A 57,671-nucleotide genomic window follows, 5' to 3' on the forward strand; every position below is an offset into this window, starting at 1 on the left:
ACCGGAAAACCCTACGCAAACGTTTTCTTTTTCTGTTAGAATGCGCCCCGAACTGGATGCAGGGGTGCATAAGCACTGGGCTGGAAGAGTTCATGATCTGGATTGATTACGTCATTATTGCGGTAGTTGGTTTTTCGGCTCTGGTCAGCCTGATTCGTGGGTTTGTCCGTGAAGCCTTATCTCTCGTTACCTGGGGATGCGCGTTTTTTGTCGCCAGTCATTACTACACCTACCTTGCAGTCTGGTTTACAGGTTTTGACGACGAACTGGTTCGCAACGGCATCGCTATCGCGGTGTTATTCGTTGCCACCCTGATTGTGGGTGCCATCGTGAACTATGTGATCGGCTCGCTGGTGGAAAAAACTGGCTTGTCGGGAACCGACAGGGTGTTGGGGGTCTGTTTCGGGGCGTTGCGTGGCGTGCTGATTGTTTCCGCTATGCTCTTCTTCCTCGATACATTCACCGGCTTTTCTAAAAGCCCGGACTGGCAACAGTCGCAACTCATTCCCCAGTTCAGTTACATCATCAGGTGGTTTTTCGATTACCTGAAAAGCACGTCCAGTTTTATACCCCGGTAACGCCACCGGGAGTGCGGCCAATGAGGAAATGACAACATGTGCGGTATTGTTGGTATCACCGGTTTTATGCCAGTAAACCAGTCGATCTATGACGCGTTAACGGTGCTGCAGCACCGCGGGCAAGATGCCGCCGGCATTTGTACCATCGATGCGCTTAACTGTTTTCGTCTGCGTAAAGCAAACGGCTTGGTGAGCGATGTTTTCGAAGCACGCCACATGCAGCGTTTGCAGGGTAACATCGGGATTGGTCACGTTCGCTACCCAACGGCGGGCAGCTCCAGTGCTTCTGAAGCACAGCCATTCTATGTCAACTCCCCTTATGGTATTACGCTGGCGCACAACGGTAACCTCACCAATGCGCACGAGCTGCGTAAACACCTGTTTGAAGTGGGTCGCCGTCACGTTAACACCACCTCTGATTCTGAAATCCTGCTGAATATCTTTGCGCAGGAGCTGGACCGTTTTCAGCATTACCCGCTGGAAGCTGACAACATTTTTGCTGCGGTGGCGGCGGTGCATCAGCATGTGCGCGGCGCTTACGCAGTGGTTTCGATGATCATCGGGCACGGTATGGTCGCGTTCCGCGATCCAAACGGTATTCGTCCACTGGTACTGGGCAAACGTGTGATTGAAGATGGCCGCACCGAATATATGGTGGCCTCTGAAAGTGTCGCGCTGGATACCCTGGGCTTTGAGTTCATTCGCGATGTGGCACCGGGAGAAGCGGTGTACATCACCGAACAAGGTCAGCTCTCTACACGTCAGTGTGCTGAGAATCCGAAAACCAATCCGTGCCTGTTCGAGTACGTTTATTTTGCTCGTCCAGACTCGTTCCTGGATAAGGTATCTGTCTATAGCGCGCGCGTGCGCATGGGCACCAAGCTGGGCGAGAAAATTGCTCGCGAGTGGGAAGACCTGGATATCGATGTGGTGATCCCGATTCCGGAAACCTCGACCGATGCTGCGCTGGAAATCGCTCGCATCCTCGACAAACCTTATCGTCAGGGCTTTGTGAAAAACCGTTACGTTGGCCGCACCTTCATTATGCCTGGTCAGCATCAGCGCCGCAGCGCGATTCGCCGCAAGTTGAACGCCAACCGTGCAGAATTCCGTGATAAGAACGTGCTGTTGATCGATGACTCAATTGTCCGTGGCACCACCTCAGAGCAGATCATTGAGATGGCACGTGAAGCGGGTGCAAAACGCGTTTACCTTGCGTCAGCGGCACCGGAAATTCGTTTCCCGAACGTCTACGGCATCGATATGCCGAGCGCCACGGAACTGATCGCTCACGGTCGTGAAGTGGAAGAGATTCGCCAGCTGATCAAAGCTGATGCATTGATTTTCCAGGACCTGGATGATCTTATCGAAGCCGTGCGCGAAGAGAACCCGGATATTGCTCAGTTTGAGTGCTCGGTGTTCAACGGCGTCTATGTGACCAAAGACGTTGACCAGCAGTACCTTGAGTACCTGCAGTCACTGCGTAATGATGATGCGAAAGCGATTCAGCGCCAGAATGAAGTGGAAGGGCTGGAGCTGCATAACGAAGGTTAATATCTTCGGAGTGCACACATAAAACAGGGCGGGCGCAATCCCGCCCTGTTTGTTTTTGTATTTTTGCTCAGGTAGCGGCTATCATTGCCGCAATCTGAATAGCAAGGCTGAATTATGAAACGACTCATCATTGGAATTTCCGGCGCCAGCGGCGCGATCTACGGCGTACGACTGTTGCAGGTGCTGCAACCGGTGGCTGATGTGGAAACCCATTTGGTGCTGAGCCCTGCTGCACGACAAACGCTGACGCTGGAAACCGACTACAGCTTGCGTGATGTTCAGTCACTGGCAGACGTAGTGCATGATGTGCGTGATATTGCCTCCAGCATCTCTTCTGGATCGTTCAAGACGCTGGGCATGGCGATTCTGCCTTGTTCAATGAAAACGCTGTCAGGCATTGTGCACAGCTACAGCGACAGTCTGCTGACGCGAGCAGCGGATGTGGTGCTCAAAGAGCAACGAAAACTAGTCCTGTGCGTGCGTGAAACCCCGCTTCACCTTGGCCATTTGCGCATGATGACCACCGCCGCCGAGATGGGGGCGATGATCATGCCTCCGGTTCCTGCCTTCTATCATCGCCCGCAGCGCATTGAAGATCTGATTGATCAAACGGTCAACCGCGTTATCGATCAGTTCGATATTGAGCTTCCTGAAGACCTGTTTACCCGCTGGCATGGCGCATAATGGTGCAATATTGCACTAAGCGTGTGCAAATTCGCGTGCCCGATCACTCTTCGTGCATCTTGTGCACCAAAAGTTAACAATGTCGCTTTTTCTTCCTCACGCCGCTGTTATATTTCCCTCACAAACTAGGTGCTTGCGCTGCTAAAAGGCGCGGTATTTAGTGCGCCTGAGCAGGCTTTCGCCGTTTTGCATAACTGGCATGAAACCTGCAAATCATTCAGCGCAAACACACATCACGCACCATATAACAATAAGCACTTACTTGAGGGTTACCTATGAAAAAGCGAGTTCTGGCTCTTTCCCTGCTGCTGGCAATGACCAGCGCTGCGAGCGTGTTCGCTGCAGTACCGAAGACGCTGCGTATCGGGACTGACCCGACTTACCCGCCATTTGAATCCAAAAATGCGCAAGGCCAGTTAGTGGGTTTTGACATCGATCTGGCGAACGAAATTTGTAAGCGTATCCATACCAAATGCAATTACGTTGAAAGTGATTTCGATGCGCTGATCCCTTCGCTGAAAGCGAAGAAAATTGACGCCATCATCTCCTCTCTCTCTATCACGGAGAAACGTCAGGAAGAGATCGCCTTCTCAGAAAAACTGTATGCAGCTAACGCGCGTTTAGTCGCGAAAAAAGGGTCAGATTTACAACCGACCATTGAATCCTTGAAGGGCAAAAACATTGGCCTGCTGCAGGGCACCACTCAGGAAACTTACGCCAATGAAAACTGGCGTCCAAAAGGCGTCACCGTCACTCCTTACGCGAACCAGGATCTGGTGTATCAGGATCTGAATGCGGGTCGTATTGATGCGGCCTTCCAGGACGAAGTGCAGGCGAGCGAAGGCTTCCTGAAACAGCCTGTCGGTAAGGATTATGCGTTTGCTGGTCCAGCGGTGAAAGATGACAAAATCTTCGGTGTCGGTACCGGTATGGGCCTGCGCAAAGATGATGCCGATTTGAAAGCCGCTATCGATAAAGCGTTTGATGCCATGCGTAAAGATGGTACCTACGACAAAATTGCTAAGAAGTACTTTGATTTCAACGTATACGGCGATTAATTGTCCTGTTTTCTGACCTTGATGATTGATTTGCAGCAGGGTTGGTCATAACTATTCACTCCGGGCGCTTACTTATGTAAACTCCCGGGGTTCATACGCTTGCCGCCATCTACCCTGTGATTCACATCCTGGTCAGGACTGTCCGTTAGTTGGGCAGCGTTTGTTATTTTCCTTCACGACAGGATCGAACCCATGCTGTATGGCTATTCTGAAGTAATCCTCAAAGGCACCCTGGTGACCCTTGAGCTGGCACTCAGCTCGGTGGTGCTGGCTGTGGTGCTCGGCTTGATTGGCGCTGGCGCCAAACTCTCCCGTAATCGCCTGCTGGCGATGATTTTCGAAGGCTACACCACGTTAATTCGTGGGGTTCCCGACCTGGTGTTGATGCTGCTGATTTTCTACGGACTGCAGATCGCATTGAACACCCTGACCGATGCGTTAGGCATGGATCAGCTTGATATTGACCCGATGGTGGCCGGTATCATCACGCTGGGCTTTATTTACGGCGCTTACTTCACCGAAACCTTCCGTGGTGCATTTCTCGCCGTGCCTAAAGGGCAGATCGAAGCGGCAACCGCCTTCGGTTTCACCGGTTCGCAAACCTTCCGCCGCATTCTGTTCCCGGCGATGATGCGTTTCGCGCTGCCGGGTATTGGCAATAACTGGCAAGTTATCCTTAAAGCCACGGCGCTGGTTTCGCTGCTGGGGCTGGAAGACGTGGTGAAAGCCACGCAGCTGGCAGGGAAAAGTACCTGGCAGCCGTTCTACTTCGCGATTGTCGCGGGGGTGATTTATCTGGTGTTTACCACGCTGTCGAACGGCGTGCTGTGGTGGCTTGAACGTCGCTACACGGTGGGTGTGAAAAGGGCAGAGCTATGATCGATATTATTCAAGAGTATTGGAAACAGCTGCTCTGGACCGATGGTTACCGTTTTACTGGCGTCGCCATTACCCTGTGGTTGCTGATTCTCTCCGTGGTGATCGGGGGTTCCATGGCGGTGCTGCTGGCGATTGCCCGAGTGTCACCGAACCGCTTTATTTCGACACCTGTCTGGCTGTTCACCTATGTATTCCGCGGTACACCGCTCTACGTACAGTTACTGGTGTTCTACTCCGGCATGTACACGCTGGAAGTGGTCAAAGGTTCGGAGTTACTCAACGCCTTTTTCCGTAGCGGTCTAAACTGTACGCTGCTGGCCTTTACCTTAAACACCTGTGCCTACACCACTGAAATTTTTGCCGGTGCGATTCGCGCTGTGCCGCACGGTGAAATCGAAGCAGCCCGTGCTTATGGCTTTTCACCGTTCAAAATGTACCGTTGCATTATCCTGCCGTCGTCACTGCGTACCGCACTGCCGGCTTACAGTAATGAAGTGATCCTGATGCTGCACTCCACCGCACTGGCATTTACCGCCACGGTGCCGGATCTGCTGAAAATCGCGCGTGATATTAACTCGGCAACGTACCAGCCGTTTACCGCGTTTGGCATCGCTGCGGTGCTGTATCTGATTATCTCTTACGTGCTGATTAGCCTGTTCCGCAAAGCAGAACGCCGCTTCCTGGCGCACGTGAAACCTTCTTCATCGCATTGAGTATCACTATGGCTGACAACAAATTAAGCGTGACCGAACTGCACAAACGTTACGGTGAACACGAAGTTCTGAAAGGTGTATCACTGCAGGCCAATGCTGGCGATGTGATCAGCATCATTGGTTCGTCCGGTTCCGGGAAAAGTACCTTCTTACGCTGCATTAACTTCCTTGAGAAACCGAGCGAAGGCACCATTGCGGTGAACAATGAGCAGATCAACCTGGTGCGCGACACCGATGGCCAGCTGAAGGTCTCTAACAAAGAGCAACTGCGCTCACTGCGTACCCGTCTGACCATGGTGTTCCAGCACTTCAATTTGTGGAGCCACATGACGGTGCTGGATAACGTCACCGAAGCGCCTATTCAGGTACTGGGACTGAGCAAAGCGGAAGCGCGTGAGCGGGCGATTAAATATCTGGATAAAGTGGGCATCGACGAACGTGCGCGCGCCAAATATCCGGTGCATCTTTCCGGTGGTCAGCAGCAGCGTGTCTCCATTGCTCGTGCGCTGGCGATGGAACCTGAGGTGCTGCTGTTTGATGAACCGACCTCTGCGCTTGATCCTGAGTTAGTGGGCGAGGTTCTGCGTATCATGCAGAAGTTGGCCGAAGAGGGGAAAACCATGGTGGTGGTGACGCACGAAATGGAGTTTGCGCGCCATGTCTCCAATCATGTGATTTTCCTGCATCAAGGCAAGATTGAAGAGCAGGGCTCGCCAGATGAACTGTTCGGCAACCCGAAAAGTCCACGTTTACAGCAATTCCTGAAAGGCTCGTTGAAATAATGCTAGCAGGTCGCCATAAATGGCGACCCTACAGCCCCGTAGGGTGCGCATTTATGCGCACCTGGCAGATGTGCCGGCATGAAAACCGGCGTGATAAATCGCGCCGATCCGTCTCGCCGCAATGAGTCACTCCCGCAATAGCTTCAGCGCTGTATCCTCGTCCGTCACCAATCCCGACACCCAGCCACCCTGTAACGCAGCACGAATCGCCGGGTACTTACGCTCGCTGCCAGAGAAGCCGATAATTTTGCGCTCGGTCTGACTCTCAAGCAGGACGCTGGTGAGCAACTCATCGGTTTCTCCCCATACTCGCTCACCCTGTTGGTTGAAAAAATGCCCCAGCATCTCGCCTACCACTCCACGCGCATTAAGCGCTTCCACTTGGGTATCGGTGATAAATCCTTCGGCATTTAACGGACAGCCGGGCATCACTTCACCGATGCCAACAAACGCCACATCTGCTTGCAAGGCACGATCGGTGACGCGCTGATACACCTGATGCTGAACCCACATCGCCTTGTCTTGCGGCGTGTCTGCGTACAGCGGTGCAGGAATGAAAAAGTATTTGCCCTGCATTTTCTCGGCCATCTTCAACGGCACGTCGTAACGTGTGCCGGAATCATCGCGCGCGATCGCACCAATCATGGAAACGCACTGATGTTGTGGGCGATCCACCCATGGCAGCGCATCAATCATTGAGCGCAGGGTTTTACCAGAACCAATACCGAACACCTGTGGCGCTTCCTCATTGATAAACTGCGACATCACCGCCGCACCTTCAACGGCCAGCATCTGCTGAATGGCGTCATCATTTAAGTTCGCCGATGGCACCACCCGGCATAAATCCAGCGCAAACTTCTCCTGCACCTCACGCGCCAGTTGCAGACAGTGCGTAACAGGATGATCAATTTTCACGCTCACCATTCCCATCTCACGCGCACTAGACACCAGGCGCTGCGCCACCTGGCGTGAGATGCCTAATGCCTGAGCGATCTCCTGTTGCGTCACGCCCGCCACGTAATACATCCACGCGGCACGTGCGGCCAGCTCCTGTTTTTTCTCTTCTCTGCTCATTACGTGGTTCCGTTAAAACTGATGCGTCATCTTAGCGCGTGTTTGACGAAAAGCACTAACTGAGCAAAAGCCCTAAAAAAGAGCAAAAGTATTAATTGTGATGCGCTTCGCAGATCGATCGTCGGATGGCAGCCTATGCTACGCGATATCGGGCAAATGCCCTTTCTTGTGGCAAATGTTTAATTGAGGCGATTATGACCAATCAATCAGTGTGGATGCACATCGGCGCGGGATCATTTCATCGGGCACATCAGGCGTGGTATCTGCACAAACTGCGTGAGCAGGGGGATGACAGTTGGAGCATTGCACTAGGTAACATTCGCAATGATGCAGTGCCGCTGTTGAACCAGCTTGCAGCACAGCAAGGAGAGTACGTACTCGAAACCGTAACGCCGGAAGGGGAACGGGCTTATGAAACCATCACCTCTTTGCGCAAAATCCTGCCGTGGGATAGCGAAATCAGTGCGCTGGTGCAGCAGGGCGCTCAGCCTGAAACGCGCGTGATTGGTTTCACCGTGACCGAAGCGGGCTATTACCTGACGCCAGAGCACCAGCTGGATCTCAGTCAGCCGGATGTGCAGGCCGATCTCGGCGGCGATATTCGGACGATTTATGGCGCACTTAGCCGCATCCTGACGCAGCGGGTGGCGCAGGGCGGTGCCGCAGTGACGCTGCTCAACTGCGACAATTTACGTCACAACGGTGAACGCTTCCGTGAGGGGTTCCTTGCCTTTCTGACCGCCAAGGGCGACAGCGCACTGGCAGAATGGGTGCGTACACACACCACTTCGCCGAACACTATGGTGGACCGTATCACACCCCGCCCAACACCCGATGTGGCGGAGCGAGTAAAAGCCGCCACCGGTAAGCAGGATGGTGCGGCAGTGATGGCAGAATCCTTTATTCAGTGGGTGATCGAGGATGACTTTATTGCGGGTCGCCCGGCGCTCGAAAACGTCGGTGTGGAGCTGGTGAAGTCGGTACTGCCTTGGGAAGAGGCAAAAATCCGCATCCTCAATGCCACCCATGCGGCGATTGCCTGGGCAGGCACGCTGATCGGTCTCAACTATATCGATGACAGCACGCGCCATCCGGCGATTTACCAACTGGCACACGACTATGTGACCCAGGATGTGATCCCTTCACTGTCACCCAGCCCTCTGGATCTGGCCGATTACCGCGATGTGGTGCTGGCTCGCTTTAGCAATCCCTATATCAAAGACACCAATCAGCGTGTCGGCGCTGATGGCTTATCGAAGATTCCTGGCATGGTGACGCCGACGCTGCGCGAGTGCTACCAGCGTGGTGTGCAACCCACGGCAACGGCAGCCATTCCAGCACTGTTCTTCCTGTTTATGCAGCGCTGGGCCAATGAGGATTTGCCGTACACCTATCAAGACGGTGCGCTTCAGGCGGATGCGCTGCGTCAACAGTTCGCCAGCAGCGAACCGTTACAGGCTTTCCTCAGTGATAGCGCGCTGTTTGCGGAGCTGGCCAACGATAAGGCGTTTCACGCGCTGGTTGCTCGCCGTGTCGAAGGGTTGCAGCAGTGGCTGAAACAGCCCGAACTGGCAGCGGTGTAAGGGGCGCATTATGTATCTCGGTATCGATATTGGCACCTCTGAACTCAAGGCTCTGATCATCAACACGCAGGGTGAGATCGTGGCATCACAGCATGCAACCTTGAGTGTGCAACGCCCGCATCCTCATTGGGCAGAACAAGATCCCGAACGCTGGTGGCAAGCTTGCACCGACGTGCTGGCCGGTTTACGGCAGCAGTCACCGGCGGCATGGTCAGCGGTGCGCGCCATCGGCTTATCGGGCCAGATGCATGGTGCGGTGCTGCTGGACGCTGACGGCAAGGTGCTGCGTCCGTGCATCTTGTGGAACGACACGCGCAGTGCCGCGCAGTGTGAAGTGCTAAGCAAGTGCTATCCGCAGATGATGGCGATCAGCGGCAATATGATCATGCCGGGTTTCACCGCGCCAAAATTGCGCTGGGTGGCAGAGCAGGAGCCAGAGATCTTTAGCCGTATCGATAAGGTGTTGTTGCCGAAGGATTACCTGCGCTGGCGTCTCACCGGACATTTTGTCAGTGAACCTTCCGATGCCGCCGGCACGCTGTGGCTCGATGTGGCGCAGCGTGACTGGTCTGATGAACTGCTGGCGATCACCGGCCTGACGCGTGCACAGATGCCAGAACTGGTGGAAGGCTGCGCCGTCAGCGGCAGTCTGAAACCGGCGTTGGCGAGTGAGTGGGGCTTATCCACGTCGGTGACGGTGGCGGGCGGTGGTGGCGACAATGCCGCATCCGCGGTGGGTGTCGGGGCGGTTAATCCCGGCGATGCTTTTATTTCGTTGGGCACCTCCGGTGTGATTTTCGTGGTGAATGACCGTTTACAGGCCGATCCCCAATCCGGCGTGCATGCTTTCTGCCATGCGCTGCCGGGACGCTGGCATCAGATGAGCGTGATGCTCAGTGCAGCCAGTTGCCTGCGCTGGCTATGTAATCTGCTGGCGGTCAGCGAAAGTCAGTTAATGGAGGAGATGGCACAGCTCTCGGCTGAACAGCGACGCCAGGCCCCCCTTTTTCTGCCTTACCTTTCCGGTGAGCGGACTCCGCACAACGATCCCGATGCATCCGGTTCCTTCTTTAATCTGCGCCACGAAACCCCTCGTGCCTTATTGGGTTATGCCGTGATTGAAGGCGTGGCGTTTGGACTGGCGGATGGTCTCGCTGTGTTGGGTGATGCTCAGCATCACATTCAACAATGCAGCCTGACCGGCGGTGGCGCGCGCAGCACGCTTTGGGCGCAACTGATTGCTGATGTGCTGCAACTGCCGATAGTGACCCATCCAGCCAGTGCTTCGGGCGCGTTGGGTGCCGCGCGTCTGGCGTGGCTGGCGGATGGCGGATATGAACAAGAGGTGTGCCTGAAACCGGCTGTGCAAGCGCGTTATCAGCCCGATACGGCGCAAGCTGGGGTATTGCAACAGCGCTTGCGCGCGTTCCGCGAACTTTACATTCAACAGCAATGGGTACGCCAGTTGCTGCCTGCATAACGAACAGAGGATGATGGTGATGCAATCGAACGAATACTGGTTTGGCTTACCGAAGAAGATGTTTTGGGGCTTCCTCGCTATCGCGATTTTCATGGCGGGTGATGGCTTCGAAATGGCATTCCTGTCGCGCCATATTACCGATATGGGCTTCTCGCCTGCGCAGTCTGCCGTGGTCTTTACTTTCTATGGCCTGGCGGCCGCGCTGGCGGCCTGGGCCTCTGGTGTGGTGGCCGAATTGATCACCCCACAGCGCGCGATGATGATCGGTTTTGTGCTGTGGATCGTGATGCATGCGCTGTTTATGACGCTGGGTCTCGGCCTGCGCAACTATCCCTTGATGGTGCTGTTCTACGGCATTCGTGGGCTGGCTTATCCGCTGTTTATCTACTCGTTTATGATGATGCTGGTGCAGGTCTTACCGCGTGAGAAACTGGCTGCCGCCACGGGCTGGTTCTGGGCGATGTATTCCGTGGGTATTGGCGTGGTGGGCAGTTATCTGCCAAGTCTGACTATTCCGATGCTGGGTGAAACGGGAACGTTATGGTTGGCGATCATCTGGGTGGCCTGCGGCGGTGTGCTGGCCTACTTTAGTCTGCGCAATGTGCCGGTGGATCGCTCCCGTGTCAACCTGCCGATGCGTGATAAAATGACGGAGATGTCGCGTGCGGTGACCATTCTGTTCACCAATCAGCATGTGTTCTACGCTTGCCTGATCCGCATCATCAACACGCTTTCACTGTTTGGTTTTGCCATCATCATGCCGTTGCTGTTTGTCGATCGTCTCGGCTTCACCATCTCTGAGTGGCTGCAGATCTGGGCGGTGTTCTTCTTTGTCACCATCTTCACCAACATCTTCTGGGGCATTACCGGCGAGAAATTGGGCTGGATCCGTCAGGTGCGCTGGTTTGGCTGCCTCGGTATGGCCATCTCCAGTTTGATGTTCTACTACCTGCCGCTGTATGTCGGGCATAACTTCTGGGTGGCGCTGATCCCTGCGGTGATGTTGGGCATTTTTGTGGCGGCGTTTGTGCCCATGACGGCGGTGTTCCCCACGCTGGAACCCCATCATAAAGGTGCGGCGGTGTCGATTTACAACCTGTCTGCGGGCCTGAGTAATTTTGTCGCACCCGCCATCGCGTCAGTGATGCTGCCGTTCTTCGATATTGTGGGGGTAGTGTGGGCCTACACCGCGCTGTATGTGTTTGCCGGCGTGTTGACCTTCATCATTCGCGTGCCGCAACCGGGGCATACCCGTGAAGAGAAAGTCGTGAAGTCACGCGTTGCGGAGCAACGCAGTTGAAGCAAACCCGGTGCGTAGAGCTACGCACCGGGACATTTCATCCCGCCACATCCTGTAAAGCTTCCTGTAAATCGTACCAGCGGAAGCCAAAGCCCGACTCCTCCAGCCGTTTTGGTAACACATGTTGCCCACCCAGCACCAACACGGCCGATTCACCCATCATCAGTTTGATGGCGCTGGCGGGTGTGCGCATAAACGCCGGGCGATGCATCACGTGGCCCAGGATCGCGGCGAACTGCTCATTACGCACCGCATAGGGTGCCACCATATTAAACGGCCCATTCAGGTTATTATTGTCAATCAACCAGATGATGGCGTTCACCAGATCATCAATGTGGATCCACGGCAAATACTGCTTGCCACTGCCTAACGGGCCGCCTACGCCCAGCTTAAAAGGCAGCTTCATTTTTGCCAGCGCACCGCCTTCTGCTGCCAGTACCACCCCAGTGCGCAACAAACAGACGCGAGTCTGTTCACTCTGCGCGTTCAAGGCCAGGCGCTCCCAGCGGGCGCACAGGGCATGAGTGAACTCATCGTGCCCAGGATCGTCTTCAGTCAGCACCAGATCGCCGGTATCGCCGTAAAAGCCAGTGGCAGATCCGGAAATCAAAAAATGCGGTGGATGGCTGCTGGCATGGATCAGCGAAACAATCTGTTCGGTGATCTGCCAGCGGCTTTCACACAGTCGTTGTTTTTGTTGTTCGGTCCAGCGTTTATCGGCGATAGGTTCGCCCGCCAGGTTAATAACGCCATCAATGCCTTTGAGGTCGGATTGCTGGTTGATGCCAGACCAGAGTGATACGCGCGGATCAAGTTTCTCGCGCGCTGTGGCGACATCACGAGTCACAACATTAACCTGATGTCCGAGCATTAGCAGGCGAGGAATCAGGTGGCGACCAATCAGTCCGGTGCCGCCGGTAATAAGCAGGTGCATTGTGAGCCTCCTTGTAATTTATTTTCTGCTCAGAATTGATCATAGAAGAGAAGCGCAGGTGTAGCGTGACCCGGCTTACGCTAATGAAGAAAAAGGGAAAGTTTGTGATGGCTTTAAGGATAAAGATCCGACCAGCGCACCATTGCCTTAGCAGATAAAAATCGGTAAACAGGAAGCACACCTGACGCTTATTTGAGGCATCCGATGAATTATCCCACCATCACCTTGTGGACCGATGCGTCCTTTTTCAGCCCTTATGCGATGTCGGTTTATGTCGCACTCACTGAGAAAGGCATCCCCTTCACCTTAAAGCGAGTGGATTTGTCGCAGAATGCGCAGCTTGATGATGACTATCGTGCTCTGTCGCTGACCTGCCGTGTGCCTGCGCTACAAATTGATGACCTGGTCCTCAATGAATCTTCGGCGATCGCGGAATATCTTGAAGAGCGTTTTCCTGCGCCGGAATTTGAGCGTCTTTACCCGCGTGACCGCGAAAAGCGTGCCCATGCGCGTGAAGTGCAGGCGTGGTTGCGTAGTGATCTTATGGCTCTGCGCGCCGAGCGTCCCACAGAGGTACTGTTTGCGGGCGAACGGTTTGCGCCGTTGTCGGCGGCAGGAGAGCAGGCTGCGAGCAAGCTGATTGCCGCGGTACAGCGTCTGTTGCCGGAAGGGCAGCAAAACCTGTTTGGCGAGTGGTCTATTGCGGATACCGACCTGGCGGTGATGATTAACCGTCTGGCGTTACATGGCGATATGCTGCCAGTGAAATTGCAGCATTATGCCGAGTTCCAGTGGCAGCGTGCATCCGTCCAGCTATGGTTGTCCGAATCAGGTAAATCGCGCTAAGCACGAAGAGCCTTGCGGAGGCCAAAAGAACGCTTTACCTTACCGCACATTCTAATAAGGCATCGCAAACAGGCGCGTGCTGGGCACGCCGAAAACAGAAAGGGTTACGGATGGTGGATCAAACGGCAGATAACGGTATTGAGTGGGTTGATATCGTTAGTGAAGAGAACGAGGTCATTGCGCAGGCCAGCCGTGCGCAGATGCGTGCGCAGAATCTGCGCCATCGTGCGACCTATATCGTGGTGCATGATGGTATGGGTAAAATTCTGGTGCAGCGTCGCACGGAAATCAAAGACTTCATGCCGGGTATGCTGGATGCCACCGCAGGTGGTGTCGTGCAGAGTGGTGAAGACCTGCTGGAATCCGCGCGCCGTGAAGCGGAAGAAGAGCTCGGTATCGCCGCTGTACCCTTTGCCGAACACGGTAAATTCTACTTCGAAGACCAACACTGCCGCGTTTGGGGTGGCTTGTTCAGCTGCGTTTCCCATGGCCCGTTTGCCATGCAGGAAGAAGAGGTGGACGAGGTGTTTTGGATGACGCCGGAAGAGATTACCGCGCGCTGTGATGAATTCACCGATGATTCGCTGAAGGCTGTATCGCTATGGCTGAGCCGCAACAGCGATGCCACGCGAAGCCAGTCCTGAGCTTAGCTGGGATGAAATAAAGGCGCCGAAAGGCGCCTTTATACCCTTCATACTTCAAGGCCCCATGAGGAGACTCGAATTATTTTGGGTATATATTTTTCTCAGGGGAGAAAGCCTTAGCCTTCTGCCTGCTGAGACTGAATCGCGGTCAAAGCGATGGTGTAGACAATGTCATCCACAAGGGCACCACGAGACAGGTCGTTGACTGGCTTACGCATGCCTTGCAGCATCGGCCCGATGGAGATCAGGTCTGCAGAACGCTGTACCGCTTTGTAAGTGGTGTTACCGGTGTTCAGATCCGGGAAGATGAACACGGTCGCACGACCCGCAACTGCGGAGTTTGGTGCTTTAGATTTGGCCACGTCTTCCATGATAGCGGCGTCATACTGCAGTGGACCATCAATCACCAGGTCAGGACGTTTTTCCTGAGCGATACGCGTGGCTTCACGCACTTTCTCAACGTCGCTACCTGCACCTGAGTTACCGGTGGAGTAAGAGATCATCGCCACACGTGGATCGATGCCAAAGGCTTTGGCGGAGTCGGCGGACTGAATGGCGATCTCTGCCAGCTGCTCTGGATTCGGGTCGGGGTTGATGGCGCAGTCGCCGTAAACCAGCACCTGCTCCGGCAGCAGCATGAAGAAGACGGAAGAGACCAGCGAGCTGTTCGGTGCGGTTTTGATCAACTGCAACGGCGGACGAATGGTGTTGGCCGTGGTATGAACCGCACCAGACACCAATCCATCCACTTCACCACGTTCCAGCATCATGGTGCCGAGCATCACGTTATCTTCCAGCTGCTCCTGCGCTACCACTTCAGTCATGCCTTTGCTCTTACGCAGTTCAACCAAGCGCGGCACATAGTTTTCACGTACTACTTCTGGATCAACAATCTCAATGCCTTGGCCCAGTACGACGCCCTGAGCAGCGGCAACGCGCTGGATCTCATCCGGATTGCCCAACAGTACACAAGAAGCAATGCCGCGCTCGGCACAAATCGCGGCCGCTTTCACGGTGCGCGGCTCGTCGCCTTCTGGCAGCACGATACGTTTGCCCGCTTTGCGCGCCAGTTCGGTGAGCTGATAACGGAATGCCGGTGGTGACAGGCGACGGCTGCGTTCAGAGGTGGCCGTCAGTGATTCAACCCAGTCTGCATCAATGTAGCTGGCGACGTACTCCTGCACTTTCTCAATGCGTTGGGTATCATCCGCCGGAACTTCCAGATTGAAGCTCTGCAGGCTGAGGGAGGTCTGCCAGGTGTTGGTTTTCACCATAAACACGGGCAGGCCAGTCTGGAAGGCACGTTCGCACAGGCGAGCGATCGGCGCTTCAATCTGGTAACCGCCGGTCAGCAGCACCGCACCAATCTCAATGCCGTTCATCGCGGCCAGGCAAGCCGCAACCAACACATCAGGACGGTCAGCCGATGTCACCAGCAGCGAGCCTGGGCGGAAATGCTCCAGCATGTGCGGGATACTACGGGCACAGAAGGTCACGGATTTCACGCGACGCGTTTGGATCTCACCTTCGTTAATGATGTCTGCATTCAGATGGCGGCACATGTCGATGGCGCGCGTCGCAATCAGATCAAAGCTCCATGGCACGCAGCCCAGAATCGGCAGCGGGCTGTTGGCAAACAGCTGCTTAGGATCGATATTGGCGATGTTGGCTTTGGTTGAGTCATCAAAGATTTCAGACAGGTCAGGACGGGTACGGCCTTGCTCATCCACGGGCGCATTCAGTTTATTGATGATCACGCCGGTGATATTTTTGTTCTTGCTGCCGCCGAAGCTACTTTGCGTCAGTTCGATACGCTCTTTCAGCTGAGCAGGGGAATCGTTACCCAGTGCGGTGACAAAGACAATTTCAGCATTCAGGGTTTTGGCGATTTCATAGTTCAGCGCGGAAGCGAATTGGTGCTTGCGCGTCGGCACTAAACCTTCCACCAGCACCACTTCAGCATCCTGAGCATTGGCATGGTAATTGGCGATGATCTCTTCCATCAACACGTCTTGCTGGTTTGAACCCAGCAGCGACTCAACGCGCGACATCTGCAGCGGTTCAGCGGCAGGAATGGCGGAGTTTTTACGGATGATGGTGGTGGTCTGATCGGGCGCATCGCCGCCCGCACGTGGCTGGGCAATTGGCTTGAACACGCTCAGGCGGACGCCTTTGCGCTCCATGGCACGGATCACGCCGAGGCTGACGCTGGTCAGGCCGACGCTGGTGCCGGTGGGGATGAGCATGATTGTACGTGACACTATAGAAACCTCTCAGGTGTTGCAGACGAGCTAAAACAACTCCGTCAGCCTGGGCTGACGGAGAGAAGTGTGGTTAGGCAGTGAGACGCGCGGCGTCTTGGGCGATGACCAACTCTTCGTTGGTTGGGATCACCACAGCCGGGCGAGTGCCTTCTTTGTTGATAAAGCCAGATTTGCCGAAGCGTGCCGCGAGATTGCGCTCGTGATCCACTTCGAAGCCCAACAGGCCCAGTTTCGCCAGTGACAGCTCACGCACCATCGCCGCATTTTCACCAATACCGCCGGTGAAGACCACGGCATCCAGACGGCCTTCCATCAGTGAAGTGTAGCTACCGATGTATTTCGCCAGGCGGTGGCAGAACACATCCATCGCACGCTTGGCATCTTCTTTGGTCGCGTAGTTGTCTTCAACATAGCGGCAATCGCTGGTGACTTCGGTGAGACCTAACAGGCCAGACTCTTTGGTCAGCAACTTGTTGATTGCATCAACGGTCATGCCTAGTGCGTCATGCAAGAAGAACACGATAGCGGGATCGATATCGCCGCTGCGGGTTCCCATCACCAGGCCTTCCAGCGGGGTCAACCCCATTGAGGTATCCACGCACTGGCCATTGCGGATTGCCGCAACAGAACCACCGTTGCCCAAGTGGCAGGTAATGATGTTCAGCTCATTGACCGGCTTGTTGAGCATTTTTGCGGCTTCCTGTGTCACATAGTAGTGACTGGTGCCGTGTGCGCCATAGCGACGGACGCCGTGCTCTTTGTACAATTTGTACGGCAGTGCATAAAGATAGGACTCTTCAGGCATTGTCTGATGGAATGCTGTATCAAAAACCGCCACATTCTTATCCGACAGATGTGGGAAGTTCTTCATGGCTTCGTCGATGCCGATCAAATGCGCCGGGTTATGCAGCGGGGCAAAAGAAGAGGCGTCTTTAATGCCCTGAATCACGGATTCGTCGATGATGACAGATTGAGTCAACTGCTCGCCGCCGTGAACAATACGATGGCCGATTGCAGCGATTTGTGCCGAAAGCTCTGGTTTTTGTGCCAGAATGGATTTAACGATGAAGTTCAGCGCTTCACTATGTGCCGCGCCTGCGCCCAGAGGAGCTTCCTGTTTGCTACCTTCCAGTTTCCACTTGATACGTGCTTCAGGTAAATGGAAACACTCTGCCAGACCTGACAAATATTCGTCACCGGTAGCAGGGTTAAGGATGGCAAACTTTAAAGAGGAGCTGCCGCAGTTCAGAACCAGTACTAACTTCGTCGACATGGAAGTACCTATTGATTAAATAGTGGCTAAAAATAACGCAATCAGACTAACAGCGTAGCCCATGAATGCTGGTAGATTAATGATTAACATCATGCGGTAGTCAAAAAGAGACCGACATGCAAAAAATTTTTGGTAATTTTACGCAGATTTTTTAAATCCGCTTAGCGAAACATGGCTCTAAACCGCTCTTTAATTGAGCTGAAGCTTCCGGTAATGTTGCTAAATCGGCGTCAGAATATCTGGTGTCACCCGCAAAGACAAAAATTTTTGAAGCGTGTCACGTAAAGTTGTGTAGTTATCAGTTTATTTTAAACATTACAGAATTAGTTGAGGTCTATCATGGCGAATGATGCAAGTAATCCAGGCTGGTTCGGCTTATTTCAGCGCGGCCAGCACTACATGAAGACCTGGCCAGCCGACAAACGTCTGGCACCAATGTTCCCTGAAAATCGTGTGGTGACGGCAACGCGTTTTGCCATTCGCTTTATGCCACCTTTAGCGATATTTACCCTGACATGGCAAATCGCCATGGGCGGCCAGCTCGGCCCGGCGATCGCGACTGCGCTCTTTGCCTGCAGTTTACCGATGCAAGGGTTGTGGTGGTTGGGTAAACGCTCAGTCACACCATTACCCCCCACGCTGCTGCACTGGTTCCACGAAGTGCGGAGCAAACTGGAAGAAGCGGGACAGGCTATCGCACCGGTTGATGGTAAGCCCACCTATCAGGCATTGGCAGATGTGCTCAAACGCGCATTTAAGCAACTCGATCGTACTTTCCTGGACGATCTTTAAACGACGCACGCGACGCTTCCGCAGAGAATGTGTGCTTGACCCCGGTCTAAATCAAAGAAAAGTGGTGTGAACGCACACGCATCACTTTCCTTGTGTAATCATTTCTACATTGTTTAAATCTTAAGCGGCCGTAATAGCCCGGGAGAGAACCATGGAAATGACCCACGCACAGCGACTCATCCTTTCCAATCAGTACAAAATGATGGCCATGCTGGAGCCGGATAATGCCGAGCGCTATCGTCGTTATCAAACCATTATCGAACGCGGCTACGGCTTGCAGCTGCGCGAGCTGGATAAAGAGTTTGGCGAATTAACCGAAGCCACCTGCCGCCAGCTTATCGACATCATGGAAATGCATCACGCACTGCATGTCTCCTGGTCGAACCTGAAAGAACCTCACACCCTCGAAGAGCGCCGCCTGGCGTTTCTCGGTTTTGATGCCGCTACCGAAGCGCGCTATCTCGGTTACGTGCGCTTTATGGTGAATGTGGAAGGGCGCTATACCCATTTCGATTCCGGCACGCACGGCTTCAATGCGCAAACCCCGATGTGGGAAAAATACCAACGTATGCTGGCGGTGTGGCACACTTGTCCGCGTCAGTATCATCTTAGCGCGAATGAAATTGCGCAGATTCTCAATGCCTGAATAAGGAGCAGCGTGTGAAGTACAGAGGTTTTCTGTTTGATTTAGACGGTACATTGGTGGATTCATTACCTGTGGTGATTCGCTCATGGTCATTGTGGGGCGAACGCCACGGTATCGCAGCGGAAGAGGTTCTGGACTTCATACACGGCAAACCCGCCATCAATTCACTGCGCCACTTTATGGCTGGCCAGTCTGAAGAGGCGATTCAAGCCGAGTTCCTCTGGCTTGAGCGTCTGGAAGCGGAGGATACCGAAGGGGTTCAAGCTATCCCCGGGGCGAAAGCTCTGCTGGCAACTTTAAATGAGCTGCATATTCCTTGGGCGATCGTGACATCGGGCTCGATTCCGGTGGCGCATGCGCGACATAAAGCAGCCGGGCTGCCGATGCCTGAAGTGTTTATTACCGCGGAGAATATCAAACACGGCAAGCCCAATCCGGAGCCCTATTTGCTGGGTGCTGAGCGCCTGGGTCTGGCCGCCAGCGAATGCGTGGTGGTTGAAGATGCGCCAGCAGGGATTATCGCCGGTCTGGAAGCGGGTAGCGCTGTAGTTGCGGTAAATGCCCCAGCAGATGCACCGCGCTTGCATGAAGTCACTTATCAGGTAAAAACCCTGGAACCGCTGGTGGTGACGCAGGCGGAAAACGGCACCTTTACACTTTCTCTCAACGCTTAATTTTTTACTACACGCACATAAGTCGAGAAGCCGACTGGGGCTGTATAAGGGCGGGCAATCCGCAGCGCTGAATGGAATGAGTATGCCAGGAGAGCCCGCAGGACGCGGGCGAAAGGTGGCGCTGGAACATGGATGTTCCATCGGCACCGGTCCGTAAGGCCGTCGAATGAAGTGAAGGCACCGCGTAAGCGGCGCGAGGACCGCCAGCACTTATGCAGCTTCAATCGGCGTCATCGCCAATCCTGAAGTCCCGTCTTTACAACGGCGTGTCCTGGGAAATCTCATCCAGCGACAGGCTGAAACTAGGGATAAAGACTTCCACAAAGTAATCCATCTCAGGTGAGCGGCGTTGCGACAGGGTTTTCTCCAGACGCGCCTTTGCCAGCAAGAATTCGTTATTACCTGCCGATAACTCTTCCAGGCATTTCACATAGGCGCAAAGCGCATCCGCCTGTTTCACCACTGCCTGCTCACTTTCGCTGTGCAAATGCTCATCAATCAAGGGTCGATAGGCATCCTGCAATTCAGGCGGCAGCATATCAATCAACTTTTGCTGCGCAATCTTCTCTATCTTCTTATATTCATGGGCAATTTGTGCATTGTAGTACTTCACTGGCGTCGGTAAATCACCGGTTAAGACTTCGCTGGCATCGTGATAGAGCGCCAGCATCGCAATACGTTCCGCGTTGAGATTACCGCTGAACTTCATGTTTTTGATGATCGCCAGGGCATGCGCCACCATCGCGACCTGAAGGCTGTGTTCAGAGACGTTCTCAGTGCGCACATTGCGCATCAGCGGCCAACGGTTAATCAGTTTAAGGCGGGAAAGGTGGGCGAAAAAGTGGCTACGGGTCATGACGGGTTCCTGTTGCACGGTGGGGAGTTTTACACTCCCCGAAATGAGAACAGTATATACCCGTCATACTTCGAACCGCAGCTGCGTTTGCTACGCGTGCTCACCCCAGTCACTTACTCATGTAAGCTCCTGGGGATTCACCCACTTGCCGCGTGATTCGGCCTTCGGCCTCACCCTGCGGGCCAGCGCAAGCGCTGTTCAAAAGCGCCGTAAGGCACTTTTGTACTGCAATTCGAATTATTTTGGGTATACGCATCACCTGTTACTGGCGATAGCCTTGCAGGAAGCGACCAAACTTGCTGATGGCCATTTCGAGGTCATCAACGCGCGGCAAGGTTACGATGCGTACGTGGTCCGGCCATGGCCAGTTGAAGGCAGTACCCTGAACCAGCAGCACCTTCTCTTGCAGCAGGAAATCCAGCACCATCTTCTGGTCATCAAAGATATTGAATTTCTTAGGATCGATGCGTGGGAACATATACAACGCACCTTGTGGCTTAACGCAGCTCACACCCGGAATGTCGTTAATCAACTCCCAGGCACGCTGGCGCTGTTCATACAAACGACCGCCCGGTGCAATAAACTCGCTGATACTCTGATAACCTCCCAGCGCAGTCTGAATGGCATGCTGAGCCGGGACGTTGGCACACAGACGCATCGATGCCAGCATCTCCAGGCCTTCGATGTAGCCTTTGGCATGCTTTTTCGGACCGTTCAACACCATCCAGCCCTGACGGAAGCCGGCAACGCGGTAGGTTTTGGACAAGCCATTAAACGTCACCGTCAGCAGATCCGGTGCCAGCGCAGCAATCGAATGGTGCTGTGCTTCGTCATACAAAATCTTGTCGTAGATTTCGTCGGCAAAAATAATCAGATTGTGTTGACGCGCAATCTCAACCACTTCCATTAGCAGTTCTTTGCTATACACCGCACCGGTCGGGTTGTTGGGATTGATGATCACGATGCCACGCGTACGCGGCGTGATTTTGCTACGAATATCATCCAGGTCTGGGAACCAACCCGCAGACTCATCGCACAGATAGTGCACCGCTTTACCGCTCGACAGGGAAACGGCCGCGGTCCACAGGGGATAATCCGGGGCCGGAACCAGCATTTCATCGCCGCTGTTCAGCAATGCCTGCATCGCCTGCACGATCAACTCGGACACACCGTTACCAATGTAGATATCTTCAACGGTAACATCGCGCATATCTCGCGCCTGGTAGTGCTGCATAATGGCTTTACGCGCCGAGTACAGTCCCTTTGAATCACAATAACCCTGCGAACTTGGCAGGTTACGAATCACATCGACCAGGATTTCATCAGGGGCTTCAAAACCAAACGGGGCAGGGTTACCGATGTTCAGTTTGAGGACTTTGTTACCTTCTTCTTCAAGACGCTTTGCTTCTTTCAGTACCGGACCACGGATGTCATAACAGACATTTTCCAGCTTGCCAGATTTATCAATTTGAAAATTCATTATTACCGCCTTAATGGGCAGAGTCCTTTAACCTGCCACCAAAAACAAACCTGCCCAATTTACTCCTCTCATCGTCACAAAAGAAGGGTAGCGCTGGGTTTTGGCGAGTTTGCCAGTTATTCCCGGCGTACGTAGAGTAAAACGCATCCGTTGTGAGCTGGCCTGGTTTATAAGCCTGCAAACTTGAGTAAGTGTGATATTAAATTCTGGGTAAACTGATGACCGCTGTAAAGCGCGTTATCCATAGGTAAAGCAGGTGATTAAGAAATTTTTTATTCACATCCTGTGCGAAAATTCATTAGCCACATGATGAAATAGTTAAAGGAATCTTGTTGGATGCCGAAGAAGTGTGCACCGGTGATGAAGCAATAGCTGGTGTCAGGGTATACAGTGCATTCTTATTCACTTTTTCACAGCAGAATGAGGCGCTAACAAGTGAATGATTAAGGCGATAATTGCGTCTTAAATAGCATTTGTACTGTAACTTTAACGCCTGGTATGGGGTTTCAGAATCGGGGTGGTTAAAAAACGCGCAGGGTTGTGGCAGGATAGGCTGGAAAAGCGTTTTGGTCAAAAATTGCGATGTTTTGAACAAAAACATTTCCCTTTAAAGCGTAAAAATGATTAAGTATAATTTATTATTTGATGCACTTTACCGCTTCGCATCAGCATAACATGATGTTATCCCTTTTTGACCCGCAGGGCCTTTTTGCGGGAAAATAGACAACTACGCAGCTTCCAGCACTTGTACGACATACGTCTTCGGACCAGAAGTTGTTCTGTCTTAAATAGACGGCGCTGCTCTGATTGCAGAGTGACATATCCGTCGGTATCCGCCTGACACGTTTTTTTCATGGCATCCTCCACACAGGGCTGCCATTAAGCACCATTACCTCTTATCTCTTTGATAAGTAGGGTAATACACCAGGGTAGTAGTTTTAAAAAATCTTATAAGTGAAGAAAAAACATGACTAATGCAAATCGTCCGATACTGAATCTCGACCTCGATCTGCTTCGTACTTTTGTCGCTGTTGCTGACCTGAATACCTTTGCGGCAGCAGCTGCAGCAGTATGCAGAACGCAATCGGCAGTAAGTCAGCAGATGCAACGTCTGGAACAATTGGTAGGTAAAGAGCTGTTTGCCAGACATGGACGTAATAAACTGCTGACGGAGCATGGCATCCAGTTGCTGGGCTATGCCAGAAAGATCCTTCGTTTTAACGACGAAGCCTGCACCTCTTTGATGTACAGCAATATCCAGGGCGTACTGACTATCGGTGCCTCTGATGATACTTCCGATACCATTCTGCCGTTTCTGCTTAACCGCGTAACGTCGGTGTATCCTAAGCTGGCCATTGATGTGCGCGTTAAGCGCAACCCGTTCATGATGGAAATGCTGAACCAGGGTGAAGTCGACCTGGTCGTCACCACGTCCAGCCCCGGCAATTTCACCTATCAAGTCCTGCGTACATCACCGACTCTGTGGTACTGCGCGGCGGATTATATCTTCCAGCGCGGCGAAGCCATTCCTTTGGTTCTGCTGGATGAGCCAAGCCCTTATCGTGACATGGCGATCGACCATCTCAACGAAGCGGGTATCCCTTGGCGCATCTCTTATGTTGCCTCAACGCTGGCTGCGGTGCGTGCTGCTGTTAAAGCCGGTTTAGGTGTTACAGCGCGTCCTGTAGAGATGATGAGCCCAGAATTGCGTGTTATGGGTGCGGCGGAAGGTCTGCCGGTTCTGCCGGACACACAGTATCTGTTATGCCGCAATCCAGACAGCGATAATGAACTGGCATTGGCCATCTTCAATGCGATGCAGTCGACCAATGATCCTTACAATCTGAGTGCAAATCCAGACGGTTCTCTGCTGCTGGATGACGAAGAGTAAGGATGGCAATAACGGGTCATTCCTCGCAAATGGAATGCCGTTCAATTGTTAAAACATAGAAAAAAAAGCCTTAGACTGATGAATATCAGCTAAGGCTTTTTTTATGCCTGTTAACTTGCGTTTTTTGACGCTATTTAAGTTACATAATTTCCCTTGTTTCCGAAAAAATGAAATGCGTTCCATTTTTAACCAGAGTGGAATCTTTTTATCATTTCGTGCCATCTTTTCCAGGGCATTTACCTGTGCCGATCGGCGTTTTTTCCGGCAAAAAACACCATTCTGTGTCTTAGATCAAAAAAATACCCCCTCTAAGGGGGGGGAAATCCCCGCAAGACCTGTCAAAATATGATTGTTAAATGCACGATCCATGCATGTGAATACCCGCTACACTAAAATTAACCTCACAAACTGAAGCGATTTAGCTGGCATGAAGGGGTTCATTTGTTAATAATATGATTCTGGTGTTAATTAATGTTTGAATGCTTTTGTCAAAGTTGACAAAAGGTTATAGAAAGGAGTAAAAAACCCCATAAAAGTGCTGCTTATTTGATAATGACAGCATAGTTTATAAGGTTTTTATCCTTCCCTTGAATCGATGTGGTGTGTTTGCTGCAACAGTGCAGGATGCCAACGCCACTTTTGATGAGTAAGCAAAGAGTATGTCGACAACTACAGAAGTGATCGCTCATCACTGGGCATTTATTGTTTTTATTGTTATCGCGTTTGGCCTGTGCGCCTTTATGTTGACCGGTGGTTGGCTGTTAGGTGGCCGTGCACGAGCGCGTCACAAAGACACCCCGTTTGAATCGGGTATCGAATCCGTTGGTGATACCCATATACGCCTCTCCGCTAAATTCTATCTGGTTGCGATGTTCTTCGTTATTTTCGACGTCGAAGCCCTCTATTTATACGCATGGTCGACCTCAATCCGCGAAAGCGGATGGGTGGGCTTTGTCGAAGCCGCAATTTTCATTTTGGTGCTCTTGGCTGGCTTGGTTTATCTGGTGCGCATTGGTGCGCTGGATTGGGCCCCTGCGCGTCGTCGCGTCGTGGTCAAATCAATCCCGGTTAGTCACAACCACACCAACCCTCATAAGCAGTAAAAGCGAGGCAATAACATGGACTACACGCTGACACGCGTAGACCCGAACGGCGGCGGTGATAACGATCGTTATCCTTTGCAGAAACAGGAGATTGTGACCGATCCCCTGGAGCAGCACGTTCATCGCAGCGTCTATATGGGCAAGCTCGAACACGCCCTGCATGACATGGTGAACTGGGGTCGTAAAAACTCTCTCTGGCCTTATAACTTCGGCCTTTCCTGTTGCTACGTGGAAATGACCACGTCATTCACTGCGGTGCATGACGTGGCGCGTTTTGGTGCGGAAGTTATGCGTGCCTCTCCTCGTCAGGCTGACTTTATGGTGATCGCCGGTACGCCATTTACCAAAATGGCGCCGGTTATTCAGCGTTTGTATGACCAGATGCTGGAACCAAAGTGGGTGATCTCAATGGGTGCCTGTGCCAACTCGGGCGGCATGTACGACATCTATTCCGTGGTACAGGGCGTGGATAAATTCCTGCCTGTCGACGTGTACATCCCTGGCTGTCCGCCGCGTCCAGAAGCCTACATGCAAGCGCTGCTGCTGCTGCGTGAATCCATTGGTAAAGAGCGCCGTCCATTGTCGTGGGTGGTGGGTGATCAGGGTGTTTATCGCGCCAATATGCAGCCAGAGCGTGAAAGAAAACGCGGCGAGCGCATTGCCGTGACTAACCTGAGAACGCCAGACGAAGTCTAAGCTTCCCGTACACGGATGGCACAGCGGCCGCAGCAGAACATCACAATTTAATGTGCGCCGCCATCCTGACGCCTTCTTTTGAGTGCCTGATAACAGGCCGGAATGGTGAGTAACGTATGACAGATTTAACCACGCAAGATCTCGCACAGCCGTCATGGCAAACCCGCGATCACCTGGACGATCCAGTGGTCGGCGAGCTGCGTAACCGTTTTGGGCCGGATGCCTTTACCGTTCAGGCCACCCGCACCGGCATTCCGGTGGTTTGGGTGAAGCGTGAACAGTTACTGGAAATTGTCGAATTCCTGCGTAAGCTGCCGAAGCCGTATGTCATGCTGTATGACTTACATGGTTTCGATGAGCGTTTACGTACCCACCGCGCAGGCTTACCTGCCGCGGATTTTTCCGTTTTCTATCACCTGCTTTCGATTGAACGCAACCGTGACATCATGCTCAAGGTGGCGTTGTCTGAAAACGATCTGAATGTGCCGACCATCACCAAAATCTTTGCCAATGCCAACTGGTATGAGCGCGAAACCTGGGAGATGTTTGGTATCACCTTCAATGGCCACCCGCACCTGACGCGCATCATGATGCCACAGACTTGGGAAGGCCATCCGCTGCGCAAAGATTACCCGGCGCGCGCGACCGAATTCGATCCGTTTGAACTGACTAAACAGAAAGAAGATCTGGAGATGGAGGCGCTGACCTTCAAGCCTGAAGACTGGGGCATGAAGCGCAGTACCACCAATGAGGACTTTATGTTCCTCAACCTGGGTCCTAACCACCCCTCTGCGCACGGTGCATTCCGTATCATCCTGCAGTTGGATGGTGAAGAGATCGTCGACTGCGTACCGGATGTCGGTTACCACCACCGTGGTGCTGAGAAGATGGGCGAGCGTCAGTCATGGCACAGTTACATTCCGTACACCGACCGCATCGAGTATCTCGGCGGCTGTGTGAACGAAATGCCTTACGTACTGGCGGTGGAAAAACTGGCCGGTATCACCGTGCCGGATCGCGTTAACGTGATCCGCGTGATGCTGTCTGAGCTGTTCCGCATCAACAGCCACTTGCTGTACATCTCCACCTTCATTCAGGACGTCGGCGCAATGACGCCGGTGTTCTTCGCCTTTACCGACCGTCAGAAAATTTATGACGTGGTCGAAGCGATTACCGGTTTCCGCATGCACCCCGCCTGGTTCCGTATTGGCGGCGTGGCACATGACCTGCCGAAAGGCTGGGAGCGTCTGCTGCGCGAATTCCTCGACTGGATGCCAAAGCGTCTGAAAGAGTATGACAAAGCGGCACTGCGCAATACCGTATTGATGGGCCGTTCACAAGGTGTGGCAGCTTACAACATGGACGAAGCACTGGCGTGGGGCACCACCGGTGCTGGCCTGCGTGCCACCGGGCTGGACTTCGACGTGCGTAAATGGCGTCCATACTCAGGCTATGAAAACTTCGATTTCGAGATCCCGGTTGGTGCTGGCATCAGTGATGCCTACACCCGCGTTCAGCTGAAAATGGAAGAGATGTGGCAGTCACTGCGTATTCTGGAACAGTGTCTGAAAAACATGCCGGAAGGCCCGTTCAAAGCGGATCATCCGCTGACCACGCCGCCGCCAAAAGAGCGCACGCTGCAACACATCGAAACCCTGATCACTCACTTCCTGCAGGTGTCGTGGGGCCCCGTCATGCCGGCCAACGAATCCTTCCAGATGATCGAGGCGACCAAAGGGATCAACAGCTACTACCTGACCAGCGATGGCAGCACCATGAGCTACCGCACCCGCGTGCGCACGCCAAGCTTCCCGCACCTGCAGCAGATCCCATCCGTGATCCGCGGCAGCCTGGTATCCGACTTGATCGTTTACCTCGGTAGTATCGATTTTGTTATGTCAGACGTGGACCGCTAATCATGCACGATCAAAAAATTGCTATTCACACTATCGACCCTGATGAGGTCTTTGTGCTGAGCGAGACCGAGCACCACGCTATCGAGCACGAAAAACACCATTACGAAGATGCGCGCGCCGCCTCGATTGAAGCGTTGAAGATCGTGCAGAAACAGCGTGGTTGGGTGCCAGATGGTGCCATTAATGCCATTGCTGATGTGCTGGGCATTCCAGCCAGTGACGTGGAAGGTGTCGCCACCTTCTATAGCCAAATCTACCGCACGCCGGTTGGCCGTCATGTGATCCGTTACTGCGACAGTGTGGTATGTCACATCACCGGTTTCCAGGGCATTCAGGCTGCACTTGAGCAGAACCTGAACATCAAGCCAGGCCAGACCACAGCCGATGGCCGCTTCACGCTGCTGCCAACCTGCTGCCTGGGCAACTGTGATAAAGGCCCAACCATGATGGTGGATGAAGATACCCACGTTCATCTGACGCCGGAAGGCATCGCCAACCTGCTGGAGCAGTATCAATGACCATTAAACAGATCATTCGTACTGCGGAAACGCACCCTCTGACATGGCGTCTGCGCGACGACAAGCAGCCGGTGTGGATCGATGAATATCGCAGTAAAAACGGCTATGTCGGTGCGGAAAAAGCCTTAAAAGAATTCAGCCAGGACGAAATCGTGGCGGCGGTGAAAGACTCCGGTCTGAAAGGCCGTGGTGGTGCAGGCTTTAACACCGGCCTGAAATGGAGCCTGATGCCGAAAGACGAATCCATGAACATCCGTTACCTGCTGTGTAACGCCGATGAAATGGAGCCGGGCACCTATAAAGACCGCTTGCTGATGGAGCAGATGCCGCACCAACTGGTGGAAGGCATGCTGATCAGTGCGTTCGCTTTGAAGGCTTACCGTGGCTACATCTTCCTGCGTGGCGAGTACATCGAAGCGGCTGTTCATCTGCGCCGCGCGATTGCCGAAGCCACCGAAGCCGGCTACCTCGGTAAAAACATTCTCGGCACCGGATTCGATTTTGAGCTGATCGTGCACACCGGCGCAGGGCGTTATATCTGCGGTGAAGAAACGGCACTGATCAACTCGCTGGAAGGCCGCCGCGCGAATCCGCGCTCTAAGCCGCCATTCCCGGCGAGTGCGGGCGTTTGGGGCAAGCCAACCTGCGTTAACAACGTGGAAACCTTGTCCAACGTGCCTGCGATCTTCCTCAACGGCGTTGACTGGTACAAAAATATCTCTACCAGCGAAGACACCGGCACCAAAATGATGGGCTTCTCTGGCCGCGTGAAAAACCCAGGTGTGTGGGAACTGCCATTTGGCACCACCGCGCGTGAAATTCTGGAAGATTATGCGGGTGGCATGCGCGATGGCCTGAAATTCAAAGCCTGGCAGCCGGGCGGTGCGGGCACCGACTTCCTGACCGATCAGCATCTCGATCTGCCAATGGAATTTGCCAGCATCGGCAAAGCCGGAAGCCGTTTGGGTACCGCGCTGGCGATGGCGGTCGATCACGAGATCAACATGGTTTCACTGGTGCGTAACCTCGAAGAGTTCTTTGCGCGTGAATCCTGTGGCTGGTGTACGCCATGCCGTGATGGATTGCCGTGGAGCGTGAAGATCCTGCGTGCGCTGGAGCAGAAAAAAGGCCAGCCGGGTGATATCGAAACCCTGCAGCAGCTTTGCCGCCAGCTCGGTCCAGGTAAAACCTTCTGTGCCCACGCACCAGGTGCCGTTGAGCCATTGCAGAGCGCGATTAAATATTTCCGTGAAGAGTTTGAAGCCGGCATTGCGCCGCAGGTGTTTGGCAATACCCGATCGATCGGTGGTATTCAGCCCAACCTGCTGAAAGCGCGCTGGTAATCAGCCGCCGTACACGGAATTCACCCTGAGCCGACCCGGCTTAGGGGACAGAATTAGATGTTTAACGCTCGTCTTAGGGCGAGCCTTACGGAAGCATGTTCACTATGGCTACAATCCATGTAGACGGTAAAGAATATCATGTGAACGGAGCGGACAACCTGTTGCAGGCGTGTCTCTCTCTGGGCCTTGATATTCCTTATTTTTGCTGGCATCCGGCGCTGGGAAGCGTGGGAGCCTGCCGCCAGTGCGCGGTGAAGCAATTCCAGAATGCCGAAGATACCCGCGGTCGCCTTGTCATGTCCTGTATGACACCGGCGTCGGACGGCACCTTTATCTCCATCGACGATGGCGAAGCCAAAGAGTTTCGTGAAAGCGTGGTGGAATGGCTGATGACCAACCACCCGCACGACTGTCCGGTGTGCGAAGAGGGCGGTAACTGCCACCTGCAAGATATGACGGTAATGACCGGCCATAGCTTCCGTCGTTATCGCTTCACCAAACGTACTCACCAGAATCAGGATCTCGGCCCGTTCATCTCGCATGAAATGAACCGCTGTATCGCCTGTTATCGCTGTGTGCGTTACTACAAAGATTACGCAGACGGCAAAGATCTGGGCGTCTATGGTGCCCACGACAACGTCTACTTTGGCCGCCCGGAAGATGGCACGCTGGAGAGCGAATTCTCCGGTAACCTGGTCGAAATCTGCCCAACCGGCGTGTTCACGGATAAAACCCACTCAGAACGCTATAACCGTAAATGGGATATGCAGTTCGCGCCAAGCATCTGCCAGCAGTGCAGCGTGGGTTGTAACACCAGCCCTGGCGAACGTTACGGCGAACTGCGTCGTATCGAGAACCGTTACAACGGTACCGTTAACCACTACTTCCTGTGCGATCGCGGGCGTTTCGGTTACGGCTATGTGAACCGCAAGGATCGTCCACGTCATCCAGTACAGAAACGCGGCAACGATTGGGTCAGCCTCAATGCTGAACAAGCGGTCAATGCGGCAGCTGACGTACTGCGTCAGGCGAAAAAAGTGATCGGTATTGGTTCACCGCGCGCCAGCATTGAAAGCAACTTTGCGCTGCGTGAACTGGTCGGTGCAGAGAACTTCTCAACCGGTATGCCAGCAGGCGAACAGGCTCGCGTCGAGTTAATGCTGAAAGTGCTGCAGGAGGGCGGAATCTACACGCCTTCTCTGCGCGAAATTGAAAGCTACGATGCGGTACTGGTGTTGGGTGAAGACCTGACTCAAGTGGGTGCGCGCGTGGCGTTGTCTGTGCGTCAGGCAGTGAAAGGCAAAGCACGTGAAATGGCAGCCGCACAGAAAGTGGCCGACTGGCAGATCGCGGCGATCCTCAACATTGGCCAGCACGCCAAACATCCGCTGTTTGTCACCAACGTCGATGAAACCCGGCTGGATGACATCGCCGCGTGGAGCTATCGTGCACCGGTAGAAGACCAAGCGCGCCTTGGTTTTGCTATCGCTAATGCGCTGGATGAAACTGCACCTGCGGTAAATGGCTTCGACACTAAGCTGAACGGCAAGCTGGATGTGGTGGTACAGGCATTAGCGGGGGCGAAAAAACCGCTGATCATTTCCGGTACTCACTCCGGTAGCATTGCAATGATTGAAGCGGCCGCCAACGTAGCGAAAGCATTGAAAGGTCGCGGTGCCGATGTAGGTATCACCTTCCTCGCTGGCGCAGCGAACAGCTTTGGTCTCGGCCTGATGGGCGGACAATCGCTGGATAGCGCACTGGAACAGCTGGATAAAGGCGAAGCGGAAGCGCTGATCGTCTTAGAGAACGATCTCTACCGTCACGCGCCAAAAGCCACCGTTGATGCAGCACTGCACAACACCGCACACGTCATTGTGGTGGATCATCAACGTACCGCCACGCTGGAGAAAGCCGGCCTCGTGCTGTCAACTGCCAGCTTTGCGGAGAGCGACGGCACCTCGATCAACCAGGAAGGCCGTGCTCAGCGCTTCTTCCAGGTTTACGATCCCGCTTACTACGACAACAGCGTTGTCATGCTGGAGAGCTGGCGTTGGTTGCACTCGCTGCACAGCACGGTAGAAAGCCGTCAAATCGACTGGACGCTGCTTGATCACGTCATTGACGCCACCGTTGCGGCGCTGCCGCAGCTGAAAGGTATTAAAGACGCGGCACCGGATGCCAGCTTCCGTATCCGTGGTCAGAAACTGGCGCGTTCACCGCACCGTAACAGTGGCCGTACCGCCATGCGTGCCAATATCAGCGTGCACGAACCGCGCCAGCCGCAGGATAAAGACACCATGTTTGCCTTCTCGATGGAAGGTAACAACCAGCCAAGCGCACCGCGCTCGCAGATTCCATTTGCCTGGGCGCCAGGCTGGAACTCCCCGCAGGCATGGAACAAGTTCCAGGCTGAAGTGGGTGGCAAACTGCGTCATGGCGATCCGGGTGTGCGTCTGTTCGAAGCCGGTGAAGGCTCATTGCCTTGGTTCACTGCGGTACCAGAAAGCTTTGTTGAAGGCAGTCAATACCGCGTTGCGCCTTACTACCAATTGTTTGGTAGTGAAGAGATGACCCAGCGTTCACCGACCTTCCAGAAGCGTATGTCACCTGCCACATTGGTGATTAACCCTGCTGATGCGGAAAAACTGGGTGTGAACAACGGTTCTGCAGTTGAGCTGGTGTGTGCCGGTGAAACCTTGCGCCTGCCGGTCCGTTTCTCTGCTTCCTTGCAAGCAGGGCAGGTGGGGCTGCCGCTGGGAATGCCGGGTGTGCCGCCATTCCTCTCGGGCGCGCAAATTGACAAATTGCAGGAGGCCGCGCAATGAGCTGGCTGACACCGGACGTTATCGACATCCTTATCCAGATCCTGAAAACCATTGTGATCTTGCTGGTGGTGGTGGGTTGTGGTGCCTTCATGAGTTTCGCCGAGCGTCGTCTGCTCGGCTTATGGCAGAACCGTTACGGTCCGAACCGTGTGGGTTGGGGCGGCTCGCTGCAGCTGGCCGCCGACATGATCAAAATGTTCTTTAAAGAGGACTGGGTTCCGCCGTTCACCGATCGCTTCATCTTTACCCTGGCACCCGTGATTGCCTTTGTGTCACTGCTGCTGGCGTTTGCCATTGTGCCGGTTTCACCGACCTGGATGGTGACAGACCTGAACATCGGTTTGTTGTTCTTCCTGATGATGGCAGGTCTGGCCGTTTACGCCGTGCTGTTCGCCGGTTGGTCGAGTAACAACAAATACTCGCTGCTGGGTGCGATGCGTGCGTCGGCGCAAACGCTGAGCTACGAAGTGTTCCTTGGCCTGTCGCTGATGGGTGTGGTGGCGCAAGCCGGTTCGTTCAATATGAACGCCATCGTCGAAAGCCAGACGCATTTGTGGAACATCATTCCGCAGTTCTTTGGCTTTGTGACCTTCTGCATCGCGGGTGTTGCGGTTTGTCACCGTCACCCGTTTGACCAGCCAGAAGCGGAACAGGAACTGGCTGATGGTTACCACATTGAATATGCCGGTATGAAGTTCGGCCTGTTCTTTGTCGGTGAATACGTGGCCATAACCACGGTTTCAGCGCTGATTGTCACGCTGTTCTTCGGTGGCTGGCACGGTCCATTCCTGCCGCCATTCATCTGGTTCGCCCTGAAAACGGCGTTCTTTATGGTGATGTTTATCCTGATTCGTGCTGCGCTGCCGCGTCCACGTTATGACCAGGTGCTGTCGTTCGGCTGGAAAGTATGTCTGCCGTTGACGTTATTGAACCTGCTGGCGACCGCCGCAGTGATTCTGTACAGCGCGCAGTAAGGGGTTTTGAGATGACTTTAAAAGATATTGTCGTTGGCTTCGGCACGACAGTGCGCAGTATCTGGATGATAGGCATGCATGCCTTCGCCAAACGCGAAACCCAGATGTATCCAGAAGAGCCGGTATATCTGCCGCCGCGCTATCGTGGCCGTATTGTGTTGACGCGCGATCCGGACGGCGAAGAGCGCTGCGTTGCCTGTAACCTGTGTGCGGTAGCCTGCCCAGTGGGATGTATCTCACTGCAAAAAGCAGAAACTGTCGATGGTCGTTGGTATCCAGAATTTTTCCGCATCAACTTCTCACGCTGCATTTTCTGCGGTTTGTGTGAAGAGGCTTGCCCAACCACCGCAATCCAGCTGACCCCGGATTTTGAACTGGGTGAATTTAAGCGTCAGGACTTGGTGTATGAGAAGCAAGACTTGCTGATTTCCGGTCCGGGTAAATATCCGGAGTACAACTTCTATCGCATGGCGGGTATGGCGATCGACGGGAAAGAGAAAGGCGAAGCGGAAAACGAAGCCAAGCCAATCGACGTCAAAAGCTTGTTACCTTAAGGAGCCAGGTATGGAATTTGCGTTTTATCTTTGCGGACTGGTGGCGGTGTTGACGACATTGCGCGTCATCACGCACACCAATCCAGTACATGCGCTGCTGTACCTGATTGTTTCACTGCTGTCGATTGCGGGCGTGTTCTTCTCGATGGGAGCTTACTTTGCCGGTGCGCTGGAAATCATCGTCTACGCCGGTGCCATTATGGTGCTGTTCGTGTTCGTGGTGATGATGCTGAACCTGGGCAAAAGCCAGCAGGATCAGGAGCGTGAATGGCTGAAGCCTTCGCTGTGGATTGGACCTGGCATCGTTTCTCTGCTGTTGCTGGCGGTCATGATTTACGCCATCAGCACCGCGCAGGATCAAGGTATTGATGGCACCGTCATTGATGCGAAAGCGGTCGGTATCAGCCTGTTTGGCCCATACGTTCTGGCGGTTGAGCTGGCCTCAATGTTGCTGCTGGCCGGTCTGGTGGTAGCCTTCCATATCGGACGTGAAGAGCGTCAGGGCGAAGTGTTAAGCAATCGCCATGCTGATGCACATGCGAATAAGGAGGATCACGCATGATCCCGTTACAACACGGCCTGATGTTGGCCGCTGTGCTGTTTGTCCTTGGCCTGACCTCACTGGTGCTGCGTCGCAACCTGCTGTTTATGCTGATTGGTCTGGAGATCATGATCAACGCTGCTGCGCTGGCACTGGTGGTCGCGGGCAGTTACTGGGGACAAGCTGACGGCCAGGTCATGTACATTCTTGCCATCAGCCTTGCGGCGGCGGAAGCCAGTATTGGCCTGGCATTGTTGCTGCAGCTCTATCGTCGTCGTCAGACGTTGAACATTGACACAGTGAGCGAGATGCGCGGATGAATCTTCTCTATTTAACCGTATTATTTCCGCTGATTGGCTTTCTGCTATTAGCGTTTTCCCGTGGCCGTTGGTCGGAGAACCTGTCGGCAACGGTAGGAATGGGATCGGTGGGTCTTGCTGCACTGACTACCATTTATGTCGGCTTCGACTTCTTCAGTCACGGCCAGCAGCCGTTCACACAAGCATTGTGGACATGGATGCACGTTGGCACCTTTGATATCAAAGTCAATCTGGTGCTGGATGGCTTGTCATTGACCATGCTTTCCGTGGTCACCGGCGTCGGTTTCTTCATCCACATGTTTGCTTCCTGGTACATGCGTGGCGAAGAGGGCTATTCGCGCTTCTTCGCATACACCAACTTGTTCATCGCGAGCATGGTGGTGCTGGTATTAGCTGACAACCTGATGCTGATGTATCTCGGTTGGGAAGGCGTGGGCTTGTGCTCATACCTGCTAATTGGCTTCTACTACAGCAATCCCGAGAACGGCAAAGCGGCGATGAAAGCGTTCATTATTACTCGTGTCGGTGATGTGTTCCTTGCTTTCGCACTGTTCATTCTCTACAACGAGCTGGGCACGCTGAACTTCCGCGAGCTGGTGGAACTGGCACCGGCGCACTTTGCCGCTGACAACCACATGCTGCAATGGGCAACGCTGATGTTGCTGGGTGGTGCGGTTGGTAAATCTGCACAGCTGCCGCTGCAAACCTGGCTGGCCGATGCGATGGCGGGTCCAACCCCGGTTTCTGCATTGATCCACGCCGCCACCATGGTGACCGCGGGTGTCTACCTGATTGCCCGTTCACACGGCCTGTTCCTGTTAACGCCGGAAGTGCTGCATCTGGTCGGGATTGTCGGTGCGATTACCCTGGTACTGGCGGGTTTTGCGGCACTGGTACAGACCGACATCAAACGCGTGCTGGCTTACTCAACCATGAGTCAGATCGGCTACATGTTCCTCGCGCTTGGCGTGCAGGCATGGGACGCGGCGATTTTCCACTTGATGACGCACGCATTCTTTAAAGCACTGCTGTTCCTTTCTTCGGGTTCGGTCATTCTGGCCTGCCACCACGAGCAGAACATCTTCAAAATGGGCGGCCTGCGTAAGAGCATCCCATTGGTGTATACCTGCTTCCTGGTCGGCGGCGCAGCGCTGGCGGCACTGCCGCTGATCACCGCAGGTTTCTACAGTAAGGATGAAATCCTGTTTGGTGCGCTGGCGAATGGCCACATCAATCTGATGGTGGCGGGTCTGGTCGGTGCATTCCTGACCTCGATCTACACCTTCCGCATGATCTTTATCGTGTTCCACGGTGAAGAGAAAATTCATGCGCACGCGGGCAAAGGCATTACTCACCATCTGCCGCTGATTGTGCTGTTGGTTCTGTCCACCTTTATCGGTGCGATGATCACACCGCCACTGGCGGGCGTGTTGCCTCAGAACGAATTTGGCGAAAGCGGCAAAGTGGCGCTGGAAATCACCTCCGGTGTGGTCGCGATCGTCGGCATCCTGATTGCTGCGGCACTGTGGTTGGGTAAACGTCAGCTGGTGACCAGCATTGCCAACAGCGCGCCGGGCCGTTTCTTTGGCACATGGTGGTTTGCCGCCTGGGGCTTCGACTGGCTGTACGACAAGGTGTTCGTAAAACCTTATCTCGGCATTGCCTGGCTGCTGAAGCGCGATCCGCTGAACTCACTGATGAACTTGCCAGCGCTGATCTCGCGTATGGGTAATAAAGGTCTGGTGGTGAGCGAGAACGGTTACCTGCGCTGGTATGTGGCTTCCATGAGCGTTGGCGCCGTGGTGGTGCTGGCGCTGATGCTGGTGATCTAAAGATTGATGAGCGGGGGCGAAGCGTTTTGTAACGCCCCTGATGAAGAATGTTCAAAATTGTCTGATGCACGAGCCTTATCGGCGCAGCCAGTTTTGTCACCGCCAGCGTGCAGCAACCGGAGCGTACTTGAGTACGTGAGAATTGCGAGCACTGCCGGGGACAAAAACGGCAAGCAAGATAGCTCGAACAGAGACGAATAATAGGGAAGTATGCCGTGTTATTACCTTGGCTAATAATCATACCCTTTGTTGGGGGCTTACTCTGCTGGCTAGCAGAACGCCTCGGTGCGAAAGTACCACGCTGGATCGCCATGATCACCATGGGCCTGACGCTGGCGCTTGGCCTGCAGCTTTGGTTGCAGGGAGGCTATTCATTAACGCAGGCTGCCGGGATCCCGCAGTGGCAGTCAACCTTCTCGGTGCCATGGATTCCTCGCTTCGGCATTAACTTCCATCTGGCTATCGACGGTCTTTCACTGCTGATGGTGGTACTGACCGGTCTGCTCGGCTTGATGGCGGTACTCTGTTCCTGGAACGAAATTGAGAAGTATCAGGGCTTCTTCCACCTCAACCTGATGTGGATCCTCGGTGGCGTGATTGGCGTGTTCCTCTCCATCGACATGTTCCTGTTCTTCTTCTTCTGGGAAATGATGCTGGTGCCGATGTACTTCCTCATCGCGCTCTGGGGTCACAAAGCCTCTGACGGTAAAACCCGTATCTCGGCGGCGACCAAATTCTTCATCTATACCCAGGCGTCTGGTCTGGTGATGTTGATTGCGATTCTGGCGCTGGTGTTTGTGCACTACAACGCCACTGGCGTCTGGACGTTCAGCTACGAAGAGCTACTGAAAACGCCAATGTCGCATACGGTTGAATATCTGCTGATGCTGGGCTTCTTCATCGCCTTCGCCGTAAAAATGCCGGTGGTGCCACTGCACGGTTGGTTACCGGATGCACACAGCCAAGCACCGACGGCGGGTTCCGTTGACCTCGCCGGTATTTTGCTGAAAACAGCCGCCTACGGTTTGCTGCGATTCAGCCTGCCACTGTTCCCGAACGCTTCGGCAGAGTTTGCACCGATTGCCATGTGGCTCGGTATCATCGGTATCTTCTACGGTGCCTGGATGGCGTTCTCTCAGACCGATATCAAGCGCCTGATTGCTTACACGTCCGTTTCGCACATGGGCTTCGTCCTGATTGCTATCTACACTGGCAGCCAGTTGGCGTTCCAGGGCGCGGTTATCCAGATGATTGCTCACGGCCTGTCCGCCGCAGCACTGTTCATCTTGTGTGGCCAGTTGTATGAGCGTCTGCACACGCGTGACTTGCGTCAGATGGGCGGTTTGTGGGGACGTATCAAATGGATTCCAGGCCTGTCACTGTTCTTCGCGGTCGCCAACCTGGGTATGCCGGGCACCGGTAACTTTGTCGGTGAATTCATGATTCTGACCGGTAGCTTCCAGGTGGTCCCGGTCATTATCGTGATTGCGACCTTTGGTCTGGTGTTCGCTTCGGTGTATTCACTGATCATGATGCAGCGCGCTTACTACGGTGAGGCGAAGTCAAAAGATCCGCTGCCGGGCATGTCACCGCGTGAATTCATGACTATCGGGGTTCTGGTGGTGCTGCTGGTTCTGCTGGGTATCTATCCACAGCCGATCCTCGACACGTCCCATGCTGCGATGAGCAATATTCAGCAGTGGTTTACCGCTTCAATTTCAACTACAAGGCCGTAATTCGCCATGACAATAACTCCTCAACATCTGATTGCGTTACTGCCGCTGTTGATCGTCGGATTGACGGTGGTGGTGGTGATGCTGTCCATTGCGTGGCGACGCAATCACTTTGTTAATGCCACGCTGACTGTAATTGGTCTTAACCTGGCGCTGTTTTCACTGTGGTTTGTAGGTCACGTAGGTGCTATGGATGTCACGCCGCTGCTGCGCGTTGACGGCTATTCGATGTTCTACACCGCGCTGGTGCTGCTCGCCAGTCTGGCTACCTGCACCTTTGCTTATCCGTGGTTGGCCGGTTTCCCGGACAACAAAGATGAGTTCTATCTGCTGGTGCTGATCGCCGCTCTGGGCGGCATCGTGCTGGCAAGTGCAAATCATCTGGCGGCGCTGTTCATTGGTATCGAACTGCTCTCCTTGCCGCTGTTTGGTTTGATTGGTTATGCCTTCCGCCAGAAACGCTCACTGGAAGCCGCGCTGAAATACATGATTCTTTCAGCGGCTGCGTCCTCGTTCCTGATCTTCGGTATTGCCTTGATTTATGCCGACTCTGGTAGCCTGAGCTTTGTGCAGTTAGGCAAGAGTCTGAATGACAGCATGATTCAACAGCCGCTGCTGCTGGTTGGCTTGGGCATGATGATTATTGGCCTCGGCTTTAAATTGTCACTGGTGCCGTTCCACCTGTGGACGCCGGATGTGTATCAGGGTGCGCCTGCACCTGTCTCCACCTTCCTGGCGACCGCCAGTAAAATCGCTATCTTCGGTGTGGTGATGCGTCTGTTCCTGTACGCGCCAGTGACTGACAGCGAAGCGGTGCGCACAGTGCTCGGGGTTATCGCCTTTGTATCGATTCTGTTCGGTAACCTGATGGCGATTTCGCAGAGCAACATCAAGCGTCTGCTCGGCTACTCCTCGATCGCCCACTTGGGCTATCTGCTGGTGGCATTGATTGCGGTGAAAACTCATCAGCTGTCACTGGAAACTGCCGGTGTTTACCTGGCGGGTTACCTGTTCAGCAGCCTCGGCGCGTTCGGTGTCGTGAGCCTGATGTCCAGCCCGTACCGTGGTCCGGATGCTGACACGCTATACTCCTACCGTGGTCTGTTCTGGCACCGTCCGATTCTGTCAGCGGTGATGACCGTGATGATGCTGTCGCTGGCGGGTATCCCGATGACACTAGGCTTCATTGGTAAGTTCTATGTGATTGCTTCCGGTGTGAATGGGCATCTGTGGTGGCTGACTGCGGCAGTCGTCGCGGGTAGTGCGATTGGTCTTTACTACTACCTGCGCGTCACGGTGAGCCTGTACCTCAGCCCTCCTGAGATGCACACCCGTGACCGCGATACACCAGCCAACTGGGCCTTTACCGCCGGTGGTGTGGTGGTGCTGATTTCCGCGATTCTGGTGTTGCTGCTGGGTGTCTATCCGCAGCCGCTTATTTCGCTGGTGCAGATGGCACAGCCACTTATGTGATTTGACGTCACGAAGAGAGAATCAGGCCCCCGGGCCTGATTTTTTTTGCCTGTCGAATAAGCAAAGAGCCGTGCAGCGTCGTTGTAGGGGCGCCATTTATGGCGACAAAAGGGCGAGTCAGTGAGCAGTATCAGCTTAACGACGATATCCTGGACTCCGCCGAATTAACTGCCATATTTGTCGGCCCGCTTACAGCCCGCATGCTGCGCACTGTGTTAATCTCGTGAGATCATTTTTTTCGCTCAGACAAGGAAGCACCATGGAAATGCAATGGCTTGATTGCCACCACAGTGAACTCAGCGCACAGCAGTTATATACTTTGCTATCGCTGCGCAATCATGTGTTTATCGTCGAACAAAATTGCCCGTATCAAGACATTGATGGGCAGGATCTTACTGCAGACAATCGCCATATCCTGGGTTTTCTTGACGGTAAACTGATGGCCTATGCGCGCGTGCTAACCCCGGTAGAGGAAACGGCTCCGGTGATCATTGGCCGCGTGATTGTGTCGGAAGAAGCGCGTGGATTGAAGCTCGGCTATCGCCTGATGGAGAAGGCACTGGAGAGTTGTGAACAGCACTGGTCGCAGCGTGGCATCTATCTGTCCGCGCAGGCACATCTGGAAGGTTTCTACGGCCGACTCGGTTTCAAAGCGGTGGGGGACGTCTATATGGAAGACAACATCCCACACATCGGTATGCAAAAACAATAACGGCGAGGATTGCTCCTCGCCGTGGTTATCAGCCCGGCGTCATCTGCCGATCGTCGGTGTATTTACGCTGATCGGGCGGCGGCGGGAAGTACTGATACAGCCAGGTTTCACTGAGCGTCTCGTCTTTGGTGCGCAAGAACAGACGCATATCAACCGGCTTGGTTGAGTCACTGTTTGGATACCAGTCAAACAGGATGCGGTACCCGTCGATTGGCTCAACGTAGAGAATCTCTACCTGTTTGATGGTGCCAGAATTGACCGTGATCACTGGCTCAATGCCCTTCGGCGCAGCGGCTTTCAGATCGCCACCCACGAAGTCGATGGCAAAGCGACGGCTCCACTGGTCAGGGAAGTGTTCTCCCGGCGCCCAACCTTCTGGGAATCCACCAATACCGGTACGCGTTGCATCCACGCGCGCCAGACCACTGCGAACGGGCGGTAACTGGCTCCAGTAGAGCTTGTACTGGAAGTTGAATTCACTACCCGCTTTCACCGGCTCGGTGGGCTGCCAGAAGCACACCACGTTATCCAGCGTTTCACCGGTGGTAGGGATCTCCATCAGGTTGATGGCACCTTTGCCCCATTTGCCAATCGGCTCAACCCACAGGCTTGGACGTTTGTCATACCAGCCGATCACGTCCTGATAATCTTTGAAATCATGATTCAGCTGTAACAGGCCGAAACCACGCGGGTTTTCATCCTGATAGGCGTTGAACTGCAAACGCTGCGGATTATTCAATGGGCGGGCAATCCATTCACCTTTGCCAGTCCACATCGCCAGACGATCGGAATCGTGGATTTGTGGGTGGTAAGTGTTGCACATGCGACGCTCATTGGTGCCACAACTGAACATACTGGTCATTGGCGCGATGCCAAGCTGACGAATCTCGTTACGCGCGAACAGGTGGTTTTCCACCTCCATCACCACACGTTTCTCTTCGCAGTGGATGGTGAACTTGTACGCACCGGTCACGCTGGCACCATCCAGCAGGGCGTAGACCACAAAAGTGGTGTCCTCGGCTTTTGGCGTTTCAAACCAGAAGGCGGTGAAGTCTGGGAACTCTTCATGGCCATTACTGAAGGTGTTCACCGCCACGCCGCGCGCAGACAATCCATACTGATAGGTTTCATCCACGGCACGGAAGTAGCTGGCACCGAGGAATGACACGATATCGCGGCGTGCCAGTTCAGGTTTTTTGAACGCACGGAAACCCGCAAAGCCCAAATCGGTTTTACCGACTAACTGCTGCGTATCCACATTGGCATTGTGATAGTTAAACAGTTCCGGACGGAAGTGAATTTCGCGTGCTTCGCGGCTGTCCGCATCTACAGAGAACATGCGAATACGGCGTTTAAAGCCCATTCCCACGTGGAAGAACTGCACGTCCAACTCACGATCGGCAATGTTGTTCCACAGCGAGTGGTTCGCATCGTACTGAATTTCGTTGTAGGCCTGGGGTGTCAAATTGGCCAGCGTGTCGGGTAGGGGGCCGGGTGCGCCGCCCCAGGGCTGTTTCGCCAGTGCGGAGGCTTTCTTTTTCAGTGAGTCGAAATCGAAGCGCACTGCGGTACCGTCGGCGATACCATCATCGGCCCAGGCGGACTGCGCAAACAGCGAGGAGAGCCCGGTCATGCCGCTGACGGCAGAGAGGGCCATGGACGCTTTCATAAATTTTCTACGATTCATGCCGGAAATCTAATCCTTAGCTGCTCTGGTGTGTTAAGACTTTCGTAAGACGCTAGGCGTCAGGCTACAGGGGGTTACGACAGTCGCGAAATTAAAAAATTCAGTCTGACGAAAATTTATCAGATTAATCAAATAAGCGAAGCAGATTTCTCGTCGCCACGCCTGGCTTAACATAACTTTGCACTGAGTCAGTTAAAACCAGGTGCATTCCTGGTCTACGTTGCCCAGCAAGGTGCGAATTAATGACTATAGTTAAACAACGATAAGTTATGAACATGGAGGAAGTACAACGTGTCATCTTCAGACCAATTTGAAACTCGCCTTGATGACGATCTGGCTTTGCTGACGGAAACGCTGGAAGAAGTGCTGAAGTCGTCGGGTGATCCCGCCGATCAAAAGTACATCGAGCTAAAACTGAAGGCGGAACAGGCGCTGGAAGACGTGAAAAACCGTGTCAGTCAGGCATCTGACAGCTACTACTACCGTGCCAAAAAAGCCGCCTACCGCGCTGATGAATATGTGCATGACAAACCATGGCAGGGTATCGGCATCGGTGCCGCTGCAGGTCTGTTTGTCGGTTTACTGCTGGCGCGACGTTAATCCGCAAGGGCGCGAGTTTTAGCGCGCCCGATTCCTCTTTTTTCTGCCGCTTTAACGCCCATTTGTTTCAAATCTTTGTTTCGCAACCTTTGCGATTGTGTTTCGCCTGCGTGCTTTCTACAGTAATGCGACAGGGATAAGGAGAATACAACGTGATACGTGTCGAAATGCTCTCAACGGGCGATGAAGTGTTACACGGGCAGATAGTCGATACCAATGCGGCCTGGCTGGCGGATGTGCTGTTCCAGAACGGTTTGCCGATGACCAGCCGTAGCACGGTGGGTGATGCCATGTCTTCATTGGTGGATGCGCTACAGAGCCGCAGCCAAATCGCCGATGTGCTGATCGTCAATGGCGGCCTCGGGCCAACCAGTGACGATCTCAGCGCGTTGGCAGCCGCCACCGCTTGTGGGACTGAACTGGTGATTCAGCAGGCGTGGCTGGAAAAAATGGAAGCCTGGTTCGCCAGCCGTGGCCGTGTGATGGCGCCCAGCAATCGCAAGCAGGCCGAAATTCCTGCCAATGCCGAGCTGATTGATAACCCGGTCGGCACCGCATGCGGCTTTGCATTGCAACTCAATCGCTGCTGGATTTTCTTCACACCGGGCGTACCCTCTGAATTCAAAGTGATGGTTGAGCAGGAGATCATTCCACGCCTGAAAGCACGTTTTGATTTGCCCGAGCCGCCGCTATGCTTGCGTCTGACGACCTTTGGCCGTGGCGAAAGTGATATCGCTGCAGAGCTTGAACCCTTGCCGCTGCCAGAAGGCGTGGTGATGGGCTATCGCTCCTCGATGCCGATCATCGAAATCAAACTCACCGGTCCAGCCAGCCAGCGCGTGGCGATGGAGCAGGCGTGGCAGCAAGTGAAACTGTTGCTGGCAGAATGCACGATTTTTCATGGCACTGAAGGGTTACCTGCGTTGTTAGCCCGAGAACTGCAAGAACGGGGTTTCCGCCTGGCACTAAGCGAACAATATACCGCTGGATTGCTGAACTGGCAGCTGGCGTCAGCTCAGGTGCCGCTCAGTGCCGCTGAGATTTTGCCGCCGCAGGCGGAGACGCTGGAAGCGCAAGTTGAACGCACAAAAGAGTTAGCCGCGCATCATGGCACCGTATTGGCGCTTTCAGTGGGAAATCTGGAAGAGGGCGAAGTGTCTGTCGCGCTGCATACGCCAGAAGCCAGCTGGGGCCAACGCGTCAAGTTCACTCACGGACGTCATAACGTGGAAACGCGACAGAAGGTAGTGGCAATGATGGCAATGAACATGCTGCGACGCTGGTTGCACGGTAGCGAAGTCAGTACCGGGCATGGCTGGATTGATGTGTTAGAGACGGTGAAGTTGTAAACCTGTCCGGTGTGCACAACTGTGGCCAGGTATCTTGATGCAACCCGGTGCGCATAAATGCGCATTCTACGATGTAGGGTCGCCATTAATGGCGACCTGGGTCATCACAATTCTATTTCAATCTCCCCTTTAGCGCGGCAACAGCAGGGCAAAATTTCGCCCTGTTGAATAAACGCCAACGGGGTTTCCGCGTAAGCCACTTCGCCTTTCAGCAAGCGCATGCGGCAGGAGCCACAGTAGCCTTCACGACACTGAAACTCCACGCACACATTATGCGCTTCAAGCGTGGTCAGCAGATTGGGATGATCTTCTGCGCACTCCAGCCGGGAGCCGGAACTGCGCAGAATAACAACAGAACGGCTCATGCTTACAGCTGGAAGTCGTTGAAGTCGTCTTCGCCCACTTCAGCATCAATCTGGCCAACCAGGTAAGAACTCACTTCAACTTCCTGCGGCGCAACCTGCACGTTGTCGGAAACCAGCCAGGAGTTGATCCATGGAATCGGGTTTGAGCGAGTCTGGAACGGCAGGTCAAGGCCGACCGCCTGCATACGGATATTGGTGATGTACTCGATATACTGGCACAGAATGTCTTTGTTCAGACCAATCATCGAGCCGCCGCTGAACAGATAATCTGCCCACTCTTTTTCTTGCTCGGCGGCCTTCTTGAACAGGTCAAAACACTCGTCACGACATTCGGCGGCGATCTCTTTCATTTCTGGATCGTCTTCACCGGTGCGCAGCAGGTTCAACATGTGCTGAGTGCCGGTCAGGTGCAGTGCCTCGTCGCGTGCGATCAGCTTGATGATCTTCGCGTTACCTTCCATCAGCTCGCGCTCGGCGAAAGCAAATGAACAGGCGAAGCTGACGTAGAAGCGAATCGCTTCCAGTGCGTTCACGCTCATCAGGCAGATATACAGCTGCTTTTTCAAGGCACGCAGATTAACAGTGACGGTTTTGCCGGCCACTTGATGCGTGCCTTCGCCCAGCAGATGCCAGTAGCTGGTCATCTCGATCAGGTCGTCGTAGTACTTCGAGATATCCTGCGCACGCGCCAGAATCTGCTCGTTGGTGACGATATCGTCAAATACCAGTGAAGGATCGTTGACGATGTTACGAATGATATGGGTGTAAGAACGCGAGTGGATGGTTTCAGAAAACGCCCAAGTCTCTATCCAGGTTTCCAGTTCTGGAATCGAAATCAGCGGCAGCAGCGCCACGTTAGGGCTACGGCCCTGAATCGAATCCAGCAGCGTCTGATATTTCAGGTTGCTGATAAAGATATGTTTCTCGTGATCCGGCAGCGCCTGATAATCGATACGATCGCGTGAAACGTCAACTTCTTCTGGACGCCAGAAGAAGGAGAGCTGCTTTTCGATCAGCTTTTCAAAGATGTCATATTTCTGCTGGTCGAAACGCGCAACGTTTACTGACTGGCCGAAGAACATCGGTTCTAACAACTGGTCATTTTTGTTCTGCGAAAATGTGGTGTAAGCCATGACTAAGTCCAAAAGTAAGAGGGGCCGACGTGTGTCGGCCCTGACATGATAGGGCGTTTGCCGGATTAGATCTTACAGGCGCCGCTTTCGCAGCCATCATCCTGAATGGATGGGGCCAGATCGTCCTGCGCATCTTCCGCACCGTCACGGGTGTTTTGGTAATACAGGGTTTTCACGCCAAACTTATACGCGGTCAACAGATCTTTCAGCAGCTGTTTCATTGGCACTTTGCCATTGGCGAAACGGCTTGGATCGTAGTTGGTGTTTGACGAAATAGCCTGATCGATAAACTTCTGCATGACGCCAACCAGTTGCAGGTAACCGTCGTTAGAAGGCATTTCCCACAGCAGTTCGTACTCATCTTTCAGACGCTCATACTCTGGCACCACCTGACGCAGAATGCCGTCTTTCGAGGCTTTAATGCTGATGTGGCCGCGCGGCGGTTCAATACCGTTGGTGGCGTTTGAAATCTGCGAAGAGGTTTCAGACGGCATCAGGGCAGAGAGCGTGGAGTTACGCAGGCCGTGAGTGGTGATCGACTCACGCAGTGCTTCCCAGTCGAGATGCAGCGGCTCGTTGCATACCGCATCGAGATCCTTTTTATAGGTATCGATCGGCAGAATGCCCTGTGAGTAGGTGGTCTCTTTGAACCACGTGCAGGCACCTTGCTCTTTCGCTAACTCGTTCGAGGCTTTCAGCAGGTAATACTGAATCGCTTCGAAGGTTTTGTGCGTCAGGTTGTTGGCGCTGCCATCAGAGTAACGCACGCCATTCTTCGCCAGATAGTAAGCGTAGTTAATGACGCCAATACCCAGCGTACGACGGCCCATTGCGCCGCGTTTTGCCGCCGGGATGGGGTAGTCCTGGTAATCCAGCAGGGCATCCAGCGCACGTACCGCAAGGGTAGCCAGCTCTTCCAGATCGTCGAGGCTATCAATTGCACCAAGGTTAAACGCAGACAGCGTACACAGGGCAATCTCACCGCTTTCGTCATTCACGTCATTCAGCGGTTTAGTCGGCAACGCGATTTCCAGGCACAGGTTGGACTGGCGAACAGGCGCGATAGCCGGATCAAACGGGCTGTGAGTGTTGCAGTGATCGACGTTCTGGATATAGATACGGCCAGTTGAAGCACGTTCCTGCATCATCAGTGAGAACAGCTCAACCGCTTTGACGCGCTGTTTACGGATGCTGTCGTCTTTCTCATATTTGGTGTACAGACGTTCAAACTCGTCCTGGTCGGCGAAGAACGCATCGTACAGACCCGGCACGTCAGACGGGCTGAACAGCGTGATGTCTTCACCTTTCAGCAGACGTGTGTACATCAGCTTGTTGATCTGTACGCCGTAATCCATGTGACGCACGCGGTTGCCTTCAACACCACGGTTGTTTTTCAGTACCAGCAGGCTTTCGACTTCCAGATGCCACATGGGGTAGAACAGAGTCGCCGCACCGCCACGCACGCCGCCTTGTGAGCACGACTTCACCGCCGTCTGGAAATGCTTATAGAACGGGATACAGCCGGTGTGGAAAGCTTCACCGCCACGAATCGGGCTGCCCAGCGCACGAATGCGACCGGCATTGATGCCGATACCGGCGCGCTGAGAAACGTATTTCACGATAGCGCTGGAGGTGGCGTTGATAGAATCCAGGCTGTCACCACACTCGATCAGGACGCAAGAGCTGAACTGACGGGTTGGTGTACGCACGCCGGACATGATTGGCGTTGGCAATGAGATCTTGAAGGTAGAAACGGCATCATAGAAACGACGCACGTAATCCATACGCGTTTCACGCGGGTAACCAGAGAACAGGCAAGCCGCGACCAAAATATACAGGAACTGCGCGCTCTCGTAGATTTCGCCGCTGACACGGTTCTGTGCCAGGTATTTCCCTTCCAGCTGTTTTACCGCCGCGTATGAGAAGTTCATATCGCGCCAGTGGTCGAGGAACTCGTCCATCTGCGCGAACTCTTCAACGCTGTAATCTTCCAGCAGATGGCGATCGTATTTGCCCATCTCAACCATTTTCACCACCTGGTCATACAGCTTTGGCGGCTCAAACTGGCCGTAGGCTTTTTTACGCAGGTGGAAGATGGCAAGACGTGCAGCCAGATACTGGTAATCCGGAGCATCACGGGAGATCAGGTCTGCAGCCGCTTTGATGATGGTCTCGTGGATATCCGAAGTACGGATACCATCGTAAAACTGAATGTGGGAGCGCAGCTCAACCTGAGACACGGAGACATTGTTCAGCCCTTCAGCTGCCCAATCCAGTACTCGGTGAATCTTATCGAGATCAATGCGTTCCTGACGGCCATCGCGTTTAGTAACGAGCAGACTTTGGTTCATGTCGCGTGTTTACCTGTCCATGAAATACATAGTTATCCCCCATCTATTCACAAGGTCTATGCACAAGCCGCTCGTTGTGAGTAAGCCTGTGGATAAACACTATATATAGGGGGTGCGGGAAGTTTGAACAACAATATGGTGAGTATTCTAGTCAGCATTCTGATCATCACAAGAGTTGATTTTCGCGAAAAAATCCGTCCTGGGGGGTAGCGAAAATCCTGGATCCCCATCCCACAAGGGCTGCAACTGGTGTCAACGGCAAAGCAGTTTTTTTTCATAATTTGATCGAGCGCGTGTTTATTGCTCAACCTTGTCCGTTCCGGATTTTTCTGAGGTCAAAAAAGCCCTGACAAGGCCGCCAGTAGCGAACTTATCTAAAATGACTTATGAATTTTTTGTGACCTAAGCAGCCTACAAAAAAGGCTGGTACGCGTCTAAAAGGAAATTGATCTGGATAGCCGTAAGATTACAAACCCGGTGCTTTCCACATTGAGGTGGTTAACCCACTGTCCACCAAGGTCAGTTGGTCCGCGTAGACCTGTTGCCAACGCGTCTTTTGCTGCTGGTAGAGTTGATGGTGTTGTGGATTAGGCTCGAATTCACGCTCCCACCGTACCAGTGCTTGCCCTGACTCCTGCAAGCTGTCGTAAACGCCAGCCGCCACGCCAGCCGCTATCGCACATCCCAGGGCCGTTGCTTCTTTGACCTGCGGTACTTTCACCGTCAATCCGGTGACATCACTCAGTATCTGACTCCACAGTTTTCCCTTGGCCCCGCCACCGGCAAACACCAGTTGTGAGGTGCGCATGCCGGAAAACGCTGCCACTTGATCAAGATTACACGCAGAGACGATGGCAGCGTTCTCCTGCAGGGCGCGGAATAACGTTTGTTTATTACAGCGTTCGGGATCGATGGAGAGGTTAATAAATGAAGGAGCGGCGTGATACCACTTATTGAAATGCATGGCATCGGAGAACACCGGCATCACACCCCATGAACCGGCAGGCACGCGTGCGGCCATCTCTTCCAACAGGCTGTAACAATCAACACCCAAGCGTTCTGCGAGCAATTTCTCTTCACCGCAAAAGGCATCGCGGAACCAGCGCATGGTTAGCCCGGTGAAAAAACTGATGGCTTCCGCCTGCGCCATGCCGGGGATCACATGTGGATTCACGCGGATGTTCATCTCAGGGTCAACCTGCGGTTGGGGCAAATTCACCACCTGCTGCCAGAAGGTGCCTCCCAGTACGGCGGTCTCACCCGCATTCACCACGCCTAACCCGAGCGTACCCAACTGCACATCACCGCCGCCCATGCCGACTGCTGTGCCTTTCTCCAGCCCACATTGACGCGCGGCTTCGGCAGTAACTTCTCCTAACTTGGTACCGGTTTCGGCGACCGGGGACAGGATATCGCCACGCAATCCCGCCATCTCCAGCAGGTCAGGTCGCCATTGCCGAGTGTGTAAATCCAGCAGGCCGGTGGTGCCCGCATTGGACGGGTCCACTGCCAGTTCACCGCTGAGACATTTCGCTAACCAGTCGCTGATCATGGTTAAGGTGGCGGCCTGCCGGTAAATTTCTGGGCGATGGTGCGCCAACCACAGTAGGCGGGGCATTGCGCCTAAAGCCAGGGTTTGTCCCGAGCATTGGTAGATTTCACGCTCAAACTCGCCGTGATGGATCTCCTTCAGCTCACTCACTTCACGGCTGGCGCGTGCGTCCACGTTAGCGCAGGCCCAAATCGCTTCGCCTGCTTTGTTGTAAAGCACAATCCCTTCGCGCATCGAGCAGCATGCCACACTGCGAATCGCGCTGGCAGGCAGTTGAGACTGTTGCAGCGCCTGGCGGATGCACTGACAGGCAAGTTGCCAGTTGTGGCTAAGGTCAAACTCCATCGAGCCCGGCACGTCGGGCAGCGCGAGATGGCGCCATTCCGCTTGTGCCACGGCGACCTGCTCACCTTGCAGATTGAAAATCACCGCGCGAATACTGCCGGTGCCAGCGTCTAGCGCCATTAAATGCGGGGCGTGTGTCATCACGAAACTCCTGTCAATACGGAACGAGTGCTCCACGCCGACGGCCCAACGGGTGTTACTGCAAAGATAGCTGTGCGTGCGGGTTTTCACCTCCAGATGAAGGGGTTAGCCAGAGGATGAAAGTGCGAACTGTGATCGCTGCAAGAGTTTTATTCAACCAGCCTGGCCAGGATTGCCACTCTGCGAATGACGATGAAAGGAACGAACTGATGGAAGTGACGCTGGTCGAAATCAACGTAAAACCCGACTGTATCGACGAATTTCTGCGAGTTTTCGAGCTGAATCATTTAGGGGCATTGCAGGAACCGGGTAATCTCCGTTTTGACGTGTTACAGGACAGCAGTGTACCCACGCGCTTCTTTATTTATGAAGCTTACGCCGATGAAGCCGCAGTGTTGGCACACAAAAAAACGCCGCACTACCTGGCTTGCGTCGAGGCACTAGAGGCGTTGATGAGCGAACCGAGAAAGAAAACCGCGTTTAAGGGGATTTTCCCACAAGCTTAGGGATTAACGTCCTGAACCTGAACCTGAACCTGAACCTGAACCTGAACCTGAACCTGAACCTGAACGTGAAGTATAGACCTGCTGGGTGCGGCTTTAGGCCTTTCATAAAAGCCATGATCAACTCTAAGGGCCAGTAACCTCCCGCCCGAAGAGCAAAGCGTCCGCCGCCGGGATGCGGCGGCCGATCTGCATGGATGCATGATTCCTTTGCGATCGGGCGGGGGGTGACTGGCCAACTCACCGATCCCACAGCACCCATTCGCCGATCCCACAGCGACAACTCGCCGATCTCACAGCGGCAACGTGCCAATCCCACCGCACCCGCGCAAAAACTCAATCCTGGCGATGCGTATGCACCATATAATTCACATCCACGCCACGCCCCAGACGGAACTGATTGGTCAGCGGATTGTAGTGCAGGCCAATCATACCCATCTCACGCAATGGCGTTTCATCGACCCAGTTCAGCAGTTCAGCCGGACGGATGAACTTCTTAACATCATGCGTCCCACGCGGCACCATACGCATCACGTATTCGGCTCCGAACACCGCCAGCAGCCAGGCCTTTGGATTGCGGTTAATCGTCGAGAAAAACACTTCGCCGCCGGGTTTCACTAACTGCGCGCAAGCCAGCACCACCGAACGCGGATCGGGCACGTGCTCCAGCATCTCCATGCAGGTCACCACGTCATACTGCCCGGCATGGCTGGCGGCGTGGTCCTCCACGGTTTGCTGCACATAATTGACGCTGACGCCGCTCTCCAGCGCATGTAAACGCGCCACTTCCAACGGCTCTGCACCCATATCCAGTCCAGTCACATTGGCACCTTCACGCGCCATACTTTCAGCCAGGATGCCGCCGCCGCAACCCACATCCAACACCTTCTTACCAAACAAGCCATTGCTGTGCTGAGCAATCCAGCCAAGACGCAGGGGATTGATACGGTGTAACGGCTTAAATTCACCCTCTAAATCCCACCAGCGTGATGCCACCGCTTCAAACTTAGCGATCTCAGCGTGGTCGACGTTCTGGCGGCTTTCCTGCGGTTGTTCACTCATTGAATCAAGACTCCTGACAAAATATTCCCTCAGTATAAACGCTTAAGTCTCGCCAGCGCATCTCTCACCTGAAAGGAAAAGCGGGATTAAACCCTGCTTAACGTTCACCGTGGGCAAGCAATGTGATATAGTTTCGCACCATTAAAATCCGGGATTATGTAGAGGGATAGCGGCTCCATGAGCGACCTTGCGAGAGAAATTACACCGGTCAATATCGAAGAAGAGTTAAAAAACTCTTACCTCGATTACGCCATGTCGGTCATCGTTGGCCGAGCCTTACCCGATGTGCGTGATGGCCTGAAGCCGGTGCACCGCCGTGTGCTGTTTGCCATGAGCGAACTCGGTAACGACTGGAACAAACCTTATAAGAAATCGGCCCGTGTGGTGGGTGACGTAATCGGTAAATATCACCCACATGGTGATTCCGCTGTTTACGAAAGTATCGTTCGTATGGCCCAGCCGTTCTCCCTGCGCTACATGCTGGTAGATGGTCAGGGTAACTTCGGTTCTGTCGACGGCGACTCCGCTGCAGCGATGCGTTATACCGAAGTGCGTATGGCGAAAATTTCCTCAGAGCTGCTGGCTGACCTGGAAAAAGAAACCGTCGATTTCGTCCCGAACTATGACGGCACTGAGCAGATCCCTGAAGTTCTGCCGACCAAAATTCCTAACCTGCTGGTAAACGGTTCGTCCGGTATCGCCGTAGGTATGGCGACCAATATTCCGCCGCACAACTTAACGGAAGTGATAAACGGCTGTCTGGCGTTCATCGAAGATGAAGAGATCACCGTTGAAGGTCTGATGGAACACATCACCGGCCCGGACTTCCCAACCGCAGCGTTCATCAATGGTCGTCGTGGTATCGAGGAAGCTTATCGCACGGGTCGCGGCAAGATTTACATCCGCGCGCGCGGCGAGATCGAGACCGACGCCAAGACCGGCCGCGAAACCATCATCGTCAATGAAATTCCATATCAGGTGAACAAAGCGCGCCTGATCGAGAAAATTGCCGAGCTGGTAAAAGAAAAACGCGTTGAAGGCATCAGCGGTCTGCGTGATGAATCCGATAAAGACGGTATGCGTATCGTTATCGAGATCAAACGCGACGCGGTGGGCGAAGTGGTACTGAACAACCTCTACTCGCTGACGCAGTTGCAGGTCTCATTCGGCATCAACATGGTTGCTCTGCATCAGGGCCAGCCGAAGATCATGACGCTGAAAGGCATCATCGAAGCCTTCGTGCGCCATCGCCGTGAAGTGGTGACGCGCCGTACCATCTTCGAGCTGCGTAAAGCACGTGACCGTGCACACATCCTTGAAGGTCTGGCGATTGCGCTGGCTAACATCGACCCGATCATCGAACTGATTCGTCGTGCACCAACCCCAGCCGAAGCGAAAGCGGGCCTGTTGGCGCAGTCATGGGATCTCGGTAATGTTGCCGCCATGCTGGAACGTGCCGGTGATGATGCCGCCCGTCCTGAGTGGCTGGAAGCGCAGTTCGGTATTCGCGACGGTCAGTACTATCTGACTGAACAGCAAGCCCAGGCGATTCTGGATCTGCGTCTGCAGAAACTGACCGGCCTTGAGCATGAAAAACTGCTCGACGAATACAAAGAGTTGCTGGACCAGATCGCAGAATTGATCCACATTCTGCAAAGCGCTGAGCGTTTGATGGAAGTGATCCGCGAAGAGCTGGTGGCAATGCGCGATCAGTTTGGTGATGCACGCCGTACCGAAATCACCGCGAACAGCGCTGACATCAACATCGAAGACCTGATCAATCAGGAAGACGTTGTGGTCACCTTGTCGCATCAAGGGTATGTCAAATACCAACCGCTGACCGACTATGAAGCTCAGCGTCGTGGTGGCAAAGGCAAATCTGCTGCGCGTATTAAAGAAGAAGACTTTATTGATCGTCTGCTGGTGGCCAACACCCATGACACCATTCTGTGCTTCTCTAGCCGTGGCCGTCTGTACTGGATGAAAGTCTATCAGCTGCCAGAAGCGAGCCGTGGAGCGCGTGGTCGTCCAATCGTCAACCTGCTGCCGCTGGAAGCCAACGAACGTATCACCGCCATTCTACCTGTGCGTGAATACACTGAAGGCTTCAACATCTTTATGGCAACCGCTGATGGTACCGTGAAGAAAACGGCCCTGCAGGAGTTCAGCCGTCCACGTAGCGCCGGTATCATCGCTATCAATCTGCGTGAAGATGATGAGCTGATCGGCGTTGCGCTGACCAACGGTAGCGACGAAGCGATGCTGTTCTCTGCCGCGGGTAAAGTGGTGCGCTTTGCTGAGACTGCTGTTCGCGCCATGGGACGTTCCGCATCCGGTGTGCGTGGTATTAAGCTGGCTGAGAATGACAAAGTGGTGTCGTTGATTGTGCCGCGTGAAGAGGGCGCTATCCTCACCGTGACGCAAAACGGTTACGGTAAGCGTACCGCTAACAGCGAGTACCCAACCAAATCACGTGCCACTCAGGGTGTGATCTCAATTAAAGTCACCGAACGTAACGGGCCAGTGATTGGTGCGGTACAGGTGGTGGATGGCGATCAGATCATGATGATCACCGATGCGGGCACACTGGTGCGTACACGCGTGTCAGAAGTCAGCGTGGTGGGTCGTAACACGCAAGGCGTGATCCTGATCCGCACCGCAGAAGACGAAAATGTTGTTGGTCTGCAGCGTGTCGCTGAGCCGGTGGAAGAGGAAGAACTCGACGCCATCGACGGTAGCGTAGCGGAAGGTGAAGATGACATCGCACCAGAAGTGGACAGCGATGACGTGCCGGAAGCGGACGACGAAGAGTAATCCATCTCATGGATTATTTAACGGCAGGTCGGGTAACTGACCTGCCGTTTTTTTATCTGAGTTTTACTCCCAAAGTCGCGTGCTGGCTGGCTTTTTAACCCCGATAAAGCTAGTGTATGAGGACTTTTCAACATCCTGACAACACCTTGCCGCCAGTGAGCCTCTTTTGAAATATCTCGTCTCCTTCCGTACCACGCTACGCATCTCGCGCTATCTTTTTCGCGCACTGGCGTTGCTGCTTTGGGCGCTGGGTGCCTTACTGACCACCTTTTTCATCATTAACGTGCTGCATGAGAAAGAGAACGCGGTTCGTCAGGAGTTTGCGACTAATTATGGTCAGGCCGAGTGGTATGTCCGTCATTCCGCGGATGTGATGCGCGAATTGAAGTACATCACGGAAAATCGCTTGAGTAACAGTGCTAATGGGCTGGATGTGCTGAACGGTTTACCCACCAGCAAAGGCACATTACCGCAGTTCACGCCGTTATTCTCAGACGGTGATTGCACCTCAATGAGCAACACCTGGCGCAACTCGCTCGATTCGCTCAGCTACTTCATTAATTACTGGAAAAGCAACTTCGCCTCCGCCTATGAGTTGAACCGGGTGTTCTTTATTGGTGGCGAGAATCAGTGCCTGGCGGACTTCACCATTGGCAACAACAACTCCGTTGACCGCGAACGCAGCCTGAAGGCGCTGCGCGAACGCGTGCTGCACTATCGCAGTGGTAATGAAGAAGAGCGGCGTAACCCCATGTATTGGATCACCCCCAGCAGCCAGCCTGGCGTGGGCAATTTCTATATGGTGATGCCGGTTTACGTGGCTAATAAATTGCAGGCGCTGTTAGGCGTTGAACAAAATATTCGTCTGGACGAGTTCATTCAGCCCGGTGGATTGCCGCTGGTGGCGACCATCACGGATGAAAACTATCGACCACTACTCAGTTCGCGCCGCGGTGGTCCTGGCTATTCACTCGACGATTTGCCGGATGACAGCACCTGGTTTGGTTATCTGGATAGTTACCGTCAACTGGTGTTGAAAAAACCGTTGCCGCCATCCAACCTCAACGTGGTGTGGTCACTCTCGACCGATGTGTTGATGGATCAGCTTAAGCTCATGCTGATTAACGCACTGCTGCTGAATATTCTCAGCGCGCTGGTGCTGTTCACCCTGGCGTGGATTTTCGAGCGCCGCATGTTCCTGCCCGCCGAAGACAATGCGCATCGGCTGGAAGAGCATGAGCAGTTCAACCGTAAAATTGTCGCTTCGGCACCGGTGGGCATCTGTATTCTGCGCACCAGTGATGGCACCAATATTCTCAGTAATGAACTGGCGCATAACTATCTGACACTGCTGACGCAGGAAGATCGCCAGCGCCTGAACGAGATCATCGGCGGCCAGCAGGTCAACTTCGTCGACGTACTGACGGGCACCAACACTAACCTGCAAATCAGCTTTGTCCATTCGCGCTATCGCAACGAAAACGTGGCGATTTGCGTGCTGGTTGATGTTTCCGCTCGTGTTCGAATGGAGCAGTCGCTGCAGGAAATGGCACATGCGGCGGAACAGGCGAGCCAGTCTAAATCCATGTTCCTTGCCACCGTCAGCCACGAGTTACGCACACCGCTGTACGGTATTATTGGTAACCTCGATTTATTGCAAACCAAGGCATTGCCGAAAGGTGTCGATTCACTGGTGACGGCGATGAATAACTCGTCGAGCCTGTTGTTGAAGATCATCAGCGATATTCTCGACTTCTCGAAAATTGAATCTGAGCAGTTGAAGATCGAGCCGCGTCCCTTCTCTCCGCGTGAAGTCATCAATCACATTGCCGGTAACTATCTCTCGCTGGTGGTGCGTAAGCGCCTGACGCTGTATGTGTTTATTGAGAATGACGTGCCGCTGACGCTGGAAGGCGATCCGATGCGTCTGCAACAGGTGATTTCTAACCTGCTGAATAATGCCATCAAATTCACCCATACCGGCTGCATTATTCTGCATGCCTATGTGAGGGAGGGATATCTTGCGTTCCGTGTGCGTGATACGGGTGTGGGTATTCCCGCCAAAGAGGTTACGCGCCTGTTTGACCCGTTCTTCCAGGTTGGATCCGGCGTACAGCGCAACTTCCAGGGAACCGGGCTGGGGCTGGCTATCTGCGAAAAGCTGATCAACATGATGGATGGTGATATTGAGGTCGACTCCGAGCCAGGCATGGGCAGCCAGTTTGTGGTGCGTATTCCGATTTACGCGGGCCAGCAGCCGGCACCTCCGTTGTTGGATGGATTGCAGGAAAAAGCCATCTGGCTTGACCTGCGCAATGATTATCTCGCCAAGTTCCTGCAACGTTTACTGCAACAGCAGGGCATCCAGGTCGCTGACTATCAGGGGCAGGCGTCAAGTGATGATGTCATTATCAGCGATCATGATGACTTGCCTGCGCATCCCGTGGGCGCCCGCATTCGTATTTGCGGTGCGCATATCGATATGCCGCTGGAAAGCGCGCCAGGCCAATGGGTGCACAGTACCGCGACCTTACATGACCTGCCGCTGCTGTTAGGCCGTATCTATCGCATCAATATTAACAGTGATACCACCAGCACCCCGCAGCTGCCGCTGGTGCAGGAAGCCGCAAACTACGATGACATCATGGTGCTGATAGTCGATGACCACCCCATTAACCGCATGCTGTTGTCAGAGCAGTTGGGCACGTTGGGCTACCAAACCAAAACCGCGCAGGATGGTGTCGATGCCCTTAACGTGTTGAGTCGTAACCATATCGACATTGTGCTGAGCGACGTCAACATGCCGAATATGGATGGCTACCGACTGACTCAGCGCTTACGCCAGCTGGGACATGCATTCCCGGTGATTGGTGTTACAGCTAATGCTTTGGCAGAAGAGAAGCAGCGCTGTATGGATGCGGGTATGGATAACTGTCTGTCTAAACCGGTCACGCTGGATGTGTTGAAAACAACCTTAGCGATTTACGCTGAGCGGGTCAGGAAAAGCAGGGAAGGGTAAGCTGGCCGCCATAAATGGTGACCCTACGAGTGCGAAGGGGGATGCCATCACCTGTAGGGTGCGCATTCATGCGCACTAAGACAAACTGGCGCACCGAAGTGCGCCTGTTATGATTAGTCTTTGTCGATCTGGGTGGCGCTAACAGATGAGAGGTAGTTCAGCAGCGCGATATCGTTATCCACGCCCAGTTTCATCATCGCTGATTTCTTCTGGCTACTGATG

Annotated in this window: 48 protein-coding genes (1 of these 48 cut by a window edge); 35 read left to right on the forward strand and 13 right to left on the reverse strand. The window is 53.8% G+C overall.

The genetic code is table 11. The features are described 5' to 3' along the window. Positions 1–92: 92 nt before the first annotated feature. From cvpA to hisP, 7 genes are all read left to right on the forward strand, one after another. Entirely contained in the window at positions 93–578 is a 486-nt protein-coding gene (cvpA, locus tag LK04_RS05380) for a colicin V production protein (protein WP_034825265.1), read from the forward strand. A 36-nt stretch (positions 579–614) separates the two neighbouring features. Further along, positions 615–2,132, forward strand: a complete 1,518-nt coding sequence (purF, locus tag LK04_RS05385; RefSeq protein ID WP_039336444.1) for an amidophosphoribosyltransferase — start codon at positions 615–617, stop codon at positions 2,130–2,132. A 114-nt stretch (positions 2,133–2,246) separates the two neighbouring features. Then, a complete protein-coding gene (locus LK04_RS05390) occupies positions 2,247–2,816 on the forward strand; it encodes a UbiX family flavin prenyltransferase (protein WP_039336446.1) in 570 nt (189 codons plus the stop codon). A gap of 275 nt (positions 2,817–3,091) precedes the next feature. Beyond that, entirely contained in the window at positions 3,092–3,874 is a 783-nt protein-coding gene (gene argT / locus LK04_RS05395) for a lysine/arginine/ornithine ABC transporter substrate-binding protein ArgT (protein ID WP_039336448.1), read from the forward strand. A 192-nt stretch (positions 3,875–4,066) separates the two neighbouring features. Then, the gene (locus LK04_RS05400; protein ID WP_039336449.1) at positions 4,067–4,753 is read left to right on the forward strand and encodes a histidine ABC transporter permease HisQ; all 687 of its coding nucleotides are present in this window, start codon (positions 4,067–4,069) and stop codon (positions 4,751–4,753) included. Continuing rightward, on the forward strand, positions 4,750–5,466 hold the full coding sequence (locus LK04_RS05405; RefSeq protein ID WP_039336451.1) for an ABC transporter permease: 717 nt from the start codon (positions 4,750–4,752) through the stop codon (positions 5,464–5,466). The genes LK04_RS05400 and LK04_RS05405 overlap by 4 nt, the downstream gene beginning before the upstream one ends. Before the next feature lie 8 nt (positions 5,467–5,474). Beyond that, positions 5,475–6,248, forward strand: coding sequence for a histidine ABC transporter ATP-binding protein HisP (hisP, locus tag LK04_RS05410; protein ID WP_039336453.1), 774 nt, complete (start codon positions 5,475–5,477; stop codon positions 6,246–6,248). A gap of 126 nt (positions 6,249–6,374) precedes the next feature. On the opposite strand, the gene LK04_RS05415 is transcribed toward hisP, so the two are convergent. Then, positions 6,375–7,322, reverse strand: a complete 948-nt coding sequence (locus tag LK04_RS05415) for a sugar-binding transcriptional regulator (RefSeq protein WP_039336455.1) — start codon at positions 7,320–7,322, stop codon at positions 6,375–6,377. Between the two features lie 194 nt (positions 7,323–7,516). Here LK04_RS05415 and dalD point away from each other — a divergent pair, with 194 nt between their 5' ends. Genes dalD through LK04_RS05430 form a run of 3 tightly spaced genes read left to right on the forward strand, consistent with a single transcriptional unit; the run spans position 7,517 to position 11,685 of the window. After that, positions 7,517–8,905: a D-arabinitol 4-dehydrogenase gene (dalD, locus tag LK04_RS05420; protein WP_039336457.1), complete on the forward strand. Its 1,389-nt coding sequence runs from the start codon at positions 7,517–7,519 to the stop codon at positions 8,903–8,905. Positions 8,906–8,915: 10 nt separating this feature from the next. Then, the gene (gene xylB / locus LK04_RS05425) at positions 8,916–10,385 is read left to right on the forward strand and encodes a xylulokinase (protein ID WP_039336459.1); all 1,470 of its coding nucleotides are present in this window, start codon (positions 8,916–8,918) and stop codon (positions 10,383–10,385) included. 19 nt (positions 10,386–10,404) lie between these two features. Further along, a complete protein-coding gene (locus LK04_RS05430) occupies positions 10,405–11,685 on the forward strand; it encodes an MFS transporter (protein WP_039336495.1) in 1,281 nt (426 codons plus the stop codon). Positions 11,686–11,722: 37 nt separating this feature from the next. Here LK04_RS05430 and LK04_RS05435 read toward each other — a convergent pair whose 3' ends face one another. Then, positions 11,723–12,619 (reverse strand): TIGR01777 family oxidoreductase, encoded by an 897-nt coding sequence (locus tag LK04_RS05435; protein WP_039336461.1) that lies wholly within the window; start codon positions 12,617–12,619, stop codon positions 11,723–11,725. 204 nt (positions 12,620–12,823) lie between these two features. On the opposite strand from LK04_RS05435, the gene yfcF reads away from it, so the two are divergent. Both yfcF and yfcD read left to right on the forward strand, forming a co-directional pair. Further along, entirely contained in the window at positions 12,824–13,465 is a 642-nt protein-coding gene (gene yfcF, locus LK04_RS05440) for a glutathione transferase (protein ID WP_039336464.1), read from the forward strand. A 110-nt stretch (positions 13,466–13,575) separates the two neighbouring features. Continuing rightward, a complete protein-coding gene (gene yfcD, locus LK04_RS05445) occupies positions 13,576–14,109 on the forward strand; it encodes an NUDIX hydrolase YfcD (RefSeq protein ID WP_039336465.1) in 534 nt (177 codons plus the stop codon). A gap of 116 nt (positions 14,110–14,225) precedes the next feature. Here yfcD and pta read toward each other — a convergent pair whose 3' ends face one another. Both pta and ackA read right to left on the reverse strand, forming a co-directional pair. Then, positions 14,226–16,370, reverse strand: coding sequence for a phosphate acetyltransferase (gene pta, locus LK04_RS05450; RefSeq protein WP_197063374.1), 2,145 nt, complete (start codon positions 16,368–16,370; stop codon positions 14,226–14,228). 73 nt (positions 16,371–16,443) lie between these two features. Next, positions 16,444–17,646: an acetate kinase gene (gene ackA, locus LK04_RS05455; RefSeq protein WP_039336469.1), complete on the reverse strand. Its 1,203-nt coding sequence runs from the start codon at positions 17,644–17,646 to the stop codon at positions 16,444–16,446. 339 nt (positions 17,647–17,985) lie between these two features. Here ackA and yfbV point away from each other — a divergent pair, with 339 nt between their 5' ends. The 3 genes from yfbV to LK04_RS05470 all read left to right on the forward strand — a co-directional run bounded on the left by yfbV (position 17,986) and on the right by LK04_RS05470 (position 19,758). Beyond that, a complete protein-coding gene (gene yfbV, locus LK04_RS05460; protein ID WP_039336471.1) occupies positions 17,986–18,438 on the forward strand; it encodes a terminus macrodomain insulation protein YfbV in 453 nt (150 codons plus the stop codon). 151 nt (positions 18,439–18,589) lie between these two features. Next, the gene (locus LK04_RS05465; protein ID WP_039336473.1) at positions 18,590–19,084 is read left to right on the forward strand and encodes a YfbU family protein; all 495 of its coding nucleotides are present in this window, start codon (positions 18,590–18,592) and stop codon (positions 19,082–19,084) included. A gap of 14 nt (positions 19,085–19,098) precedes the next feature. Next, positions 19,099–19,758 carry a sugar phosphatase gene (locus LK04_RS05470; protein WP_039336475.1) on the forward strand — a complete coding sequence of 220 codons (660 nt, stop codon included), beginning with the start codon at positions 19,099–19,101 and terminating at the stop codon, positions 19,756–19,758. Positions 19,759–20,014: 256 nt separating this feature from the next. Here the strand turns inward: LK04_RS05470 and yfbR are convergent, their stop codons facing one another. Beyond that, a complete protein-coding gene (gene yfbR / locus LK04_RS05475; protein WP_039336477.1) occupies positions 20,015–20,614 on the reverse strand; it encodes a 5'-deoxynucleotidase in 600 nt (199 codons plus the stop codon). A 262-nt stretch (positions 20,615–20,876) separates the two neighbouring features. Then, a complete protein-coding gene (locus LK04_RS05480) occupies positions 20,877–22,094 on the reverse strand; it encodes a pyridoxal phosphate-dependent aminotransferase (RefSeq protein WP_039336479.1) in 1,218 nt (405 codons plus the stop codon). A gap of 967 nt (positions 22,095–23,061) precedes the next feature. Between LK04_RS05480 and lrhA the strand changes: the two genes are divergently transcribed. The 15 genes from lrhA (at position 23,062) to LK04_RS05555 (ending at position 40,528) form a co-directional block, all read left to right on the forward strand. Continuing rightward, positions 23,062–23,985 carry a transcriptional regulator LrhA gene (gene lrhA / locus LK04_RS05485; protein WP_039336481.1) on the forward strand — a complete coding sequence of 308 codons (924 nt, stop codon included), beginning with the start codon at positions 23,062–23,064 and terminating at the stop codon, positions 23,983–23,985. 659 nt (positions 23,986–24,644) lie between these two features. After that, positions 24,645–25,088, forward strand: a complete 444-nt coding sequence (locus tag LK04_RS05490; protein ID WP_034825074.1) for an NADH-quinone oxidoreductase subunit A — start codon at positions 24,645–24,647, stop codon at positions 25,086–25,088. A gap of 15 nt (positions 25,089–25,103) precedes the next feature. After that, on the forward strand, positions 25,104–25,784 hold the full coding sequence (locus tag LK04_RS05495; RefSeq protein WP_007889318.1) for a NuoB/complex I 20 kDa subunit family protein: 681 nt from the start codon (positions 25,104–25,106) through the stop codon (positions 25,782–25,784). 116 nt (positions 25,785–25,900) lie between these two features. Beyond that, entirely contained in the window at positions 25,901–27,700 is a 1,800-nt protein-coding gene (gene nuoC / locus LK04_RS05500) for an NADH-quinone oxidoreductase subunit C/D (protein WP_039336484.1), read from the forward strand. 2 nt (positions 27,701–27,702) lie between these two features. Next, a complete protein-coding gene (nuoE, locus tag LK04_RS05505; protein WP_038645741.1) occupies positions 27,703–28,218 on the forward strand; it encodes an NADH-quinone oxidoreductase subunit NuoE in 516 nt (171 codons plus the stop codon). A 2-nt stretch (positions 28,219–28,220) separates the two neighbouring features. Continuing rightward, entirely contained in the window at positions 28,221–29,561 is a 1,341-nt protein-coding gene (gene nuoF, locus LK04_RS05510; RefSeq protein WP_197063376.1) for an NADH-quinone oxidoreductase subunit NuoF, read from the forward strand. 104 nt (positions 29,562–29,665) lie between these two features. After that, positions 29,666–32,389 carry an NADH-quinone oxidoreductase subunit NuoG gene (nuoG, locus tag LK04_RS05515; protein ID WP_039336488.1) on the forward strand — a complete coding sequence of 908 codons (2,724 nt, stop codon included), beginning with the start codon at positions 29,666–29,668 and terminating at the stop codon, positions 32,387–32,389. Next, positions 32,386–33,363, forward strand: a complete 978-nt coding sequence (gene nuoH, locus LK04_RS05520) for an NADH-quinone oxidoreductase subunit NuoH (RefSeq protein WP_034825063.1) — start codon at positions 32,386–32,388, stop codon at positions 33,361–33,363. Before nuoG ends, nuoH begins: the two co-directional genes overlap by 4 nt. An 11-nt stretch (positions 33,364–33,374) precedes the next feature. Next, positions 33,375–33,917, forward strand: a complete 543-nt coding sequence (gene nuoI, locus LK04_RS05525; RefSeq protein ID WP_034825061.1) for an NADH-quinone oxidoreductase subunit NuoI — start codon at positions 33,375–33,377, stop codon at positions 33,915–33,917. Between the two features lie 10 nt (positions 33,918–33,927). Beyond that, positions 33,928–34,479, forward strand: coding sequence for an NADH-quinone oxidoreductase subunit J (gene nuoJ / locus LK04_RS05530; protein WP_039336491.1), 552 nt, complete (start codon positions 33,928–33,930; stop codon positions 34,477–34,479). Next, positions 34,476–34,778, forward strand: a complete 303-nt coding sequence (nuoK, locus tag LK04_RS05535) for an NADH-quinone oxidoreductase subunit NuoK (RefSeq protein ID WP_034825057.1) — start codon at positions 34,476–34,478, stop codon at positions 34,776–34,778. The genes nuoJ and nuoK overlap by 4 nt, the downstream gene beginning before the upstream one ends. Next, a complete protein-coding gene (gene nuoL / locus LK04_RS05540; RefSeq protein WP_058969164.1) occupies positions 34,775–36,610 on the forward strand; it encodes an NADH-quinone oxidoreductase subunit L in 1,836 nt (611 codons plus the stop codon). The genes nuoK and nuoL overlap by 4 nt, the downstream gene beginning before the upstream one ends. A 215-nt stretch (positions 36,611–36,825) precedes the next feature. Next, positions 36,826–38,346 (forward strand): NADH-quinone oxidoreductase subunit M, encoded by a 1,521-nt coding sequence (gene nuoM, locus LK04_RS05545; protein WP_039328358.1) that lies wholly within the window; start codon positions 36,826–36,828, stop codon positions 38,344–38,346. A gap of 6 nt (positions 38,347–38,352) precedes the next feature. Next, complete coding sequence (gene nuoN, locus LK04_RS05550; RefSeq protein WP_039328356.1) at positions 38,353–39,816, forward strand: NADH-quinone oxidoreductase subunit NuoN; 1,464 nt, start codon at positions 38,353–38,355, stop codon at positions 39,814–39,816. Between the two features lie 259 nt (positions 39,817–40,075). Beyond that, positions 40,076–40,528, forward strand: coding sequence for a GNAT family N-acetyltransferase (locus LK04_RS05555; RefSeq protein WP_039328354.1), 453 nt, complete (start codon positions 40,076–40,078; stop codon positions 40,526–40,528). A 28-nt stretch (positions 40,529–40,556) separates the two neighbouring features. Here the strand turns inward: LK04_RS05555 and LK04_RS05560 are convergent, their stop codons facing one another. Beyond that, complete coding sequence (locus LK04_RS05560) at positions 40,557–42,215, reverse strand: glucan biosynthesis protein D (protein ID WP_039328353.1); 1,659 nt, start codon at positions 42,213–42,215, stop codon at positions 40,557–40,559. A gap of 291 nt (positions 42,216–42,506) precedes the next feature. On the opposite strand from LK04_RS05560, the gene elaB reads away from it, so the two are divergent. Next, positions 42,507–42,815 carry a stress response protein ElaB gene (elaB, locus tag LK04_RS05565; RefSeq protein ID WP_039328351.1) on the forward strand — a complete coding sequence of 103 codons (309 nt, stop codon included), beginning with the start codon at positions 42,507–42,509 and terminating at the stop codon, positions 42,813–42,815. A 152-nt stretch (positions 42,816–42,967) separates the two neighbouring features. Then, on the forward strand, positions 42,968–44,164 hold the full coding sequence (locus LK04_RS05570; protein ID WP_039328350.1) for a nicotinamide mononucleotide deamidase-related protein YfaY: 1,197 nt from the start codon (positions 42,968–42,970) through the stop codon (positions 44,162–44,164). 104 nt (positions 44,165–44,268) lie between these two features. Here LK04_RS05570 and yfaE read toward each other — a convergent pair whose 3' ends face one another. From yfaE to lsrK, 4 genes are all read right to left on the reverse strand, one after another. Further along, positions 44,269–44,529, reverse strand: coding sequence for a class I ribonucleotide reductase maintenance protein YfaE (yfaE, locus tag LK04_RS05575; protein WP_039328349.1), 261 nt, complete (start codon positions 44,527–44,529; stop codon positions 44,269–44,271). Positions 44,530–44,531: 2 nt separating this feature from the next. Continuing rightward, a complete protein-coding gene (gene nrdB / locus LK04_RS05580) occupies positions 44,532–45,662 on the reverse strand; it encodes a class Ia ribonucleoside-diphosphate reductase subunit beta (protein ID WP_039328348.1) in 1,131 nt (376 codons plus the stop codon). Positions 45,663–45,727: 65 nt separating this feature from the next. Next, positions 45,728–48,013: a class 1a ribonucleoside-diphosphate reductase subunit alpha gene (gene nrdA, locus LK04_RS05585; RefSeq protein WP_039328347.1), complete on the reverse strand. Its 2,286-nt coding sequence runs from the start codon at positions 48,011–48,013 to the stop codon at positions 45,728–45,730. Between the two features lie 466 nt (positions 48,014–48,479). After that, positions 48,480–50,051 (reverse strand): autoinducer-2 kinase, encoded by a 1,572-nt coding sequence (gene lsrK, locus LK04_RS05590; RefSeq protein WP_039328346.1) that lies wholly within the window; start codon positions 50,049–50,051, stop codon positions 48,480–48,482. Between the two features lie 209 nt (positions 50,052–50,260). Here lsrK and lsrG point away from each other — a divergent pair, with 209 nt between their 5' ends. Next, positions 50,261–50,557, forward strand: coding sequence for a (4S)-4-hydroxy-5-phosphonooxypentane-2,3-dione isomerase (gene lsrG / locus LK04_RS05595; protein ID WP_039328345.1), 297 nt, complete (start codon positions 50,261–50,263; stop codon positions 50,555–50,557). 333 nt (positions 50,558–50,890) lie between these two features. On the opposite strand, the gene ubiG is transcribed toward lsrG, so the two are convergent. Next, a complete protein-coding gene (gene ubiG / locus LK04_RS05600) occupies positions 50,891–51,616 on the reverse strand; it encodes a bifunctional 2-polyprenyl-6-hydroxyphenol methylase/3-demethylubiquinol 3-O-methyltransferase UbiG (RefSeq protein WP_039328344.1) in 726 nt (241 codons plus the stop codon). 177 nt (positions 51,617–51,793) lie between these two features. Between ubiG and gyrA the strand changes: the two genes are divergently transcribed. Together gyrA and rcsC are read left to right on the forward strand one after the other, a co-directional pair. Next, positions 51,794–54,430: a DNA topoisomerase (ATP-hydrolyzing) subunit A gene (gene gyrA / locus LK04_RS05605; protein WP_039328343.1), complete on the forward strand. Its 2,637-nt coding sequence runs from the start codon at positions 51,794–51,796 to the stop codon at positions 54,428–54,430. Between the two features lie 166 nt (positions 54,431–54,596). Continuing rightward, on the forward strand, positions 54,597–57,449 hold the full coding sequence (gene rcsC, locus LK04_RS05610; protein ID WP_039328342.1) for a two-component system sensor histidine kinase RcsC: 2,853 nt from the start codon (positions 54,597–54,599) through the stop codon (positions 57,447–57,449). A gap of 113 nt (positions 57,450–57,562) precedes the next feature. Here the strand turns inward: rcsC and rcsB are convergent, their stop codons facing one another. Then, positions 57,563–57,671, reverse strand: the 3' portion of a protein-coding gene (gene rcsB / locus LK04_RS05615; RefSeq protein WP_039328341.1) for a response regulator transcription factor RcsB. The gene runs 542 nt beyond the window's last position; 109 of the gene's 651 nt are visible here — the last part of the coding sequence; its start codon lies beyond the right edge, outside the window; it ends in the stop codon at positions 57,563–57,565.

It is taken from the genome of Pantoea vagans, from assembly GCF_001506165.1.
Lineage (GTDB): Bacteria > Pseudomonadota > Gammaproteobacteria > Enterobacterales > Enterobacteriaceae > Pantoea > Pantoea vagans_C.

Coding starts and splice junctions, on each gene's coding strand:
- dalD (WP_039336457.1), top strand. CDS start 7,517: ATGACCAATCAATCAGTGTGGATGCACATCGGCGCGGGATCATTTCAT.
- nuoG (WP_039336488.1), top strand. CDS start 29,666: ATGGCTACAATCCATGTAGACGGTAAAGAATATCATGTGAACGGAGCG.
- nuoJ (WP_039336491.1), top strand. CDS start 33,928: ATGGAATTTGCGTTTTATCTTTGCGGACTGGTGGCGGTGTTGACGACA.
- yfaE (WP_039328349.1), bottom strand. CDS start 44,529: ATGAGCCGTTCTGTTGTTATTCTGCGCAGTTCCGGCTCCCGGCTGGAG.
- nrdA (WP_039328347.1), bottom strand. CDS start 48,013: ATGAACCAAAGTCTGCTCGTTACTAAACGCGATGGCCGTCAGGAACGC.
- ackA (WP_039336469.1), bottom strand. CDS start 17,646: ATGTCGACGAAGTTAGTACTGGTTCTGAACTGCGGCAGCTCCTCTTTA.
- lsrG (WP_039328345.1), top strand. CDS start 50,261: ATGGAAGTGACGCTGGTCGAAATCAACGTAAAACCCGACTGTATCGAC.
- yfbR (WP_039336477.1), bottom strand. CDS start 20,614: ATGACCCGTAGCCACTTTTTCGCCCACCTTTCCCGCCTTAAACTGATT.
- yfbV (WP_039336471.1), top strand. CDS start 17,986: ATGGCGAATGATGCAAGTAATCCAGGCTGGTTCGGCTTATTTCAGCGC.
- xylB (WP_039336459.1), top strand. CDS start 8,916: ATGTATCTCGGTATCGATATTGGCACCTCTGAACTCAAGGCTCTGATC.
- lsrK (WP_039328346.1), bottom strand. CDS start 50,051: ATGACACACGCCCCGCATTTAATGGCGCTAGACGCTGGCACCGGCAGT.
- yfcF (WP_039336464.1), top strand. CDS start 12,824: ATGAATTATCCCACCATCACCTTGTGGACCGATGCGTCCTTTTTCAGC.
- nuoE (WP_038645741.1), top strand. CDS start 27,703: ATGCACGATCAAAAAATTGCTATTCACACTATCGACCCTGATGAGGTC.
- nrdB (WP_039328348.1), bottom strand. CDS start 45,662: ATGGCTTACACCACATTTTCGCAGAACAAAAATGACCAGTTGTTAGAA.
- LK04_RS05480 (WP_039336479.1), bottom strand. CDS start 22,094: ATGAATTTTCAAATTGATAAATCTGGCAAGCTGGAAAATGTCTGTTAT.
- nuoK (WP_034825057.1), top strand. CDS start 34,476: ATGATCCCGTTACAACACGGCCTGATGTTGGCCGCTGTGCTGTTTGTC.
- purF (WP_039336444.1), top strand. CDS start 615: ATGTGCGGTATTGTTGGTATCACCGGTTTTATGCCAGTAAACCAGTCG.
- ubiG (WP_039328344.1), bottom strand. CDS start 51,616: ATGAGTGAACAACCGCAGGAAAGCCGCCAGAACGTCGACCACGCTGAG.
- nuoL (WP_058969164.1), top strand. CDS start 34,775: ATGAATCTTCTCTATTTAACCGTATTATTTCCGCTGATTGGCTTTCTG.
- LK04_RS05430 (WP_039336495.1), top strand. CDS start 10,405: ATGCAATCGAACGAATACTGGTTTGGCTTACCGAAGAAGATGTTTTGG.
- LK04_RS05400 (WP_039336449.1), top strand. CDS start 4,067: ATGCTGTATGGCTATTCTGAAGTAATCCTCAAAGGCACCCTGGTGACC.
- yfcD (WP_039336465.1), top strand. CDS start 13,576: ATGGTGGATCAAACGGCAGATAACGGTATTGAGTGGGTTGATATCGTT.
- LK04_RS05495 (WP_007889318.1), top strand. CDS start 25,104: ATGGACTACACGCTGACACGCGTAGACCCGAACGGCGGCGGTGATAAC.
- LK04_RS05390 (WP_039336446.1), top strand. CDS start 2,247: ATGAAACGACTCATCATTGGAATTTCCGGCGCCAGCGGCGCGATCTAC.
- LK04_RS05490 (WP_034825074.1), top strand. CDS start 24,645: ATGTCGACAACTACAGAAGTGATCGCTCATCACTGGGCATTTATTGTT.
- LK04_RS05560 (WP_039328353.1), bottom strand. CDS start 42,215: ATGAATCGTAGAAAATTTATGAAAGCGTCCATGGCCCTCTCTGCCGTC.
- lrhA (WP_039336481.1), top strand. CDS start 23,062: ATGACTAATGCAAATCGTCCGATACTGAATCTCGACCTCGATCTGCTT.
- nuoC (WP_039336484.1), top strand. CDS start 25,901: ATGACAGATTTAACCACGCAAGATCTCGCACAGCCGTCATGGCAAACC.
- LK04_RS05415 (WP_039336455.1), bottom strand. CDS start 7,322: ATGAGCAGAGAAGAGAAAAAACAGGAGCTGGCCGCACGTGCCGCGTGG.
- LK04_RS05435 (WP_039336461.1), bottom strand. CDS start 12,619: ATGCACCTGCTTATTACCGGCGGCACCGGACTGATTGGTCGCCACCTG.
- LK04_RS05555 (WP_039328354.1), top strand. CDS start 40,076: ATGGAAATGCAATGGCTTGATTGCCACCACAGTGAACTCAGCGCACAG.
- hisP (WP_039336453.1), top strand. CDS start 5,475: ATGGCTGACAACAAATTAAGCGTGACCGAACTGCACAAACGTTACGGT.
- nuoN (WP_039328356.1), top strand. CDS start 38,353: ATGACAATAACTCCTCAACATCTGATTGCGTTACTGCCGCTGTTGATC.
- nuoI (WP_034825061.1), top strand. CDS start 33,375: ATGACTTTAAAAGATATTGTCGTTGGCTTCGGCACGACAGTGCGCAGT.
- nuoH (WP_034825063.1), top strand. CDS start 32,386: ATGAGCTGGCTGACACCGGACGTTATCGACATCCTTATCCAGATCCTG.
- LK04_RS05405 (WP_039336451.1), top strand. CDS start 4,750: ATGATCGATATTATTCAAGAGTATTGGAAACAGCTGCTCTGGACCGAT.
- gyrA (WP_039328343.1), top strand. CDS start 51,794: ATGAGCGACCTTGCGAGAGAAATTACACCGGTCAATATCGAAGAAGAG.
- argT (WP_039336448.1), top strand. CDS start 3,092: ATGAAAAAGCGAGTTCTGGCTCTTTCCCTGCTGCTGGCAATGACCAGC.
- LK04_RS05465 (WP_039336473.1), top strand. CDS start 18,590: ATGGAAATGACCCACGCACAGCGACTCATCCTTTCCAATCAGTACAAA.
- cvpA (WP_034825265.1), top strand. CDS start 93: ATGATCTGGATTGATTACGTCATTATTGCGGTAGTTGGTTTTTCGGCT.